Origin of the sequence: Streptomyces sp. NPDC057002 (assembly GCF_042673825.1) — a bacterium.
In the GTDB taxonomy this organism is placed as follows: Bacteria; Actinomycetota; Actinomycetes; order Streptomycetales; family Streptomycetaceae; genus Streptomyces.
On the sequence record NZ_JBHURZ010000002.1, the window covers coordinates 1,320,779 to 1,378,449 of the forward strand.

Sequence of the window (57,671 nt, forward strand, 5' to 3'; positions counted from 1 at the left end):
CGGAGCGGGCGTACGCCCGGGCCGCTTCCTGGGCTCCACAGGGACCGTCCTCTCGTTAATGCGTATTACCTAATGCGCATTACTGGAGACTGCACCTGCCCGCCCAGCGGGTCAAGGCCCGGGACGAAAGTGCTGCCGAACAGCGCGACACCGGTCAGGCCGGCGGATCGAGCCCACGCATCGAGGGAGCGGCAGGTTGATGCCGGCGGTTACGGGCAAGGCGAGCGGGGAGGGGAGGCGTGCATGAGGCATCGCTCTGGTTCCGGTGATCCGCCGCCATGGGTCAGGCCGGGTAACCGATGGGGACCGTGGGTCTACTGGCCGATGCTCTGTCTGAGTTTCGGTCTTCTGGTGTGGCGAGTGGTCGACGGCGACGGCGCGGGTCGCATCCTGGTGGCGGCCGGCCTGGTCCTTGTCTGGGTCTGTCTGCTGGCCGCCAACCGTGCGGCGCGACGCAGGCGGGAGTGACCCCGCGAGGCCTGCTGTCCTGCCCCGCGGGCGCCGCGCGGCGTGGTCGTCAGCTCCAGCCGAACCGCCGGTCCACCACCGCGGCGAACTCATCGAGGGTCAGTACCGCGTCCCCGTTCTGGTCGGCCCTGTCGAACAACGCGGAGGAGTCGTCGACGTCCTGCACTCCCCAGAACGGCAGTACGCCCGAGGCGGCCAGGGACGGTCCGTTCGTACGCAGGGCGATGATCACCTCTTGCCGGGTGAGAACCCCGTCGTGGTCGAGGTCGAGCGCCTCGAACAGCTTGCGGGCCTTGTCGCTCATCGTTGTCCCCATCGCATGGAGGTCAGGCGGGCAGATGCGTCCCGCTCACTGGCGAGGACGCCCTACGCGCCGACCGGGTTGCCCCCGGGCGGGAAAGCCGGCTCCAGGCGAACACAGCAGTAGCCGGGACTCGGGGCCAGGCATGCCTGGAGGGTCTTCGTGCCGAGGCCTTCAAGAGCGCCGCGGAGCAGGCGCAGGTTCATACCGCAGACGGTCTCCGTGTGGTCGCGGGCGAGCGCGTGGAAGGGACAGTTGCCCAGCACGATCGCGTCACCGTCATAACGAGGCTCGAACCCGTGCCGTTCCAGCAGGTCGAACACGCCCGTGTCGCCTTGGCCGGCGAGCTGGGCGCCGAGGTCGTGGGCATTGCGGTGCAGGACGGTACGGACCGGCTCGCCGGTGGCCTCGGATTCCTCCATGGCCCGGGCGAGGAGCCGCCCGGCCAGCTCGTAGTGCCGCTCGGGCAGGCTGACGGAGACCTGCCTGGTGGAGCGCTTGTAGAGCTTGGCCGGCCTGCCCGCTCCTGGACCGGTGCGGCCGCTGCGCCGTTCGTAGACGACGTCGAGGAGCGACTCCTCCGCCAGGCGGTCCAGATGGAACGCCGCGGTCTGACGTGCGAGACCGAGGGCGGCGGCGGCTTCGTCGCGGCTGACAGGCCCCGGCTGGCGCACGACGTGCTCATACAGCCGCATCCGGGTCGGCTCGTCCAGTGCGGCGACCGCGGAAACGTCGGCACGGGGCGCTTGCTGCGGGTGGTCCATGAACACCAGTGTAAAACCCATGGCCATTGACTAAAGAAGGTCGCCGCGCTTCTATCGTTAATGAGAGTCATCGATAGAAGGAGCAGTCATGTCGTCCCCCACCACAACCCCCACGTCCGCCGTCCCCCGGCGGTCCGGGTTCACCGACCCCGGCTACCAGGCGTTCTTCATCCTGCGAGCCGGGTTCACCGTGGCGCCGATCCTGTTCGGGCTGGACAAGTTCGCCAACCTGCTCGTGGACTGGCCCGCCTACCTCGCACCGTGGATCAACGACATCGTGCCCGGCAGTGCCCAAGCGGCGATGTACGCCGTCGGTGCCATCGAGATCGTCGCCGGACTCGTCGTCGCCGTCGCCCCGCGCTTCGGAGGCTGGCTGGTAGCCGGATGGCTGGCCGGCATCATCGTCAACCTGCTGACCATCCCCGACTACTACGACATCGCGCTGCGCGACTTCGGCCTTCTGCTCGGCGCGGTCGCCCTGGCCCGGCTCGCCCAGCACTACCACGACGAGCGGCCATCGCACTGAGGGGTGCACCGTCGACCGTGATCTCGTAGGTCGTCTTGATGACGATGCGGTGGCCGCTGAGGCCCGGTCCCCGCGTCGCGGTCGGCCGTACCCTGCCGAGGGCAGCAGTAGGCACGTACTCGGACGGTGGCAGATCGATGAACGACGAAGAGACGACCCCCGGCGCGGCCGGCGTCCCCCTGCCGCGGGTGCTGTGCGATACCGAGTCGCTCCTCTCCGACGACTCGACACCTGCCGGTGCGCTGTGGCGACTGGCCGAGCCGGGACGGCAGCTGGACGCCAACCTCATCCGCATCCCACCCCAGGGGCGTATCGACACGCACACCGAGCCCGACCTCGACGTCCTCCTGCTCGTCGTCGCCGGTGACGGCACCCTCGGCCCGGCAGCAGACCCGCAGCCCCTGGCCCCCGGCAGTCTGGTCTGGCTGCCGCACGGCAGCGAACGCGGCCTGGCCGCGGGGAGCGGCGGCTTGTCCTACGTGACCGTGCACCGCCGCCGCCCGGGCATGCGGATTCGTACCAGGCCCAGCATGTGACACCGCCTGCTCCGGCCCAGAGGACGACTCCGCCTCGTCGAGTACCCCGAGTCCACGCAACCTTCGCCCGGCTCGGAGGTCTTCCTCCTCGGAGGTGGGCATGAGGACTGACCATCAGATCGCTTTCCTCTTACGGGAGTTGGCGGCGACAGATCCCGAGCGCCGCGCGGCGGCGGTGAAGGGACTGGGGAAGGCGGGCGGGGCCGCATACGTCCGCGTCTTCACCGATGCGGCCGACGACCCCGCCCCCTCCGTGCGCGCGGCCGCCGCCCTGGCCCTGGGCCGGCTCGGGATACCGAATGCGGGCAGTGAGGTGCTGCCGCCGCTGATGGACGACGAGGATCCGGCCGTACGGCGCAGGGCTTCCGTCGCCGCCACCCGGCTGGGAATCCGGGGGCAGGCGGTCACCCGGGCCTTCGCCCGGCTCCTGTCCGACCCGGACCATCACCTGCGGATCAACGCCCTGGAAGGACTGGCCGCACTGGGCGAACCCGGGGATGCCACGGCCCTGGCCGGGCTGCTCGGTGACCCGGACTCCGCCGTGTGGGGCCGGGCCCGGGCCCTGGTGTACCGATGCAAGGACGACGCGGCTGTGCGGACGGAAGTGATCCGCACCGCCCGCCAGGGCAAGGGCGCCGCCCGCGCACGGGCCCTGGACTGGCTGCCGGAGCGCTGCACCGAGCAGCTCCTGGACTCGCTGCTCACCGGACTGGGCGACCCGTCCCCCGAGGTGCGGATCGCCGTGGCCCGGCGGCTGTTCGACCTGGCACGGCCGCAGACTCAGGACGAGCTGGCCGCGGCGCTGCGGACCGAGCGGGATCCCGAGGTCGCCGCACCTCTGCTGCGTGGCCTCGGGCGGCTCGGCGACGAGCGGGTGACCGGACCGGCGGTGCGGTGGCTGCGCGACCCCGAGGCCGGAGCATCCGCCGCGCGTGCCCTGGGCGGTGCGGACACGGGGACGGCCGCCGCGCACCTGCGCACGGCCCTGACCGACGAGACCTTTCCCGCCCGCACACGGGCCGCCGCCGCCAGGGCCGTAGGCGCCGGGGCCCGATGGGACGCGGTGTGGCTCCTGCTGTCGGTCCTGGACGATCCCGACGACGAGATACGCGCGGGCGTGATCCAGGGACTGGAAGCACTCGTCGAGAACGGACTCCGCCTCTGGGAGCGCCACCCCGTGGCCTGGGCCCTGGTCGAACAGTTGGAAGCCGGCGGGGAGCACACCTGGCGCACCCGCAACGCCCTCGACGGCCTCACCCAGGCCCTGCCCGCCGTACGGCGCCTCGCCGACGAAGCCCCGTCCGCCGAGGTCCGTGCCGCGGCACTCTCGCTCCTCGCCGGGGACGACGAGTCCGACGAGCACACCCGGCACGACGTACTCCGATTCCTGCGCGGCCTGGACGACCCGTACGAGGCGGTCCGTTACGAGGCCGTCCTCGGTCTCGAACGCAGGGTGACGGCGACCGGGTCGCTGCCGCCCGGAAGCGAGGAAGCGCACAGCCGGCTGACTGCCCTCACAGCGGACGCGTCCCCACGGCTGCGCCAGGCCGCCACGAGAGTCCTCGAGGCACTGGGCACCGGCCCACGCGCCTGAACCACCCCGGCACCATCCACTCCGCGCACCACCCACGCTGCGCACCTTCCACTCCGCGCCTCACTCGCACCGCGCCTCACCCGCACCGGCGATTCTCGGACCCCTGCCGCCGTACACCGTGTGTCGTCCGCCTCGCCGGGCCACACTGGGACCCATGCGGCTGGTGATCATGACGGCGGGATCGCGCGGCGACGTCGCGCCGTACACCGGGTTGGGCGCGGGGCTGGCGAGGAGCGGGCACGAGGTCACGCTCGTCACCCACGGACTGTTCGAGCCGCTGACCGCCGGCTCCGGGGTCCGGTTCCACCCGACCCCGGTCGACCCGCACGCGGAGTTGCACTCCGAGCGCGGCCGCGGCCTGCACGCCAGCACCACAGGACTCGGCAAACTGCTGCGCGTCGTCTCGATGGCCCGGTCGGCGGCCGAGGAGATGACCGACGACCTCGTCCGGGCGGCACGCGGCGCCGACGCCGTGCTGGCCGCCGGCGCCGTGGCACCGCTGGGCCGCGCCATCGCCGAGGGACTGACCCTGCCCAGCCTCGGACTGTTCCTCCAACCCCAGCACCCGACAAGGGAGTTCGGGGCACCCATGCTCGGCGGACGCTCCCTCGGCACCATCGGCAACCACCTGGGCGGACGGGTCGTCACCACCGCCGTCGACCAGGTCTTCACCCGGGCGATGCGCCGACTGCGCACCCGGCACGGCATGACCCTGCCAGGCCCCGCCGCGATCCGCCGGGCCCACGAGCGGGCGCGCCGGCCGGTGCTGCACGGCTTCAGCGAGGTGGTGGTGTCCCGGCCGCGGGACTGGCGGCCCGGGCTGGAGATCGCCGGGTACTGGTGGCCGTACGACACCCGGACCCTGCCCGTGGAAGTGGAGGAGTTCCTCGCCGCCGGGCCCGCCCCCGTCTTCATCGGGCTGGGCAGCGCCACCGTGCCGGATCCTGAGCGTCTCAGCGGCGAGATCGTGCGCGCCCTGCGCGCGGCCGGACTGCGCGGGATCATCCAGCAGGGGTGGGCGGGCCTCGCCGCCCGCACCGACGACGTGATCACCGTCGGCGATGTGCCGCACGCGTCGCTGTTTCCCCGGACGGCCGCCGTCGTCCACCACGCCGGAGCCGGCACCACCGCAGCGGTCCTGCGCGCGGGTGTCCCGACCGTTCCGGTGCCGGTGCAGTTCGACGCCGGTTTCTGGGCGGCCCGTCTTGTCGCCCTGGGCACCGCCCCCTGCGTCGTCCCCTTGCGCCGCCTCACCGCAGACGCGCTCGCCCCCGCCCTGCGCCGGGCCGTGGGCGACCCGGCCCATCGCGACCGGGCTCAGGACGTGGCGCGCCGCCTGGCGGAGGAGGACGGCGTGGCACCGGTCCTGGCGGCACTCGACCGACTCGAGACCTGAGCCGCGAGCGGGCGCCGCGCCTCACGACAGCGGCACGGTCGACCCCCTGATCACCACCCGGCAGGGCAGGGTCTCGATCCCGGAGCGGCGCGTGCCGCCGGAGATCGCCGTGAACAGGGCGTGCGCGGCGGCCCGTCCGACCTGTTCGAGGTTCATGTCGACACTGGTCAGCGGCGGCCGGGACGCGGATGTCAGGACCCGCCAGTTGTCGAAGCCCATGACCGCCACGTCCTCCGGCACCCGCCGGCCGCGCTCGCGCAGGACGTCGATGACGCCCCGGGCGATCTGGTCGCTGCCGCACAGCACGGCGTCCACCTCCGGGTACTGGTCGAGCAGCATCGCGGTGGCCGCCCGCCCCCAGCCCTCCGACCACGTCCCGAACCGCGGCTCGCCCACCAGGGTCAGGCCGGCGTCGGCCAGGGCGGCCCGGGCGCCCTCGGCCCGCTCCTGCGCGGCGGCGTACCCGGGGTCTCCGGTGATGTGCGCGATCCGGGTACGGCCGCAGGCCAGCAGATGCTCCACGGCGATCCGGCCCGCGCCGACGCTGTCCGGGACGATGGACAGATCCTCGGGATTCTCCGACGGCGCGTACGCGTAGACCACGGGTACCGGCAACTCCCGTCCCAGGGACGGCCGCGGGTCGGTCCGGCTGCCCACCACGATGAGCCCGTCGACCCGGCGGCCCAGCAGCGCGCGGACATGATGCTGCTCGCGGATCGCGTCCCCGCGGGCGTCGCACAGGAACACCGCGACCTCGCCCGCCCCGAACGCGTCCTCGGCGCCCATCAGTATCGGGATGCTGAACCGGCCCTCCAGGTCGCTGGTCAGCAGACCCACGGTGCCCGTCCGTCCGGCCAGCAGGCCCCGGGCCACCTGGTTGGGCCGGAACGCCAGGCGCTCGGCCGCCTCGATCACGCGCGTTCTGGTCTCCGCCCGCACCTGGCTGCGGCCGTTGAGGGCCTTGGAGGCCGTGGCGATCGACACGCCCGCCAGGCGGGCGACATCGCTGAGGGTGGCGGGCTGCGAACGCGAGGGGCCGGTGGCCTGTGCCATGGGTCTTCTCCTGTCTCGCGTCGTCTGCCGACGCCGTCGAGGGCACCCCGAACAGTACGCGGAAATTTTCGGTCCTGTCCTCGTCCGGGTTTTCGAGTTCATCTCAGAAAACGCTTCACGCAAGGGGATTGACGGGTCGTGGGATGCATCCTTAGCGTCTCAGAAAGCCTTTTCGGCCCGTTTCCGCCACTCAGTTCAGTGCCACCACATCATTGTCCCGACCGGCAGGCCCGCGCACCGGGCCCGCCGCGACACAAGGGGAATCGACCATGGGGAGCACGGGGAGCACGGGGAGCACGGCCGGACCGCGTGGACACATACGCCGCCTCGTCACAGGCGCCATCGCCCTGCTCGCCACCGCGAGCCTGGTCACCGCGTGCGGCTCGGACAACGACGGCTCCGGCGGGGGAGAGGGCAAGGCCGCCGCCGGTGGTGTCGACGACGGCACCAAGCTGACGATGTGGACGCGGGCCGCGACCCGGCCGCAGAGCGAGGCCCTGGTCAAGGCCTACAACGCCGGCCACAAGAACAAGATCGAGCTGACCGTCGTCCCCACCGACGACTACCAGGCCAAGGTCGGCGCGGCGGCCGGATCGCGCGACCTGCCCGACCTGTTCGCCTCCGACGTCGTGTTCGTGCCCAACTACACCTCCAGCGGCCTCTTCGCCGACCTCACCGACCGCGTCGACGCCCTGCCCTTCGCCGAGCACCTGGCCCAGTCGCACATCAAGGCCGGCACGTACGAGGACAAGAAGTACGTGGTCCCGCACACCCTGGACCTGTCGGTGCTCTTCTACAACAAGGAGCTCTACCGGAAGGCGAAGCTCGACCCCGAGAAGCCGCCGACCACCCTGCGCGAGTGGGACCGGCAGGCCAGGGCCGTGGACGCGCTCGGCGGCGGTGTCGACGGCACGTTCTTCGGCGGCAACTGCGGCGGCTGCGGCGTCTTCACCTGGTGGCCGTCCGTCTGGGCGGCCGGGGAGGACGTCCTCAACGAGGAGGGCACCGCGGCGAATCTCGCCTCCACCGCCTCGAAGAAGGTCTACGACACCTACCGCGGCTGGGTACGGGACTCCATCGTGGCGCCCGGCGCCCGCGAGGAGACGGGCACGACCTGGACCGGGATCTTCCCGAAGGGCAAGGTCGGCGTGATGCCCATGCCGTCGACCACGCTCGGGCTGATGCCCAAGGACCTCGACCTGGGTGTCGCGCCCATCCCCGGCCCCGACGGCGGCAAGTCCACCTTCGTCGGCGGCGACGCCATCGGCATCTCCGCCACCAGTGAGTCGGCCGACCAGGCCTGGAACTTCCTCGCCTGGTCCCTCGGCGACAAGGCCCAGGTCGACGTCGTCGCGGCGCACAAGGACGTGGTGGCGCGCACCGACCTGGCGTCCAACAAGCACTCCAAGGCCGACCCGCGTCTGGTCACCATCAACGAGCTCGTCGCCGAGGGCCGCACCCCGTACGCCATGAAGTTCGGCCAGACCTTCAACGACCCCAACGGGCCCTGGCTGGAGCTGATGCGCCACGCCGTCTTCGGCGACGGGAAGACGGTCGAGAAGGACAACGACGCCGTCACCGCCTCACTGTCCGACTGAACCGACCGACCCTCCCGACGTCCTACGGCTAAGGAGAGCCATGCCGGTGAAAACGGCCGACCGGGCGACGGCCGAGCACCTGACCCCGCCGCGGCGGCGGGCCGGTACACCCCCGCCGCGCTGGCGCTCCCGCAAGGCCAAGGGCCTGGTCTACGCGGCCCCCACGGCGGTGTTCGTCACGGTCTTCTTCCTGCTGCCCCTGCTGCTGGTCGGGCAGATGTCGCTCAGCGACTGGCCGCTGCTCGCGGGAGACCGGGGCGTCAACGCGCCCGAGAACTACACCGACATCACCGACAGCACCCTGTTCTGGCCCGCGATCCGCTTCACCCTCCTCTACACCGTGATCGTCACGGTCGTCCTGCTCGCCCTGGCGCTGCTGCTGGCCCTGCTGGTGCAGGAGTCCCGCCCGGGCGCGGGCTTCTTCCGCACGGTCTACTTCCTGCCCGGCGCCCTCGGCCTGGCCTCCGCCTCGCTCCTGTTCTGGGGCCTGTACAGCCCCACCACCGGCCCGCTCAGCAGCGTCCTCGAAGGCCTCGGTCTCGTCGACGACCCGGTGTCCTTCCTCGGCTCACCGGCCTCGGCCCTGTGGTCGACGGTGTTCCTGATCGTCTGGAAGTTCGCCGGCTTCTACATGCTGATCCTGCTCGTGGGCCTGCAGCGCATCCCGCACGAGGTGTACGAGGCGGCGCGGATGGACGGCGCGAGCCGCGCCCAGACCTTCCGCTCCATCACGCTGCCGCTGCTGCGGCCCTCCCTCGCCCTGTGCCTGCTGCTGTGCGTGACCGGATCCCTGCTCGCCTTCGACCAGTTCTTCATCCTCACCAAGGGCGGACCGGACAACAGCACGGTCACCGTCGTCCAGCTGATCTACCGGGAGGCGTTCCAGCGGCTGAACCTCGGTACCGCGGCGGCCCTTTCGATGCTCGTGCTGGCCGCGCTGCTCCTGCTGAACGCCCTGCAGTTCCGGGGCCTGCGCCGCGCCGACGAGTCATGACACCCGCCGCCTCATGAGAAGGGACACCACGGTGCTCACCCGCGCCCTGGGCCGGACGCCCCACTACGTCGTCGCCGGCGGTCTGGCCGTCATCTTCCTCTTCCCGCTGCTGTGGAACGCCTGGGCGTCGGTGAGCGGCCAGCCCGGCACCGCCCAGCAGTCCGGCTACGGCCTCGGCAACTACCGCACGCTGCTCGACTACGACGCGGGCCTGTGGCGATACCTGCTCAACAGCACGCTCGTCTCGGCACTGACCGTCGCCCTGACGCTGGGGGTGTCCCTGCTGGGCGGCTACGCCTTCGCCCGCTTCGACTTCCCCGGCAAGAACCTGCTGTTCCTGCTGACCCTGGCCATCCTCATGGTCCCCTACGCCACCCTCCTCATCCCGCTCTACGTCCTGCTGGGCCGCCTCCAGCTGCAGAACTCGCTGATCGGGCTGAGCCTCGTCCTGGCCATGTTCCAGCTGCCGTTCGCCACCTTCATGATGCGGATCTCCTTCGAGGCGGTGCCCCGCGAACTGGAGGAGTCGGCCCTCGTCGACGGCTGCGGCACGGCGGGCGCGCTGCGCCGCGTCCTGCTGCCGGCGGTGCGGCCGGGACTGATCACCGTGGGACTGTTCGCGTTCCTCGCCGCCTGGAACGACTTCATCGCACCGCTGATCCTCATCTCCGACAGCGAGAAGGCACCGCTGCCCCTGGCCGTCGCCAACCTGCGGCAGCAGAGCATGGGCGCCGTCGACTACGGAGCCACCGAGGCGGGCGTGGTGGTCCTCGCCGTGCCCTGCCTGCTGCTCTTCCTGCTGCTGCAACGGCACTACATCAGGGGCTTCATGTCCGGCGCCCTCAAGGGCTGAGCCACCGCACGACCGATTCCACGGACAACCGGAAGGACGTAGACGAAGGCATGGACTGGTGAGGGAGAACACGGCACGCTCGCTCGTGCTGCCGGTGGCGCCGACCCGGGGCCGGCTGCGCCCGCTCGGCCTGGACGAGGTCCGGATCACCGGCGGCTTCTGGGCCCGGCGCCGCCATACCAACGCGACCGCGACACTCGGCCACTGCCGCGACTGGATGGAACGCGAGGGCTGGACCGGCAACTTCCGGGCCGCCGCCGAGGGCCGGGTGCACAGCGACCGGCACGGCCGGGAGTTCGCCGACTCCGAGATCTACAAGCTCCTCGAGGCCATGTCCTGGGAGGGCGCTTCGTACGACGGGGACGTCGCCGCGCTCACCGACGTCATCGCCCCCGCCCAGCACCCGGACGGCTACCTGAACACCGCCTTCGGCCACCCCGGACAGCAGCCCCGCTACAGCGACCTCGAATGGGGCCACGAACTCTACTGTCATGGGCACCTCATCCAGGCGGGTGTGGCCCAGGCCCGCGCCCGGGGCGAGGGCGAGCTGACGAAGATCGCCCGCCGGGCCGCCGATCACCTCTGCGCCGTCTTCGGACCTGGCGGGAACCAGGGCGTCTGCGGGCACCCCGAGATCGAGACGGCGCTGGTGGAATTCGCCAGGCTGACGGGGGAGCAGCGCTACCTCGACCAGGCCGCGCTGTTCCTCGGCCGGCGCGGCCACGGCACCCTCGCCGACATCGAGTTCGGCCGTGCCTACTTCCAGGACGACCTGCCCGTCCGCCGGGCCACGGCTCTGCGCGGCCACGCCGTGCGCGCCCTGTATCTCGCGGCAGGCGCGGTCGATGTGGCGGTGGAGACCGGGGACGACGCGCTGCTCGCCGCCGTCGTACGGCAGTGGGAGGCGACGGTCGCCCGGCGGACCTATCTGACCGGCGGGATGGGCTCGCACCACCGCGACGAGTCCTTCGGTGACGACTTCGTGCTGCCCCCGGACCGTGCCTACTCGGAGACCTGCGCCGGGGTCGCCTCCGTGATGCTCGCCTGGCGGCTGCTGCTCGCCACCGGCGAGCCGCGTTTCGCGGACCTGGCCGAGCGGACCCTGTTCAACGTGATCGCGGCCTCCCCGTCCGAGGACGGCCGGTCCTTCTTCTACGCCAACACCCTGCACCGCCGTCACCGGGGCACCGCGCCCCCGGCGGACCGAGTCAGCCCGCGCGCCGACTCGGGCCTGCGCGCCCCCTGGTTCGCCGTCTCCTGCTGCCCGACCAACGTGGCGCGCACGCTCGCCCAGCTGCCCGCCTACCTGGCCACGGCGGACGACGACGGCCTGCAACTGCACCAGTACGCCGACGCGGAACTCGCCACCTCCCTGGCCGACGGACAGGGCGTGGCGCTGCGGGTGCGTACCGACTACCCGTCCGGCGGGACCGTGGCCCTGCGGATCAGCCGCTCCCCGGCCCGTCCCTGGACCCTGTCCCTGCGCGTCCCCGCGTGGACGGCGGGGGAGACCGCCTGGCTGGTCGACCCGGACGGGAACCGCCGTACTATAGCCCCCGGCACGGCACAGGTCACCAGGGTCTTCCGGCCCGGCGACGAGATACGCCTCGAACTGCCCGTCACCCCGCGCTGGATCCGCTCCGACCCCCGCATCGACGCGACACGCGGCACGGTGGCCGTCCAGCGCGGACCCCTCGTGTACTGCGCCGAATCCACCGACCTGCCGGACGGGCACGACGTCGACGCGCTCCGCGTGGATCCGTCCGCCGCACCGGAGGACGGGCCGGGCGACACGGTCCTGGCGCCCGGTGAACTCGCCGAACCGCACGACACCGCCTGGCCGTACCGGTCGGCCGACGAAGCCACCGCGCCCGCGACCGGCCCCGAGGCCATCACCCTCGTCCCGTACCACTCCTGGGCGAACCGCGGCCCCTCGACCATGCGTGTGTGGCTGCCGACGACCCGGCCCCCGACAACGCCCACCGAGAGGTAGCCGTGCCCGCACAGCGAAGACGACACCGCCGCGGCATCCTGGCCGGGGCGCTGGCCCTGGGCCTGCTGGCCCCGCTCGCCGCCACCGGCCCGGCAGCGGCGGACAACACGGCGATCGGCTACCCGGTCTACACCGGATCCGACCACCCCGTCCCCACGCTCCCGGCCGGCTTCACCGTCCACCGCACCCTGCGCGCCCAGTACGAGGCCGACCGCAGAGCCGGTGACGGCACCGACTTCTGGATGGACCGCATGCTGGCCCGCAAGGGCGAGGACCCGTCGGGGGACTGGCTGTTCACCCGGGGACGGGCCGTGTTCATGAAGGAACACGAACCGTCCCGGCTGGGCTTCGCCGGCAAGGTCGCCTACTGGGAGAGCATCGACAACCGGTCCGCGTACACCATCACCCTGAACGTCGACGGCGAGGACCTCACCCTGCGGGAGAACACCGGCGCCCGCACCCAGACCCCCAGCCACTGGCGCAGCGAGTTCACCCACGAGGCCACCGGCCTGAAGGTGACACAGACCAAGTTCATCACCGAAGCGAACGCCGCCGTGACCAACCTGGCCCTCACCAACACCGGCCCTGAGCGCCGTGAGGTGACGCTGAGCGCCACGTCCCCCTACACGACGACCGCCGAGGGCCGGGAGCTCACCGGCGCGGTGCCCGCGAAGAACAACCTCACGACCGTCTTCCCCCGCCTCAGCGGAGACGGCTTCACCGCCGAGGACGAGTCGCTGACCCGCACGCTGACCCTGCCGGCAGGCCGCACTCTCACCACCAAGGTCCAACTCGGCTTCGTCACCGAGGAGATCACCGACTCCCGCCCGGAGTACGACTCCGTGCGCACCGCGTCCCCGGCCACCGCCTTCCGCCGGCACGTCCAGACGTACAACCGCTGGTGGGCCGAGAACCTGCCCTACCTCGACGTCCCCGACGACAACATCGAGAAGACGCTGTACTACCGCTGGTGGCTGCTGCGCTACAACTACCTCGACGCCGACATCCCGGGCAGCGACTACCAGTTCCCCACCTCAATGGAGGGCGTGCTCGGCTACAACAACGCCATCGCCCTCACCGTCGGCATGTTCGTCGACGACCTCAAGTACCTGCGCGACCCGAGCTACTCGTACGGCCCGTGGGTGTCGGCCGGAGAGGTCTCGAAGAACGGCAAGTACACCGACAACCCGGGCGACCCGGAGAACTGGTCCAACAGCTACACCCAGTACATCTCCGAGGCGGCCTGGCGCTCCTACCAGGTGCACGGCGGCCCCGACGGCATCGTGCGCAACCTCGCCCGGTACGCGGAGAAGGACGTCCGCGGCCAGCTCGAGAACTACGACGAGGACGGCAACGGGCTGATCGAGTACGACTGGGGCGCGATGACCGGCAACGACGCCGACGCGGTCTCCTTCGACTGGAAGCCCGGAAACCTGGACCGCGCCGAATCCGCCTACGTCTACAGCAACGCGACGGCGGCTGCCCGCGCCTACGACCTGCTCGGCGAGAAGGCGAAGGCCGACGAGATGCGCGGGACGGCGAACCGGGTGAAGAAGGCGGTCCTCGACCACCTCTGGGACCCGAAGGACAAACTGCTCAAGCACCGCCACGTCGCCGGCGACACCCTGGTGCCGTGGAAGGAGATCAACAACTACTACCCGTACAGCGTGGGCCTGATGCCCACACCGGAGGAGGACCCGCAGTACCTCGAGGCACTGCGGCTGTGGGCCGACGCGAAGCAGTACCCCGTCTTCCCGTTCTTCACGGCCAACCAGGCCGACAAGGCGGAGGCGGCGGAGCAGGGCCACCCCGGGAGCAACAACTTCTCCGTCATCAACTCCACCGTCACCTTCCGCTTCCTCTCCTCGGTGCTGCGGAAGTACCCCAGCAAGTACATCGACCGCACCTGGTACAAGAAGCTGCTGTCCTGGAACGCCTGGGCCCACTACATCGACGGCGACAACCGGTACCCCGACCAGAACGAATTCTGGTCCGACGGCAGTGCCGACCCGCAGAAGATCGGCTACCGCTCCTGGATCCACCACACCATCCTCGGCACCACCAACTGGACCGTCATCGAGGACGCGATGGGGTTCAGGCCGCGCGACGACCGGAAGATCGAGCTGTGGCCGATCGACGTCGACTGGCCGCACTTCGCGGTCACCGACATCAACTACCGGGGCACGGACGCGGCCGTCCTGTGGGACGAACCGGGCGACGGAAAACGCCCGTACGGCAAGCGGGTCCCCGAGGGGTACTCCCTCTACCTCGACGGCAAGCTCGCCTTCACCGCCGACCGCCTCACCCACCTCGTCTACGACCCCACGACCCGCAAGGTCACCTTCCCCGACGGCGGCGGAGCCAAGGCGAGGACCACCGGCCTGCGCACGGATGTCGCCGAGCCGCAGGACGTCACCTACGGCCCGAAGGAGCGCGTCACCGACCTGTTCGCCAAGGCCGGCCGGGACCTCACGGGCACAGCCGGGAAGAACCTCGCCGCCGGCGCCACCGCCCGTGCCTCCCACGAGGCCGAGGGCCGGGGCGTCGACGGTGCCGTCGACGGCTTCACCGTCAACGAGCCCTCCTGGGGCGCCCGCGGCTCCGGGAACACCGAGGACTGGTACGAGATCGACTTCGGCCGCACCCGCACGGTCGACGACGTCCGGCTCCACTTCGCCGGCGACAAGCGGCAAGGCGGCTACGCCGAACCGGCCTTCTACACCGTGCAGTACCAGGATCGGGGCGGCCGGTGGAGGGACGTGGCCCGGCCGGCCAAGTCACCGGCCTACCCGCGCGCCAACCTCAACCGGGTGCGCTTCCAGGAGGTGACCACGGGCAAGCTGCGCGTGCTCATGCGCCACCGTGACGGCCACACCAGCGGCCTCAAGGAGATCCAGGCCTTCGACACCGACGCGCGCCCGCCGACGGCCCGCAACCGGCCTCCCTACGTCGAGGCCTGGCGGGACCCGACGTACACCCGGCCGGGCCAGGTCGGACTCACCGGCATCACCGAGGACGACGGGCTGCCGAAGCGGGAACTCTCCGCCTCCTGGAAGACGGCCGACGGCCCTGAAGGCGGCACGGTCATCTTCGACGACCCCCGAGCCCCCACCACGGTCGCCCGGTTCACCAAGGCAGGCACCTACACCCTCGAACTCACCGCCACCGACAGCGCGTTGACATCGTCGAAACAGGTCGTCGTGAAGGTCGAGGAACTCGGCGACGGCCGGGTGAACCTGGCACCGTCCGCGACCCCCACGGCGTCCTACACCTCCGGCTGGGAGTCGGTGGCCGCGATCAACGACGGCCGCGAACCGGCATCGTCGTCCGACGCCCCGCGCTGGGGCAGCTGGCCCCGGAAGGACACCCAGTGGATCCAGTACAACTGGGAGGACCCGGTCCGTGTGGACGGCTCCGACCTGTACCTATTCCGCGACGCGCAGCCGGGCGCGGCCGACGGCGTGGGAGTTCCGGCCTCCTGGGTCATCGAATACCGCGACGGCGACACCTGGCGCGAGGTCCCCGCGCCCAGCGGCTACGGCACCGCAGAGAACCGCTACAACCGGACGACGTTCAGCCCGGTCACCACCACAGCACTGCGCGCGAAGCTCACCGGGCACCCGAATCTCGCCCTCGGCGTACAGGAATGGAAGGTCTACGCCGAGGCACCGGAGTCGGTACGCGAGACCCACATCCCCACCCTCCGCGGCACCGTCCCCGACCTGCCCGAACAGGTCACGCTCGTATACGCCGACGGCTCCACGGCGCGCTCACCCGTGGCCTGGCCGGCCCTGACCGAGGACCAGGTCGCCGAGGGCGGCACCAGCGTCACGATCACCGGCCTCGCCGACCGAACCGCCCAGCCGGTCACCGCCACCGTATGGGTACGGCACACCGACGCCGTCGAGATCACCAGCATCGCGGAGGAACGCGCCACCACCCGCCCCGGCAGGGCCCCCACGCTCCCCGCCACGGTGGTCGCCACCTACAACGACGGCTCCAGGGACAGCCGGACACAGGTCACCTGGGTCCCGATGGACCCGGACCAGTACGCCGGGCCCGGCACCTTCGAGGTCAGGGGAACCGTGCCGGACACCTCCCACCGCGCCACGGCCACGATCACCGTGACACCCCCGCGCGACCCGGGTGGGACCTCTCCTGCCCGCCGATGACCGACGACGATCGGAGCGCGTCATGTTCCAGCCACCCTCCCGACGCCGCGTGCTGAGCCTGACCGCCGGCGCCGCGGCCACAGCGACCCCGCTCATCACCTCCGGCCCGACGGCCCAAGCCGCCACCGCAGGCTCCACTGCCGAGGCAGCCGGGGTCACCGCGCGAGCGCTGCCCGCCCAGCCGACCTGGGCGGTGCGGCCTTTCGGCCTGGACCAGGTCACCCTCGGCGGGGGCGTCTTCCGGGCCAAGCGCGACCTGATGCTCGACTACGCCCGCGCCTACCCGGCCGACCGCATCCTGGCCGTCTTCCGCGCGAACGCCGGACTGGACACGCGCGGCGCACGGCCGCCGGGCGGCTGGGAAACCGCCGACGGCAATCTGCGCGGCCACTACGGCGGCCACTTCCTCAGCCTCATCGCGCAGGCGTACGCCGACACCCGCGAGGCCGCCCTCAAGTCCAAGCTCGACTACCTGATCACGGCCCTCGGCGAGTGCCGGCAGGCCCTCGCCGAACACGGCAATCCGAAACCCAGCCACCCCGGCTACCTGGCGGCCTACCCGGAGACCCATTTCATCCTCCTGGAGAGCTACACCACGTACCCCACCATCTGGGCGCCGTACTACACCTGTCACAAGATCATGCGCGGCCTCCTGGACGCACACACCCTGGCCGGCAACCCGCAGGCGCTCACCATCGCCGCGAAGATGGGCGACTGGGTGCACAGCCGCCTGGGCCGGCTGCCGAAGGCGCAGCTGGAACGCATGTGGTCGATCTACATCGCCGGCGAGTACGGCGGCATGAACGAGGTCATGACCGACCTCTACGCCCTCACCGGCTGGCCGGAACACCTCGCCGCCGCCCGCTGCTTCGACAACACCACGCTGCTCAACGCCTGTGCGGAGAACCGTGACGTCCTGGAAGGCAAGCACGCCAACCAGCACATCCCGCAGTTCACCGGCTACCTCCGCCTGTTCGACCACACGGGCGAGGAGACCTACGCCGCCGCGGCCCGCAACTTCTGGGGCATGGTCGAGGGCTCCCGCACCTACGCCCTGGGCGGCACCGGCCAGGGCGAGATGTTCCGCACCCGCGGCGCCATCGCGGCGACCCTCGACGACAAGAACGCCGAGACCTGTGCCACGTACAACATGCTCAAACTGAGCCGGCAGCTCTTCTTCCACGAGCCGGACCCCGCCTACATGGACTACTACGAACGGGGCCTGACCAACCACATCCTCGCCTCCCGCAGAGACACCCCCAGCACCGACAGCCCCGAGGTCACCTACTTCGTCGGCATGGGCCCGGGCGTACGACGCGGATACGGCAACACCGGCACCTGCTGCGGCGGCACCGGCATGGAGAACCACACCAAGTACCAGGACTCCGTCTACTTCCGCTCCGCCGACGGCAACACCCTGTCCGTCAACCTGTACCTGGCCTCCACGCTGCGCTGGCCGGAGCGCGGTCTCGTCATCGAGCAGACGAGCGACTACCCGGCCGAGGGCGTACGCACCCTGACCTTCCGCGAGGGCGGCGGCAGACTCGCCGTCAGACTCCGCATCCCGTCCTGGGCCACGACAGGCGTCACGGTCACGGTCAACGGAACCCCGCAAGAGGGCCGGGCCGCACCCGGCACCTACCTCACCCTGAACAGAAACTGGCGCCCGGGCGACCGCATCCGCGTCTCGACGCCCTACCGCCTGCACATCGAACGAGCCCTGGACGACCCGGCCGTCCAGTCACTCTTCTACGGCCCGCTCCTCCTGACAGCCCAAAGCGCGGAGCAGCAATTCCGCACCTTCTCCTTCTACAAGGACTTCACGCTCCGCGGTGACCTGGCCGACGCGATCAAACCCGCCTCCCGCCCGCTGCACTTCACCACCCACAACCTCACCCTCGCCCCCTTCCATCTGGGCAACGACGCCCCCTACCACGCCTACTTCAAGCGCTCCGAACCCGTCATCGTGTTCGGCACAGCCGACTCGGGCGTCCCCAACCGAGCCCGCCCGGACGGCCAGACGTTCCTCGACGCCCTGTGGCAACAGGCCCCGTTCCTGACCTCCGCCCAGTTCGTGCGCGCCGTACGCACCCTCGCGGACCGCTGGCTGTCCGAAAACCTGCTCTCCCGCACCGAACGCGACCGCGTCATCGCGACCGCGAACGAGGCGGATCTGCGCCGCTGAACGCCGGGCAGGGCCGCAGCATCGGGCGTCGTCCTTCGGTATCTCGGTCAGACGGGGGAGCTGACGGAAGGAGCCTCACGTTGCCGCGGCCCCAGGTCAGGCGGACACTGGTCATATGACCGCGGGCTTGCCCGTGGACCGGGGCTGACGGACGGCACAACGGATGCCGCCGGCCCTCGCACGGGTATTCCCTCCGCATGGCCCCGGCGGTGCCGGAGCTGCGATCCGGTCGTGGGAGGGCCTATGTCCACGACATTGCGTTTGGCGACCTTCAACGTCGAAAACCTCTTCGCCCGATGGCGGTTCAAAGACGGTGTCAACCCCGCTGCCGCGAACACCCGCGGCTGGGTCGTCGACCAGACCCAGTTCGAGGAGCTGGGCGTCGACGACAAGGCCATCACATCAGCGGCGGTGCGTGAGATCCACGCGGACGTGCTCGCTCTCCAGGAGGTCGAGAACGTCGACACCCTGAAGCACTTCCGGTCACAGGCCCTCGGCGGGCGCGCCGAGTACCCCTATGTCGCGGGGGTGGACGGCAACGATCCACGCCTCATCGACGTCGCCGTGCTGTCCAAGCTGCCCATCACCCGCATCCGCTCTCACCAGCACCTGATGGACCCCGGGAGTCCGACCGCGTCCCTGTTCTCGCGGGACTGTCTCGAAGTCGATGTCGAGGTGCGGGAGAGCGAATCGAAGAGCACGACCGTGACGCTCTTCGTCAACCACTTCAAGTCCATGATGGGTGGGCGCCCCCAGACCCGGGACAAGAGGCAGCGCCAGGCCGAGAAGGTGAAGGAGCTCGTCACCGGGCGCTTCGGATCCGCCTCTCCCGGCGACCATCCGTTCGTCGTCCTCGGTGACCTCAACGACTACCTCGGGCCGGACGGCGGCTCCGGCATCGACGGCCTCGTCGCCTGGGACCAACTCGAGAACGTGGTGTCCCGCCGTCCCGAGGCCGACCAGTGGACCCACTTCTTCCGGGGCGGCAACGAGTACCGGCAACTCGACTACCTGCTCCCCTCGGCGTCCCTCGCCGCGGCGTCCGCGGAGTCGGTGCCCGAAATCCTCCGCAAGGGCCTGCCGCTGCGAGCGGACCGCTACCCCGGGCCGCGGTTCCCGGGCGTCGGCACCGACAAGCCCAAGGCGTCCGACCACTGTCCCCTCGTCATGGATTTCACCCTCGTCTGAAGCCTCCCGAAAGACGGAGCTCACGGAACACGGAGCGCAAGCATGGCCCGCATCACCATCAACGGGGTGACGGTCGACCCGCTGGCCCAGCGAAACGAGTTGGCTGACGCATCCCTGATCGCCGAGGACGCCTCCCGGTCCAACTACCTGCTCGTCCAGACCGACCACGTGCTCTCCGCCGAGGAGAAGGCCCAACTGGCGCAGCTGGGCGCGGTGATCCATGAGTACGTGCCGGAGAACACCTACCTGTGCGGGTACCAGCCGTCCGACCTGGACGCGGTCCGCGACCTGCCGTTCGTGACCTGGGCGGATGTGTATCTCGAAGGCTTCAAGATCGCTCCATCGCTGCGCGGGGAAGGCCTGCGGCCGGACATCTCGCTCCTTCGGGCACCCGCCGAGGCGCTGGCGCCGGGGACGCGCACCGTCGACATCGCCTTCCATGACGATGTCGACCCGAGCGCGCATGAGGTGCGGCAGCGGATCGCGGCAGCGGCCGGGCTCAGCCCCGACGACGTGCGTCCGGCCCGCGACAAACTGCGTGTGGAGGTGCCGGAGGACTCCCTGGCCGCGCTCACAGCGGTGGACGAGGTGCGGCAGGTCGAAGAGGTCCCCGAGCGGAGTCTGTACAACAGTGTCGCCCGGCCGATCCTGCACGCCGACGTGGTCGTGGACGGCACCCCGCAACAAGGCGCGGGGCAGGTCGTGGCCGTGGCCGATTCCGGCTTCGACCTGGGCTCCACCACCAATGTGCACAGCGCGTTCACGGGCCGGGTCGCCCGTCTGTACGCCCTCGGCCGACCCACCCGGGCGGACGACCCCGACGGGCACGGCACCCACGTCGCGGGCTCCGTGCTCGGCAACGGCACGTCCGCCGCGATGGGCGGAGCCGTCCAGGGCACCGCGCCCCGGGCCACCCTGGTGCTGCAGTCGCTCATGGACCGTCACGGGCAGCTCGGCGGAATCCCCGATGACCTGCGCGACCTCTTCACACCTCCCTACGACGACGACGGCGCGCGCGTGCACACCGACTCCTGGGGCTCCACCGTGCCGGGACGGCCGTACGACAGGAGCGCTCGCGAGATCGACGACATGGTCTGGAACAACGAGGACCTCGTGATCTGCTTCGCGGCAGGCAACGACGGCAACGACCGGGACCGTGACGGCCGCGTCAACCTGGGGGACGTCGGATCGGAGGGGGCGGCCAAGAACTGCATCACCATCGGGGCCAGCGAGAGCGGCCGCCCGGGAATCAGCTCCACCTACGGCCAACTCTGGAGCCAGGACTTTCCCGTCAATCCGCTCCGCGACGACCGGCAGGCGGACGACCCGGACGGAATGGCCGCCTTCAGCAACCGCGGGCCGACCCGGGAAGGCCGGATCAAGCCGGACGTCGTCGGCCCCGGCACCTCGATTCTCTCCGCGCTGTCACGTGCCGCGGCGAGCCTCCCCGGTGACCCCTTCGGCGCCTCCGCGGACCCGAGATTCCACTTCCTGAGCGGCACGAGCATGGCCGCGCCCCTGGTCGCCGGCTGTGTGGCGGTCCTGCGCGAGACCCTGGTGAGGAACGGCACCCCCCGGCCGAGCGCGGCACTCGTCAAAGCCATGCTGATCAACGGCGCTGTCGAACTCCCGGGCCAGTACATCCCGTCGGAGGCGGGCCCGTCGCCCAACAACGACTCCGGCTTCGGCCGTGTCGACCTCTCCCGTTCGGTGGTCCTCCCCGGAGACGGCCGGCGTTCGGGCTTCCACGAGGGCGGCCCGCTGGACCAGGGCGAACAGGAACTGCTGCGCATGGAGATCCCGGAACGGGACGGCGGCCCGGAGCCGACGTTCAAGGTCACCCTGGTCTGGACGGACCCTCCCGGCGCGGCCCTGCAGAACGACCTCGACCTCGTCGTCCGAACCGCCGACGGCCGTGAGCGCCACGGGAACATGGGCACGTCCGCCGGGTTCGACCGCACCAACAACGTCGAACAGGTCCAGTGGGACGACATTCCCGCCGGAGAGGTCACGGTCGTCGTCCGCGCCCACCGCATCACCCGCTTCCCGCAGCCCTACGCCTTCGCGTGGCACATCTTCTGACGGTCCGTCGGCGCTGACATGTGCGCCTGCCGCGAGCGCTTCGAAATCGCCAAATCCGGACCGGAAGTCGTCTGGACCACTTCCGAGTCTTGAACACGCCTGTCCGGGTCTGCTTGGGTGTCGACTCAATGGCCGCCATCCGGTGGCGTATTGGGGGGAATGGTTTCTGTGCTGGGCCGGCATCGGGGCATGAACACGCCATACGACGGGCGACCTCACCGGCCCCTTCCGTCCGCCTGGATCCCGCACCGCCACTGAGCGTGCGGGCCAGGCGATCCCGGTCTCACACCCTTCACACCCCTTGATGCAGACCTGAGGAAGGTGCATGAGGTACTTCCGTCTGCTCGTTCTGGGCAACGGCATCTCGGCGTACGGCAGCTATCTGAACATGGTGGCGCTGAATGTCTTCGTCTACGACGCCACCGGCAGCGCGCTGGCGGCCGGCCTCTTCATGGCCGTACGCCTGGCGACCAGTGTCGTGTCGGGCTGGGTGAGCGGCCGGCTCGTCTCGGCCTACGACCGCAAGCGCCTGATGGTCGGCGCCGACCTGTGCCAGGCCGTGGCCCTGCTGTCGCTGCTGCTCGCCCCCGACGGGATACGCCCCGGACTGCTGTACGTCCTGGCCGTGGTCACGGGCGGCTGCTCCACGCTCTCCCAGGTGGCCCTGCGCAGCAGCATCCCCGAGATCGTCGGTGCGGAGCACCGGGTCCGGGCCAACGGGCTGCTCGTGACCGGGCGTTCGCTCGCCATGATCGCCGGCTTCGCCTCATCGGGCGTGGTCGTGGCGCAATTCGGCTACTCCGCGGCGTTCGCGCTGGACGCCGCGACCTTCCTGGTCTCCGCGACCATGCTGTTCCTGCTGCCCGTCCGCACCAGGTCGGCCACCGGCCCCGCGGGCGCCGGCTCCGCGAAGGACTCCGCCGCCGCGCGCTGGACGGCCCGGATGCTGCTGGGCACCGCACCGGTACTCATGGCGATGGTCGCCATCCGGGCGGTCGACGGGCTGGGCTCCTCGTCCCACAACGTCGCCCTCCCCATCTACTCCAGCAGTCTGGACCCCGACCATCCGGCCACGTTCATCAGCCAGTTCTGGGCCACCTGGGCCATCGGCAACATCGTCGCCCAGCAGGTGATCGGCCGGGTCACCAAGAAGTCCGGACAGACACCGGGGGAGCGGGCCTTCGCGCTCGGCGCCGTTGTGATGTCGGCCGGTTTCATCGTGGTCTTCAGCGGGCTGCCGACCGTGCCCGCCGTCATCGCGGCGCTCGTCGCCGGAGCCGCCGACGGGTTCACCGAGATCGTCTATGTGTCGAGGCTGCAGACCGCCCCCGACGAGCAGCGCGGCCGCCTCTTCGGGCTCACCGCCTCGGTGGAGAACTTCGGGTTCGGGCTCGGCATGCTCGTCAGCGGCGCCCTCCTGGAGGCCTTCTCGCCGCTGCAGGTGGTGGGCGCCTTCCACGGCCTCGCGATCGTCCTGTGCCTGATCCTGCTCGGCTGGCTTCTGCGCCGGGGCAGGAGAGCACCCGACCCGCCCGCGGAGGAAACGGCAGGCCGTGACCAGCCGACGGTGACGGAGGGACGCGGCTGATGAGCACCAGCGAGCCCGACCCGCGGATGGCCGTCGTCGGCATGGCCTTCCGGCTCCCCGGCGCCGACACGCCCGAGGACTTCTGGCGGATCATCCGGGACGGCACGGACTGCGTCACCCGCTTCACCGACGAGGAACTCGCCGCCGCCGGTGTGCCCGCCGAGGAGTACGAGGCGGAGGACTTCGTCGGCGCGTCCGGGCTCCTCGACGACATCGCCGGCTTCGACGCCCAGCACTTCGCGATGAGCCCCCGCGAGGCCCAGCTCACCGACCCGCAGCACCGCATGTTCCTGGAATGCGCCCAGCACGCCCTGGAGAACGCCGGCTACCCGGACGAACGGGAGGGCACCCGCGCCGGCGTCTGGGCCAGCACCGGCTACCACCTCTACACAATGCAGAACTACCTGCTCAACAACGTCCTGCCCAACGGGCCGGTGCCCGACTGGACCTCGGGTATGCAGGTCACGGTCGGCAACTACGCCGACTTCACCGCCACCCGGGTCGCCTACCGGCTGGGCCTGACCGGCCCCGCCGTCAACGTCCAGACGGGCTGCTCCAGTTCCCTGGTCGGCCTGCAGTCGGCCGCGCAGTCGCTGCTCATGGGGGACTGCGACATCGCCCTCGTCGGCGCCACCGCCGTCCACGTGCCGCAGGTCCTGGGCTACCGCTACGTCAAGGGCTCGATCCTGTCCCGATCCGGCCGTCTGCGGGCCTTCGACGCCGGCGCCGACGGCACCGTCGGAGGCACGGGCGTCCTGGCCGTCGTCCTGAAGCGGCTGGCGCGGGCGGAGGCCGACGGCGACACCATTCACGGCGTCGTCCGCGGCTGGGGCATCGGCAACGACGGCGCCGACAAGAAGGCCTTCACCGCCCCCAGCGCCCAGGGCCAGCGCGCGGCCATCCGCCAGGCCCTGCGACGCGCAGGCGTCGGCGCCGACACCATCGGCTACCTGGAGACCCACGGCACCGGCACGCTCAAGGGCGACCCCATCGAGTTCGACGGCGCGGCCGGCGCCTACCGCGAGGACACCGACCGCGACGGCTACTGCGCCCTGGGCTCGACCAAGGCCAACATCGGCCACCTCGACGCCGCCTCCGGACTGGCCGGCCTCGTCAAGGCCCTGCTGGTCCTGCGCCACGGTGTCATCCCGCCGATGGCGAACTTCAGCGAGCCCAACCCCCTCATCGACCTCGACCACAGCCCCTTCTACATCCCCCGGACCGCCCGGCCCTGGCCGAAGAGCGACGTCCCCCGCCGCGCGGGCCTCACCTCACTCGGCGTGGGCGGCACCAACGTCCATCTGATCCTGGAACAGGCCCCCGAGCCGGCGCCCCGGACCGGCGACACCGCGCCGCCTGATGTGCTGCTGGTCTCGGGGAGCAGCCGGGAGGCGCTCGCGGACAACGCCCGCGCCTTCCGGGACCGGTTACGCCGGCCGCCCGCACCGCACCCGGCCGACCTCGTCACCACCGCCGCCCTGGGCCGGGTCCACGGCCGTCACCGACTCGCGGTCCGGGGCTCCACCCCGGCAGCCCTCGCAGAGGCACTCGACTCCTGGCTGACCGGAACCGCCCCGGCGACGGTCACCACGGGGACGGCATCCGGGGAAGGCACCCCACGCGTGGCGTTCCAGTTCACCGGGCAGGGCAGCCAATATCCGGGCATGGCCGACGCGCTCTACGCGCGTTTCCCCGCCGTACGCCAGGTGCTCGACACCTGCGAGCAGCACTACCGCGGCCTCACCGGCGACTCCCTGCTCGACACACTGCGCACGGCGGACCCGGCGGACGTACCGGGGGAGGGGCCGCTCGGGGAGACGGACACCGCGCAGCCCGCGCTCTTCGCCCTGCAGTGCGCCCTCGTCCGGCTGTGGCGCGACGCCGGCGTCGAACCGTACGCCGTGACCGGGCACAGCGTCGGGGAGTACGCCGCGCTGTACACGGCCGGAGCCCTGTCCCTGGAGGACGGGCTGCGCCTCACCACCGAACGAGGCCGGCTGATGCGGCAGCGCTGCGCGCCGGGCGCGATGGTCGCGGCACCGATCGACCGGGCCGCCGCCCTCGCCCTGGCCGCCGAGGTCCCCGGACTGGAGCCGGCCGTGGCCAACGGAGAACGCCTCCAGGTGCTCGCCGGGCCCGTCGCCGCCGTCGACCGGGCCTGCGCGCTGCTGGACGAATGCGGCACACCGGGCCGGCGGCTGCCGGTGACCCGCGCCTTCCACACCGCCTTGATGGAACCGATGCTGGCCGAGTTCGAGAAGGTCCTCGGCGACGTGGACTTCCGTCCGGTGCGCATCCCCTTCGTGAGCGCCCTGGACGGTACGACCCGCCCGCCCGGCTGGATCCCCGACACGGACCACCTCATCCGCCATACCCGCGAACCCGTCCGCTACGACAAGGCGTTGCGCGGCATCGGCACCGAGTCGCCCGGCGTCCTGCTCGAGATAGGGCCGCACACCACCCTCAGCGGTCTGGCCCGCCGGGCCCTGCCCGACGTACCGGCGCTGCCGTCCCTGCGGCGCGGCACCGGACTCGGCGCCCTCTGGGGTGCGGCGGCGGGACTGCACTGCGCCGGAGCGAACCTCGGCTGGGACGTGCTCCTGGCGGGCAGCGGTGGCAGACGCGTGCCGCTGCCCGGATACCGATTCCAGCACAGGAACCACTGGATGGGGCACCGGTCGACGCCCCTGAGTACGAGATCAGCAGCGAGAAAGGGAACCGACGTGGTGCAGCAAGAGGCAGCGGTCGCACGGGTACTCCAGAGCATCGTCGAGGCGACCGCCCGGCACCTCGGAGCGGATCCGTCGGCGATCGTCGGCGACGCGAACTTCTTCGACCTCGGCGCCGACTCGCTGCAGATGATCAGTGTGCTGCGGGAGCTGGAGCAGGCGCATCACGTCAAGGTGACGATGAGACAGCTGCTGGAGGAGACGGGCACGCCGCGTCGGCTGGCGGAGTTCATCGTCGCCCAGATACCGGACACGACCGGGACAGCGCCGACCGGATCCCCGGCGCCGAGGGCCGAGCCGGCGCAGCCCGTCGCACCGGTACCCGCTCCGGAGCCCGTCGCACAGGCACCGACTCCGGAGCCCGCCCCCGCCGCTATGGCCTCCGCTCCCGAGTACGCGACCCGCGAGGAGCTGGAGGACCTCGCCCACAAGATCCAGCAGATGTCCCGGATACAGCTCCAGATGATGTCCCAGCTCTCCCAGCTGCTCGCCCTCCAGACCGCCTCGGTGACGGACCGGCTCAACGGCAAGGTGGCCAAGTGACCGGGCTGAACGGCATCTCCGCGGCGCTGGACCAGGACCTGGCCGCGATGACCGAACTGTCGCGGCGCATCGCCGAGCAGATGGGCGAAACCCCCGCGCCGGAAGCCCCGCAGCCGCCACGGACCCACGGGCCCCGAGTGACGGTCGCGAAATCCTCCGGCATGGTCCAGGACGTCTCGCCGCACACCCAGCAGGAGCACCTGACCGACCTCGTACGCCGCTACACCGCCAGAACGCCGACCTCGAAGCGGATCGCCCAGCGCTACCGCCGTGTCCTGGCCGACAGCCGTGCGGTCGTCGGCTTCCGCAGCGGCACGAAGGAGATGCTGTACCCCATCGCCGGCCGCCGGGCGAGCGGGGCACGGCTCGAGGACGTCGACGGCAACGAGTACGTCGACATCACCATGGGCTTCGGCGTCCTGCTCTTCGGCCACGAGCCCGACTTCGTCACCGAGGCCGTCCGCGAGCACCTGTCCCGGGGCATCCAACTCGGCCCCCGCACCATCGAGACCGGCGAGGCGGCGGAACTCCTCGCCGACCTCACCGGGCTGGAGCGGGTCGCCTTCGCCAACTCCGGTACGGAGGCGAACTCGGCGGCCATCCGCCTCGCCCGCGCAGCCACCGGCCGCGACAAGATCGTCTCGTTCCTGGGCGCCTACCACGGCCACGCCGACAACGTCCTGGGCCGGTCCTCGCACAGCGGCACCGACCAGATCACCGTGCCCGTCTCCCGGGGCATCCCGCAGGCCGCCGTCTCCGATCTGCTGGTCCTCGACTACGGCAGCGACGCCGCCCTGGAGACGATCGCCCGGAACGCCGGCGACATCGCCGCGGTCGTCGTGGAGCCGGTGCAGAGCCGACACCCCGAGCTCCAGCCGGCCGAGTTCGTGCGCAGGCTGAGGGAGCTGACCCGCCGCCACGGCATCGTGCTGCTCTTCGACGAGATGCTGACCGGCTTCCGCCCCGCCCCTCGCGGCGCGCAGGAGCTGTACGGCGTGACCCCGGACCTCGCCACCTACGGCAAGCTCCTCGGCGGCGGCTTCCCCATCGGCGCCATCGCAGGCCGCGCCGACATCATGGACGGCGTCGACGGCGGCCACTGGTCCTACGGCGACGACAGCTACCCGCCCGCCGACACCACCTTCTTCGGCGGTACGTACATCCAGCACCCGGTGTCGATGGTCGCCGCCCGCGCCGTACTGACCCACCTCAAGGAGCACAGCCCGCACCTCCAGGAGCGCCTCAACGCGCGGACCGCCGAACTGGCCGCGACGCTGAACGGCTTCTTCGAGGCCGAGGAGTACCCGCTGCGGATGAGCCACTTCGGCTCCCAGTTCCGCTTCGAGCACCGCGCCGACATGGAGCTGCTCTACCACCACCTGATGCTGCGCGGCGTGCACGTGTGGGAGTGGCGCAACTTCTTCCTGTCCACCGCCCACTCGGACGGCGACATCGAGTTCATCGCCGACGCCGTACGGGACTCGTTGCGCGAACTGCGGTCGGCGGGCTTCTTCCCGGGGACGCGGCCCGTGGCGCCGAAGACGGCACCGCCGACGGCAGCACCGCCCAAGGCAGAACCGCCTAGACCGGCACCGGCCACTCCCGCACCCACAGCCGCCCCTGTGGCCTCCATGGCCTGGAACACCGCGGCGGTCACCGCGCCTCGCACGGAACCCGCGCGGGAAGCCGCACCCCGCACGGCTCCCACGCGGGAAGCCGTCCCGCGCACACCCGACTTCAGCGTCTACTTCTTCGGCGACTACCCACAGGACACGTCGGCGCCTCGCCAGGGCCAGTACGAACTCCTCATGGACGTCGCCCGGTTCGCCGACCGGCACGGCTTTCACTCGCTGTGGATGCCCGAACGGCACTTCCACTCCTTCGGCGGCCTCTTCCCCAACCCGGCCGTGCTCGCCGCCGCGCTGTCCCGCGAGACCGAACGCATCCGGCTCAACGCCGGCTCGGTCGTCCTACCCCTCCACGACCCCATCCGGGTCGCCGAGGAGTGGTCGATGGTCGACAACCTCTCCGGAGGGCGCGTCGGCATCGGTGTCGCCAGCGGCTGGAGCGCCAACGACTTCGTCTTCTTCCCCGACCGATTCGGCCGGCACAAGGAGCTGATGTACGAACAGCTGCAAGAGGTACGGAAGTTCTGGCGCGGCGACGCCCTGCAGCGGACCAGCGGGGACGGCCAGGCCGAGGTGCGGCTCTTCCCCCGGCCGGTGCAGGACGCCCCGCCCATGTACACCGCGGTGGTCGGCAACCCCGCCTCGTACGAACTCGCCGCCCGCCACGACCTGGGCATCGTCACCAACCTGATGACCCAGACCGTCGAACAGCTCCGGGACAACATCGCCCTCTACCGGCGCACCCGGGCCTCGCACGGCCTGGACCCGGACGCCGGGCGCGTGGCCGTCCTGCTGCACACCTACCTCGCCGACGACCACGACACCGCGCGGACCGAGGCGTACGAACCGCTGTCCCGCTATATGCGCGCGTCCCTGTCCGTGTTCAGCGGTGTCACCAACAGCCTCGGGCACAGCATCGACCTGGCCCAGCTGAGCGAGGACGACCTGGACGCCGTGTTCCGCCGTGCCTACGGCCGCTACTGCGACCAGCGCGCCCTGATCGGCACGGCGGACAGCGTGCGGCCGGTGGTGGACGCGGTGACCGCGGCCGGCGCCGATGAGATCGTCGCCCTCGTCGACTTCGGCGTCGCGGAGGACGCGCTGCGCGGGGGTCTGCCGCACCTGGACGACCTGCGTCGCCGCTACCGGGAACCGGTTCCCTCCGCCCCCTGCGGCGCCCCGTTGTCGCCCGGGCAGGAACGGATCTGGTTCCTGGAGCGGCTGCTTCCGGGGCGTACCGCCTACAACGAGGTCAAGGCGATCCGTCTCGACGGCCCACTCGACGTAACGGCCCTGCAGGCGGCACTGCGCGGACTCGTCGACCGTCACCAGGGGCTGCGTACCTTCTTCCTCGAAACCGATGGGGAGCCCCAGCAGTTCGTGCGGGCGTCCGCCGAGCCCGACTTCGAGATCGTGGACGGCGCGCTCCAGGACGTCCTCGCGGCCGAGAGCGCGCGCCGCTTCGACCTGGCGGACGGCCCGCTGTTCGTCACCCGGCTGGTCAGGCTCGCCGAGACGGAACACGTCCTCGTGCTCTCTCTGCACCACATCGTGGTCGACGCCGCTTCCGCCACCGTCCTCGCCCGCGACCTGTCCGCCCTCTACCGGGCCGCAGGCGAGGGCACCACACCCGACCTCCCGGGCCTCACCTGGAGCTACGCCGACCACGCCCGGGAACTGGCGGCGGCCGCGAACAGCCCCGAGGCCGAGGAGGACCTGGCCCACTGGCGCCGCACCCTCGGCGGCGAGCTTCCCGTCCTCGCCCTGCCGACCGACCGGCCGCGCCCCGCGACGATGACCTCCAACGGCCGGGCGGTCTTCCACACCCTCGACCCGGAACTCTCCCGCCGTCTGCGCGAGTTGAGCCGCACCCGCCGCAGCACCCTGTTCATGACCCTGCTCGCCGGATACGCGACGATGCTGCACCGGATCACCGGACAGACGGACATCGTGGTCGGCACCCCGATCTCGGACCGTCCCGAGCGGGCCGAGCACCTGCTCGGCTTCTTCGTGAACACCCTCGCGCTCCGCCTCGACCTGTCCGGAGACCCCGCGTTCTCCGCGCTGCTGGAGCGTGTGCGCACGGTCGCCCTCGACGCGTACGACCACGCGCGGGTGCCCTTCGAGACGGTGGTGCGCGAGCTCGCCCCGGCCAGGGCGGTCGACCGGACCCCGGTGTTCCAGGCCTTCGCGGAGTTCCAGCGCGCCGAACCGTTCCGCTTCGACCTGCCCGGCATCGAGGCCACCCCCCTGGACGCCGGCCCGGACAAGTCCCTCACGGACCTCACCGTCTACTTCACCGACCAGCCGCACGGCATCCGTTGCCATCTGGAGTACAACACCGACCTGTTCGACCAGCGCACCGTCGACCGGTTCTTCGCCACCTTCCAGGACCTGCTGACGGCCGCGGTCGACACCCCCGAGGCACCTCTGTCCCAGCTCGCCGCCACTGCCGTCGGCACGGCGGCCGAAGGCGACCCCGTACCACGGTCCTGGCAGCACGGCCCGTCCCGCCCGTCGGGGGACACCACCGTCCACGCCCTCTTCGCCCGGCAGGCGGCCGCCCAGCCGAACAACACGGCGGTGGTCAGCGGAACCTCCCGACTGACCTACCGCGAACTGGACGACCGCGCCGAGCAGCTGGCCTCCGCCCTGCGAGCGCGGCACACGACGGGCGCCGACGAGGCGGGGACGGTGGCCCTGTGGCTGCCGCGCTCCGCCGACCTCGTCGTCGCCATGCTCGCCGTGCTGAAGACGGGCCGCGCCTACGTCCCGCTCGACCCCTCCCTCGGCCGGGCGCGCGCCGAACAGGTCATCGCCGAGTGCGGGGCCCGGACGCTGGTCTCCACGAGCGAGGAGGCGGCGGCCCTGAAGCTGCCCGGGCACGTGACCGTCGTACCGCCGGACGCCACCGCGTCAGCCCCGCAAGACGGCCAGTCGACCCCCGGCGACCGGTCCCCGTGCTGCGTCCTCTACACCTCGGGCAGCACCGGCACGCCCAAGGGCGTCGTGGTGGCACACCGAGGCGTCGTCGACCTCTGCGAGTGGCAGCACCGCCGCTTCGCCTTCACCCAGGCCGACCGCGGTGCCGTCGTGTGCAGCCAGAGCTTCGACGCCTCGCTCCTGGAGATCTGGCCGGCGCTGACCGCGGGAGCGTCGATCGTCATCGCCGACGAGGAACTGCGCAGGGATCCGCGGTCCCTGGCCCGGTGGTACGCCGAGCAGGGCATCACCTTCTCGATCCTGCCCACCGCCCTCGGCGAACAAGTGCTCCGTCTGCCCCCGGCCGACCAGCCGCCTCTGCGTCACCTGCTGCTCGGCGGCGATGTGCTGCGCACCAGGCCGCGGCCCGAGGCGCCGTACGAGACCGTGAACGTGTACGGGCCCACCGAGGTCACCGTGCTGTGCACCACGCACACCGTGCCCGCACAGGGCGAGGACCCCGACGCCGCGATCGCGCTCGGGCGCCCGGTCGACAACGTGACGCTGAGCGTGCTCGACGCGTCCGGCGCCCCGGTGCCCGTCGGCACGGCGGGGGAGTTGTACGTCGGCGGCCCCGGTGTGGCCCTCGGCTATCTGCACCGCGCCGAACTCACGGGGGAGCGCTTCCTGCCGGACCCCCACGGCGGCCCGGACGCCCGCCGGTACCGCACCGGCGACCTGGTTCGCTGGAGGGGCGACGGGACGCTGGAGTTCTGCGGCCGGGCCGACGACCAGGTGAAGATCCGCGGCTTCCGGGTCGAGCCGGAAGAGGTCTCCCGTGTGCTCAACGCCCTGGACGGCGTGCGCGAGGCGGCTGTCCTGGCCCGCCGCAACGACCGCGGTGAGGCCTACCTGGCGGCCTACGCCGTCCCCGCCGACCCGGTCGGCACGGCGGCCGACGACCGGCAGGCGTTCGCCGACCTCGTGGCCGAGGAACTGGCGGCCCGGCTGCCGGAGTACCTGGTACCGCGTGCCTGGCGGGTCCTGCCGGCCCTTCCCCTGACGGGCAACGGCAAGCTGGACCGAACCGCGCTGCCGGCGCCCGACCTCGTCACCACGCCCCCGAGTTCCAGGCCGGGCACCACCGTCGGCGATGCCCCGGAGGCCGGTCACCGCACGGACGTCGAGCGGCGCGTACGGCGGCTGTGGGCGGACGAGTTCGGCATCGACGCGGACGCCATCGCGGCCGACACCTCCTTCTTCGACCTGGGCGGCCACTCGATCACCGCGATGCGACTGGTCAACCAGGTCCGTGAGGAGTTCGGCACCGACTACCCGATGCTGAGCTTCTACCAGGAGCCGACGCTGCGGGCCATGACAACCCAACTGGCCCTGACAGCGGGCGAGATGCCGCCGGTATCGGAATCCGAACCCGACGAAGGGCCTGGCTCGGTGATACGCCGGGCACCCGCCACCGCTCAGCAGTCCCGTTTCGCCAAGGTGCACGCCGAACACCTCCTGCCCCAGGTCTTCAACGTCGCCCTGCGGATCACCCTCTCCGGAGACCTGGACGTGGCGGCCCTGCGCACCGCCCTGACCGGCCTCGTCGAGCGCCATGAGGGACTGCGGACCCGTCTGGCCCCCAGCGGGGACGGCTGGGAGCAGCAGGTGCTCCGGCCCGGCGTCGTGGAACTGCCGGTCGAGGACCTCACCGCACGGCCCGCCGGGGAGCGGCAGACAGCCCTGGACACGGCCGCCACGGAGGCCACCGAGACACCGATCGACCCCGCCCACGACACGCCGATGGCCGTGCGCCTCCTGCGCACCGGCGAGAGCACCTGGGTCCTGCTCCTCGTCCTGCACCACTCCGCCTGCGACGGATGGTCCGTCAGCCTGCTGCTGAAGGAACTGGCCGCGCTCTACGGCGCCGCCGTGCGGGGCGAACCCCACACCCTGCCTCCCGTGGAATGCCAGCCGGCGGAGTACGCCCACTGGCAGCAGGGCCAGACGGACAAGGCCGCCGATGAACGCAAGCTGCGGTTCTGGCTGCGCGAACTCGACGGAGTGCCGTTCAACGTCGACCTGCCCCTGGACCGGCCCCGGCCCGAGAAGGCGAGCGGCCGGGGCGGCGCCGTGATGTTCACCGTGCCGGCCGAGGTGCGGACCGCCGTGGAGCGGTTGGCGCGGCAGCGGGGCACGACGCCCTTCGTGGTCACGGCGGCGGCCCTGGGCCGGCTGCTCGCGCGGAAGTCCGGGCAGAGCGACGTCGTGTTCAACATCTCCTACGCCAACCGGGAACGCCGCGCGTTCGAATCCCTGCTGGCCTGCACGATCACCGGCTTCGCGCTGCCTGTGCGCGACGGAGCCACCGGTTCCTTCGCCGGCCTGACGGACCGCATCGCCCGCACGGCGGTGGAGTGCATGGACCGGGCCATGCCGGTCCGCCTGATCGCCCCCGCGTTGCAGGAGCGTACGGGCGTGGCCGTGCCGGACCGGCTGGACGTCGGCTTCGCCTACCAGAGCTCCCTGGACGCCGAGATCGAACTGCCCGGGCTGACCACGGCGATCGAGGATCTCGCGCCCGCGGCGTCCCGCACGGAACTCACCTTCGGCCTCGTCCCGGCCGGGGACCGGCTCCAGGGATTCGTCGAGTACTCGGCAGACCTCTGGGACCGCACCACGATCGAGGGCTGGACCCGTGACTACGTCGCCCTCCTGCGCGACGAGACCGGCACAGCGCTCGGGGACTGACCCCGGTCCGTGTCGCCGCCTCCCCCGGGGCGGCGACACGGACCACCCCGTCGACCCCGACCACAGGGGAGCAGACCATTCGGCCCGACTCATTGACAGGTCCGTACCAACACGCCACGCTCTGAGAGCGCTCTCAAAGCTTCCCGCATCGGCCCCCTGTCGAACGGAGAAAGAGCATGTTACGGACCCTCAGGCGCCGGGCCACGGCCGTCGGACTGTCCCTCGCGACGGTCCTCTGCGGCTCACTGCTCGCAACCGGAGCCGCCGAGCCGGCCCACGCCGCCGTCCCGGCGACGATCCCGCTGAAGATCACCAACAACTCGGCCCGCGGCGAGCAGGTGTACATCTACAACCTCGGTACGGAACTGTCGACCGGACGGCAGGGCTGGGCCGACGCGGGCGGCACCTTCCACCCCTGGCCGGCGGGCGGAAACCCGCCGACCCCCGCCCCCGACGCATCGATCCCGGGCCCGGCCGCGGGCCAGTCGAAGACGATCCGCATGCCGAAGTTCTCCGGCCGCGTGTACTTCTCCTACGGCCAGAAACTCGTGTTCAAGCTGACCACCGGAGGCCTGGTCCAGCCCGCCGTGCAGAACCCGGCCGACCCCAACCGGAACATCCTGTTCAACTGGTCGGAGTACACACTCAACGACTCGGGCCTGTGGATCAACAGCACACAGGTCGACATGTTCTCTGCGCCCTACGCGGTAGGAGTGCAGCGAGCCGACGGATCCACCGCGAGCACCGGCCGGCTCAAGCCCGGCGGATACAACGGCTTCTTCAACGCCCTCAGGGGGCAGCCCGGAGGCTGGGCCAACCTGATCCAGACCCGGTCCGACGGCGCCGTGCTGCGCGCCCTGTCCCCGTTGTACGGACTGGAGACCGGCGCACTGCCCGCCACCGTCATGGACGACTACATCAACCGCGTCTGGCAGAAGTACTCCACCTCGACCCTGACGGTCACGCCGTTCGCCGACCAGCCCGGCACCAAGTACTACGGCCGGGTCTCCGGCGGCGTCATGAACTTCACCAACAGCGCCGGCGCCACTGTCACCCGCTTCGAGAAGCCGGACGCTTCCTCGATCTTCGGCTGTCACAGGAAACTGGACGCGCCGAACGACCTGGTCCGAGGCCCGATCTCACGCACCCTGTGCGCCGGCTTCAACCGCTCCACGCTGCTGGTCAACCCCAACCAGCCGGACTCCGGCGCCGACGCCTTCTACAAGGACAACGTCACCAACCACTACGCGCGCAAGATCCACGCGCAGACGGTCGACGGCAAGGCCTACGCCTTCGCCTTCGACGACGTGGGCCATCATGAATCACTCGTACACGACGGCAGCCCGCGCCAGGCCTATCTCACCCTCGACCCGTTCAACTGACAGGAAAGTTGACGGTTCAGCAGTTCTGAAAATCAAATACAACTTTACTGTTCCTTGGTGTAGATGAACTTCGGTTTACGTGAGCCTCATTGACACCACGCGGTGACTGCAGGCCCTCCCGTAACAGGAGGGTCTGGTCACTGTCCCCCATGCGATGGTGAGAGGCACCAACGAAATGACGATGAATCGCACCCTGCGGTACGGCGGCCGCACAATGGCGTTGACGGCGACGGCCCTCGGGGTGATCGCGACGGCGGCCGTGCCCGCCACAGCAGAGGAACAGCCCACCGCGGAACAGATCATGGCCGACTGCGCTTCCGGAGAGGGCAAGTGCTCCTTCAACTCCCCGGAGCTGGGCAAGGCGTACCTCGGTGAGCCGCGTCAGGTATCCGAACTGCTCTTCAACTGCACCGAATCGCCCGCCGCCCAGTCGATGTCCTGGGCCGACACCGTCGGTTCCTCCCACTCGGTGGGAGGCTCGGTCACCGTCGGCGGAGGCATCGAAGGCATCATCACGGCCAGTGTCACCGCGACGTACAACTACACATGGCAGAGCTCGCACACGGAGACGAGTTCCTTCACCGTGAACGTGAAGCCGGGAGAAGTGGGCTGGATCTCCCGCGCCCAGGTGATGCAGCGGATATCCGGCACATGGCAGACCCACTACGACGACCCCAAGTGGGGCCACTACTACTGGTTCGTCCCCGACGAGGTCACCGGCCCGGCCCCGAACGGCACGGACGGCAAGCACAGCGCGGTCGTGGTCAAGTCCCGCAAGATGACAGCCGACGAAAAGAAGCTGTGCTCCACGGGCAACACTCAGGACAAGGTCTTCACCAGGTCATGAGTGTGTTCGGTGGGGTCGACGACCTCGAGCTCTTTCTCTCGCGCTGCCGCGCCATGACCGTCGCTTTCGTGCCGGCCTGTTTCGCCGTCACGGCCTTCTTCATCGCGGAAGAGGGCTGGCACTTCGGCCTGCTCCTGAGCTGCGTTCTGCCGCCGATCGCCGCCTGTCTGGGGATCCGGGGCAAGCGGGAGATCCGTCCGGGCATGGCGGCCGCAGGGCTCGCTCTCGCGCTCGCCACGCTGCCGTTGACCTTCGTCGTGGCGTCACTCGAGAGCTCGTGACCCCACCGGACTGCCGTACGGTGCGCCGGTCCCGTGAAGTACCGGTGAAAACCCTGTGGAAGCGGTGTCGGTGGGGCCGTCTATGCTGCTCCGGACGATCACGCGGGACAGGGGAGGACGCGGCATGTTCGGCAAGCTGTTCGGGAGGGGTGCGGAGAGACCGGCGGCGGATCCGCACGCCCTTCCCGTCCCGCGCAGACAGAAGAACGGCACATACACACTGCGCGCGCTCGGGGACGCGCGGGTGCTCGCGCTGGTGGAGGCGGCCGACACCGGTGACTGGGAGGCGGTCAAGGCGGCGCTGGCCCCCTTCGACCTCGGCCGCGAGCAGGCGGTCCTGGGGGAGCTGACCGATGTGGACGGTGTGGAGGAGTGGATCGTCCGGGCCGCCGAGGAGGACAAGGACGACAAGGAGCTCCGGGCGACCGCACTGCTGATATCGGGTGCGCGCCATGTCGCCTGGGGCTGGGAGGCACGCACGTCCGCCCGTGCCGTGGACGTCAGCCGCGAGCAGTGGCAGACCTTCAACGAGCGGCTGCGCATCGCCGAGGAGCACCTGCTCGAGTCCGCCGAGCTCCGGCCCGACTGGGTCACGCCGTGGCGTCATCTGCTCACCTCGGGACGCGGCATGTCCGTCGACGACAGCGTCCAGGACGCCCGGCTCGCGGCGGGTCTGCGCCGTGATCCGCTGAACCTGGACATCCATCTGGAGTGGGTGTCGCACCTCCAGCCGCGCTGGGGCGGAGAGCCGGGCCAGGCCCTGGAGTTCGCCCGGAAGGCCGTCGCCGCCGCGCCCGACGGACACCGGCTCGGCTGCGTCGTCGCCATGGCGCATATCGAGGACTGGGTGGAGTCCGACGACCGCGACTGCCTCCAGCAGCCGCAGATCCGCACCGAGCTGAGAGAGGCCGCGGAGCGCAGCATCCTGCACCACGCGTACGAGCGCCGTCTGGGCTGGCAGGGCGACTACAACATCTTCGCCATGGCCCTCTCGCTGGCGGGCAGCAGCACGGCCTCCAACGTCTTCCGCGAGCTGGACGGTGTGATCACCGAGTGGCCGTGGACCTTCATGGCGGACCCGGAGAAAGCGTACGCGCGCTTCCGCAAGGCCTTCTGAGCCACCGGCCACACCGTCCCACCCGTCTTCGGCCGGCCCCGCGGACCACCACCCACTCCTGCCGTTCCCTTCACCCCGGACTGACCCATGCCCCTGCGCGACAACACCGCCGACCACGCCGCCACCGACCGCACCTTCCAGGTCGACCTCCGCGGCCTGGTGGACCTCCTCTCCCACCACCTCTACTCCAGCCCCCGCGTCTACCTGCGCGAACTCATGCAGAACGCGGTCGACGCCCTCACCGCACGGCATGCCGTCGAGCCTCACGGCACCTTCGGCATCCGCCTGTACGCCGACGGCTCCGTGGTCCGCGTAGAGGACGACGGCGTCGGTCTCACCGAGGCCGACGTGCACACCTTCCTCGCCACCATCGGCCGCAGCAGCAAGCGCGCGGAGCGCATCGCGGAACAACGCGCCGACTTCATCGGCCAGTTCGGCATCGGCCTGCTCTCCTGCTTCCTGGTCGCGGACGAGATCCACGTCCTGAGCCGCTCCGCACGCACCCCCGACGCCCCCGCCGTGGAGTGGCGCGGCCGAGGCGACGGCAGCTACACCGTCCGCACCCTGCCCGCCTCCGCCCGCCCCCGGCCCGGCACCACGGTCACCCTGACACCGCGCGCCGACGCGGGCGAGTGGACCCGCGCGGCGCAGGTGCACGAGCTGGCCCGCCACTTCGGTTCTCTGCTGCGCCACCCCGTCACCTTCGACGACAGCACAGGCGGCCCAGGCACGCCCGTGAACCCTGAGCCCGCACCCTGGGCCCGCACGTACCCCACCCCGGGAGCCCGCTCCCGCGCACTGGCCGCGTACGGCGAAGACGTCTTCGGATTCACCCCGCTGGACACCATCGAACTGGACCTGCCGGCCGTCGGCCTGAAGGGCATCGCCTGCGTCCTGCCCGAGACGGTGCCGGCCGGCCGCCGCCACGGCCACCGCGTGCACGTCAAGGGCATGCTGCTGTCCGAACAGGCCGAGGAGATCCTGCCCGAGTGGGCCTTCTTCGTCCGCTGCGTCGTCGACGCCGAGAGCCTGCGCCCGACCGCGTCCCGCGAGTCCCTGTACGAGGACGACACCCTCGCAGCCGTCCGCGACGCCCTCGCCGAGCGGCTGCGCGCCTGGATCGCCCGCGCCGCCGCCAGCGACCCGGACCTGCTCGCCCGCTTCCTCCAGGCCCACCACCTGGCCGTGAAGTCGCTCGCCGTGCACGACGACGAGATCCTGCGGATGCTGCTGCCCTGGCTGCCGTTCGAGACCACCGACGGGCACACCACCCTCGACGAGTTCGCCCGCACCCACCGCACCGTGCTGGTGACCTCGAGCGTGGAGGAGTTCCGGCAGGTCGCCGCGATCGCCTCGGCCGCCGGGCTCGGCGTCGTCAACGGCGGCTACACCTACGACCGCGAACTGGTGCACCGGCTGCCCGAGATCAGGCCCGAGACCGCCGTCGCCGATCTCGACCCGGCGACCCTCACCGCCCACCTCGACCCCGTCGACCGGGAGACGGAACTGGCCGCCGCGGCCTACCTCGCCCAGGCCCGCGACGCCCTCGCCGTCTTCGACTGCGATGTCGCGCTGCGCACCTTCCAGCCCGCCTCCGCCCCGGCCCTCCTCGTCGACAGCCGCGAGGCCCGGCACGAACGCACCCGCTCCCAGCTCGCCCGCGAGCAGGAAGGCGGCCTGTGGGGCGACATCCTCGGCGCCCTGCGCCAGGAGGCCCCGCGGGCCCAGCTGATCCTCAACCAGCTCAACCCGCTGGTGCGCACGGCCGTCACCATCGACGAACCCGAACTGGCCCGCACCAGCGCCGAAGCCCTCTACGGGCAGGCCGCGATGCTGTCCCGGCGTCCCCTCAGGCCCGCCGAATCGAGCCTCATCAACCGCTCCTTCCTCGACCTCCTCGCCCACGCCCTCCGCAAGGACAGCTGACGATGCCGACCGCACCCCATCCCCAGAACACGGACGAGCTGTACCAGGCGCTCCAGGAGAACGGCAGGCGCCCCTACGGCCGCACCCGCACCGTCACCGCCGAGGAACTCGTCGACGCCGCCGAGCAGTTCGCCGAACCCGTCCCGCTCGTCCACGCGCTCCTCGAACTGCAGGAGGCGTACACCTACGGCGCCGAGCCCCGGAAGTCGCCCGTCGTCTTCGCCCGCCTGCTCACCCTCTTCGACGAGCAGCCCGACGTCTTCGACGAGCGCCTGCGCCACATGCTGTTCTGGCGGTTCAAGTGGGTAGCCAACGCCCTGCGCGCGCTGCCCGAGATACCGCTGGCCGGCCTGCGCCAGTGGCAGCAGGAGATGCGCGACCGCTACGAGAAGGCCGGCCTCGGCCTCCAGCCCTGCTACGGACAGGCGTACCAGCTCGCCGTCCACGTCGGAGAGGACACCAACCTCGCCTACGAGCTGTGGGCGAGCCGCACCCGCACCAGGCTCAGCGACTGCGAGGCATGCGAAACCTGCGAGCGCGCCCTGTACCACCTCACGGCCGGCGACGACGAGCGAGCGCTGCGCGCCTGGGAACCCGTCCTGGCCGGGAAGGAATCCTGCCAGGAGGAACCGGCCCGCTCCGTCTCCTACGCACTGCTGCCCCTGCTGCGTACCGGCCGCACCGACCGGGCCCGCGAACTGCACCTGGCCGGATACCGCGGCTGCCGCCGCAACCCCTCGATGGCCCAGGAGGTCGGCAGACACCTGGAGTTCTGCGCGCTGACCGGCAACGAGGCACGCGGTCTGGAACTGCTCGCCGAGAACCGGAGCCTGTTCGACGAGGTGGACTCGCCGCTGGACCTGCTCGGCTTCCTCACCGGCGTGGAGGTCCTCCTCCAGCGGGTCGAGGGCCTCGGCCACGGCGAACTGCCCGCCCCCGGCTACTCGGGCCGCACCTGGACCGTGGCCGGCCTGCGCGCCGAGGTGCGGGGCAGCGCCGACGACCTCGCCGCCCGCTTCGACACCCGCAACGGAACCACGGCCCACACCGACCGCCGCAGGGCTCGCCTCGACCGCGCCCCGCTCCTGGAGTCGCTGGAACTGACCCTGCGCCCCCGGGGCCTCGACGACATCGCCCCGGCCGCCCCGGTAGCCGCGCCCGCCGCCCGCACAACCGCGGCCGTCCCCGAGTCGCTGCCCGAACTCATCCTCCGGGCAAGGACCCTGGAGGATCAGGGGCACCCGGACGCCCACGCCTGCTGGGCGCGGCTGCGCACACTCGCCGCGGCCCGCGACTACACCCACCCCGACGACCCGGCCGTCGGCCCGCTCGTACAACTGCGCGCGGACCTGCTGGCCGAAGAGGCCGACCGGGCGGGGGAGAAGGACGAGTTCGCCGACGCCGCCGCCCTCCTCGAGGAGGCGGCCGCCCTGTACGACGACGCCGAAGCGCCGGGCCACGCGGCGCTGGCCCGCGCCCGCGCCCTGCTCGCCACGGCCGAACTCCCCGCCGAGGACACCGACGGAGCGGAGACCAAGGCCGCGGCGCTGACCGCCGCCCACGCTTCGATGGTCCGTCTGCACGAGGAGACGCCCGGCCTCACCCCGTACCTGGAGGCCCGTCTGCTGCGGCTGCGGGCCACCGCGCTGGCCCTGCGCCTGCAGACCTCGGGAAGCGAGGAGCACGTCGCGCCGGTCTTCGCCGAGGTGGAGCTGCTGCACGCGTTCGCCACCCGGCACGACGTCGCCGGCCAGATCTCCGGCGCTCTGCTGCTGCGGGCCGGCACACACGCCATGTCCGGCGACCTGCACGCGGCGGTCACCGAGGCCGACGCGCTCCTCGACCGGCTGAAGGCGCAGGGCCCTGCCTGGCACCTGCCCCGCACGCTCGGACTGCGCGGCCGGCTCCAGCTCGGCCTCCAGGACGCGCAGGCCGCGCACGCGGACCTGACCGAGGGCCTGCGACGAGCCGCCGACTGGCCGGCCGACACGGTCGACACCACCCGCCTCCACGGCGATCTGGCCGAGGTGTGCATGCACCTCGGCCGCCCGGACGAGGCACTGCGGCACCTGACACGCTCAGCGGAGCTGGACCTCCGCCGCGGCAGCCGCACGGACGCGTTCTGCGCCTACGGCAACGCGGCCCAGCTCAGCCTCGACCTGGGCCGCGTCGAGGACTGCATCGCCCTCCTCGACTCCCTGCTCGCCGAACCCGACGCGGCCGCCGGAGAGCTGGACGACCGGCTCGTCGCCCAGCTGCGCCTGACCCGCGCCCGCGCGCTGCACGCGGGGGAGGACCTCAAGGCGGCCACGGCGGAGTTCGTCGCCCTCGCGGCCGAGTCGGCGGGCTGGGACGACGACCCCGGGAGCCATGCCATGATCGCCGCCGAGACCGCCGTACTCCTCGGCGAGTCCGGCGAGTTCGGCCGCGCCCGCGAAGTGGCGGATCAGGCACGCGCCGCCCACGCCCGGGCCCCGCGCTACGAGCAGCTCAGCAGCTGCCTGCGCGAACTTGCCCGCCTCCAGGCCCAGCAGCAGCGTGCCGACGGCCTGGCCGACGCCCTCGCCCTGCTCGCCGACGCGGGCCGGATCGCCGACGAGGCCCGCGCGGCCGGGTACGAGCCGCGCGGCCGCTCCCTGGACACCGCCCTGGCCTACGAATACGGACGGGTCAACGCCTACGCCGGCGCGTACCAGGACGCACTGGCCGCCCTGGACAAGGCCCTCGCCCTGCTCGGGGAGCCGGGACCGGAGGAGGACCGGGCCGGGGAATGGGCCGAGTGCGTCCGCCTCGCCGGTGCCGTGGAGGGCATCTACCTGGAACGCCCCGCCCCCGCCCTCACCCGCCTCGACGCGGCGGTCTCCCGCCTGACCGCCCTGGGCCACACCGAGGAGACCGAGCCGCTGACGTCGTTGGCGGCCCGGCTCCGCGACGAGGAGTGACCCCGGGGGAGGGGAACGCGCCGGGCCACACCGGCGCGGGCATGCCGTCGGCCGACGGCGGGCAGTGCTGAACCAAGTCTAAGGAAGGTGGCGTTGTGGCCGGAGTTCACGTCTGCTCGCTCAAGGTCGACACCCCCCAGCTGATCGCGCCGGGAACCACGTACAAGATCGTGCGGTTCCCCTTCGGCACGGCGGAGTCATCGGACGGATTCGAGATGCACCAGGCCGTCCAGCCGGACGGCTACGTCGTGAGCAACTGGGCGACAGACGACCGCAGCGGCCTGATCTGGCCGTCCAAAGCCGGCTGGGGCCATCTGCACGCGATGATCCAGTGGGAGTCCGCCAGTGGCACGGGCGGCTACACGGAACTGCGCGACCAGTACGTCCGTGACCCGCTGGGCCTGACGCCCACCCCCAACGACACCACGGCCACCGAGCACCGCACACCGACACCCGGAGGCCAGTACTACGTCAAGAACCACGGCATCTTCGTCGCCCCGGGCACCCCGATCGCACTCCGTGTCACGCACAACGACGCCGCCTCCCGCCTCCTGACCCTCGCCGAGTTCAAGCTCGTCATCCACGATGCCGCCTAGCGCTCCGGGCACGCCGATTCCACCGGATGCCTGACCGCCTCGTGTGAGCGGCCCGGCAACGTGGGACCGATGCTCCATGCGCATCGTGCTCACCGGGTCGACCGGACACGCCGGTTCCGTCGTACGCCGCCCACGGGCCGAGGCCGGGCACGCCCACGCCGGTTGCGCCCCGCGGCTGCCCGGCGGCCCCGGCGCGTGCGACGAGACGACCTGTCAGGCGCCGGACGCGACGCGGCGGGGCCGGTGACCGCCGAGGCGGCCGGCACGGCCGACCCGACCCCGGCGCGCCACAGACCGCCGCGTGTGCTCGCGCTGCTCGCCGCCGCCCACGGCGGGCCCGCCCTGGCGGTCACCGTCATCACCGGCCTGCTGGCGCTCCGCGGCGGTCTGCACCCGTTCCACGCCGTCGCCGTCACGGCGGCGGTGTTCACCGGCCAGCTCACGATCGGCTGGGGCAACGACCTGCTCGACCTCGCGCGCGACCGCGCGGTGGGCCGCACCGACAAGCCGCTGGCCGCCGGGTTTCTCCCGGCCGGCTGGGTGGTGCGCGCCCTCGTCCTGGCCGCCGTCGCCTCCCTCGTGCTGTCCGCGCTCGCCGGCTGGCGCAGCGCGCTGGTCAATGTCGTCCTCGCCACCGGCGCGGGCCACGCCTACAACCTCGGGCTCAAGGCGACCCGGTGGTCCTGGGCGCCGTACGCGTGCGGCTTCGGAACGCTGCCCTCGGTCGTCACCCTCGCCGGACCGGCACCCCACTGGGCGCCCTGGTGGATGACCGGCGCCGGCGCCGCACTCGGCGTCGGAGCGCATCTGCTCAACGTGCTGCCCGACCTCGCCGACGACGCACGCACTGGTGTCCGCGGCCTGCCGCACCGGATCGGCGAACACCGCTCACGCGTCCTGGCCGCCGTGCTGCTCACCGCCGCCTCGGCGCTCGCCGTGGCCGGTCCCGCCGGATCCCCTCCCGCGTGGACCTGGGCGGCCCTGGCCCTGGTGGTCGTCCTCGCGGTGTTCACGCTGTTCGCCCGCGGGCGCGCCCCCTTCCGTGCCGCGGTGACCATCGCCCTGCTCGACGTCGCGCTGCTGACGGCCGGCTGATGACGCGGCAGACGTCGCGACCGCCCCGGCGGCCCCACTCGACCGCGTCAGCCGGGTGCTCGTCGCCCCCCACCGCCCGATCCCAGGAGCCAGCATGACCATGCGCGTCCTCAGTGTCCGCGGCACCCTGCCCGAGCACTGCCACCGGCAGGAGGAGATCACCGAGTCCCTCACCACCACACTGGTCGGGAACACGATCGATCGCGGCGTCGTCGAACGGTTCCACCGCAACGTGGGCGTCGAGACCCGGCACACCGTGCTCCCGCTGGAGGAGTACGGCCGCATCGAGGACTTCGGCCAGTCCAACGACGTCTTCATCCGGGCCGGCGTCGAACTCGGCGGTCGCGCGGTCGTCGACGCGCTCAAGAGCGTCGACCTCACACCGGCCGACGTCGACTACATCGTCTCGTGCACGGTGACCGGCCTGGCCGTGCCCTCCCTCGAGGCCCGTGTCGCGGCGGAGATCGGCCTGCGCCCCGACGTGGTGCGCCTGCCCCTCGTCGGCCTCGGCTGCGTCGCCGGCGCCGCCGGCATCGCCCGCCTGCACGACCTGCTGCGCGGCCGCCCGGACGCGGTGGCCGTACTGATGTCGGTCGAGCTGTGCTCCCTCACACTCCAGCGCGACGACACCTCGGTCGCCAACTTCGTGGCCAGCGGCCTGTTCGGGGACGGCGCCGCGGCCGTGGTCGCCGTCGGGAGCGAGCACCCCCTCGCACAGTCCGACGACCCCGCCGCTCCCGAAGTGCTCGCCTCGCGCAGCCGCCTCTACCCCGACTCGGAACGCATGATGGGCTGGGAGATCGGCTCCGGCGGATTCAGAGTCGTGCTCGATTCCGCCGTCCCCGACCTGGTGCGCCGGTACGTCGGCGACGATGTCCGCGGCTTCCTCGCCGATCACGGCCTGACCTGCGCCGATCTCGACTGGTACGTCGCGCACCCCGGCGGCCCCAAGGTACTCGAGGCCTTGCAGGACGCCCTCGGTGTCGAGCGCGACGCGTTGAGCGTGACCTGGGAATCGCTGCGCCGGATCGGCAATCTGTCCTCCTCCTCGGTGCTGCACGTCATGGCGGACACACTCGCCGACCGACCGCCCCCGCCCGGCTCCTACGGACTCATGCTCGCCATGGGCCCGGGCTTCTGCTCCGAACTCGTGCTCCTCCGCGCCCCGGGCGGTGAGCGGTGAGCAGCGAGATCCTGTTCACGATCCTGGTGCTGGCCGTGGGCCTGGAGCGGGTCGCCGAGCTGGCCGTCTCCCGCCGCAACGCCGCGTGGAGCCTCGGGCGGGGCGGTGTGGAGTCCGGCCGGGGGCACTACCCGTTCATGGTGCTGCTGCACACGGGCCTGCTCGTCGGCGCGCTCGCCGAGGTGTGGATCCGCAGACCGGACGTCGTACCGGCCCTGGCCTGGGCCATGCTCGCCCTTGTCGCGCTCGCGCAGGGGCTGCGCTGGTGGTGCGTCGCCACCCTGGGCCGGCAGTGGAACACCCGGGTGATCGTCGTGCCGGGCGCCGCGCGCGTGACCGGCGGACCCTACCGCTGGATCCCGCACCCGAACTATGTCGCCGTCGCCGTCGAAGGGCTCGCGCTGCCCCTCGTCCATTCGGCCTGGGCCACGGCGATCGTCTTCACCGCGCTGAACGGATCCCTGCTCGCCACCCGCATCCGCGCCGAGGACGCCGCCCTGGCACGGCTGGCCTAGGAGGCACCCATGGACCTGCTCGTCGTCGGCGGCGGACCCGCGGGCCTGGCCACGGCCCTGCACGCGGCCCGGGCGGGGCTCGACGTCTGCGTGTGGGAGCAGCGTGCCGGCATCGTCGACAAGGCGTGCGGCGAGGGCCTGATGCCGGGCGCCGTCGCCGCCCTGGCGGCACTGGGCGTGCACCCGCCGGGGCGTGACCTGCGAGGAATCCGCTATGTCGCGGGCCCCCGCCGGGTCGACGCCGACTTCCGGGCGGGCCCGGGGCGCGGGGTCCGCCGTACGACATTGCACGCGCTGCTGCGCGAGTCGGTGCTGGCGGCGGGCGTACGCGTCGAGCAGCGCGCCGCGCGTCATGTCGGGCAGGACGAGGACGGGGTGGTGGTCGACGGCACTCGCGCCCGTCACCTCGTGGCGGCCGACGGCCTGCACTCGCCGATCCGCCGCGCCCTCGGGCTGAACCGGCCGCGCCGGGCCCGTCCGCGGCACGGGCTGCGGCGCCACTACACGCTCGCGCCCTGGAGCGACCATGTCGAGGTGTACTGGTCCCGGGAGGCGGAGGCTTATGTGACCCCGGTGGCCGACGACCTCGTGGGCGTCGCGGTCCTCACCACCGCCCGCCGCCCCTACGACGCCCACCTCGCCGCGTTCCCCGAGCTGCGGGAGCGGCTGGCCGGGGCCGGCCCCGCCGGACCGGTACGGGGCGCGGGCCCGTTCCGCCAGACCGCCAGCACGCGCACCGCCGGCCGGGTGCTGCTCGTGGGCGATGCCGCCGGCTACGTCGACGCGCTGACCGGCGAGGGCATCGCGCTGGCACTCGCGCAGGCGTCCGCCGCGGTCCGGGCCATCACCGACGGTGACCTGACGGCCTACGAGAAAGAGTGGCGCCGGCTCACCCGGCGCTACCGCTGGCTGACCCACGCGCTCCTCGGTGCGACCAGACCGCTCCCGGCCCGCGCGGCGCTGGTGCCCGTCGCACAAAGCCTGCCGTGGCTGTTCTCCGCGGCCGTCGGCATGCTGGCGCGGCCTGCGGGGGAGCGGACCGGGTCCGGCCGGGCGACCGGGTAGCGGTCGGCCCCCTGCCGGACGCTCGACGTCCGGCAGGGGGCCGACAGGACCGCTCGTCGGGAGATCCGCGTCAGGCGATGGACGCCGACAGGATGGCCGACACGGCGAGATTGCAGGACGCCGTCACCCAGACCGCGGGGTGCGGCTCGGGCTCGACCAGCGCCGCGCCCAGGCGCCCCGGCGTGATCAGGTCCACCACCAGGAACGCCACGGCCATCATCACCAGACCCAGCAGCCCGAACGCGGCGGTCGAGACCAGTCCCTTGCCGAAGTCCTCGTACGTCGTCCAGATGGACGTGAACACGATGCCACCGATACCGAGCAGCGCGGAGCTGAGCACCATCGCGGCGTTGCGGTTGCGCTGTTCCCAGATCTGCCGGCCCAGCTTGCCGGGCGTGAGCACGTCGACCAGGACGATGCCGAGGACCAGCAGAACCAGTCCCAGTCCGCCGTAAGCGGTGGCCCTGCCAAGTCCGTTGACGATGTCGCTCATGGGTGGGCGGCTCCGTAGCGTGAGAGATCGTGAATGATCGCGGTCAAGGAACAGCAAAATGTAACGCACCTGTTCGGCGCCCCGACCGGCCCCCCTGGCCCGATCCTCCGGCCCATGGCGCCGTCACGACGCGGGCAGGGCCTGCTCGCACCAGATGGTCTTGCCCTTGGTCGTCTGCCGGGTGCCCCAGCCCTGGGTGAGCTGGGCGACGAGGAGCAGTCCGCGCCCGCCCTCGTCGAAGGCCCGGGCACGCCGGAGGTGCGGCGCGGTACTGCTGGTGTCGGACACCTCGCAGATCAGCGTGTGATCGCGGATGAGCCGGAGCCGGATCGGGGGTTGCCCGTAACGGATGGCGTTGGTGACCAGCTCGCTCACCACCAGCTCGAAGACGAACGTCGCCTCCGTCAGCCCCCAGGCGTCGAGCTGCTCGACGACCAGCTTGCGAGCGCGCTCCACCTGGACCGGCTCCGCGGGGATCTGCCACGTCGCGACATGATCCGCCGGCAGAGCGCGGGTCCGGGCCAGCAACAGCGCCACGTCGTCCGCCGCCCGGTCGGTGAGCAGGGATCCGAGCACGATGTCACAGGCCTCCTCCAGCGACTCCGCGGGCCGCTCCAGGGCGCGGCACAACTCGGCCAGCCCGACGTCGATGTCCCGGTGGCGCGCCTCGACGAGGCCGTCGGTGTACAGGGCGAGCACACTCCCGGCGTCCAGTTCCAGATCGGTGGCCTCGAAGGGGAGACTGCCGATCCCCAGCGGGGGCCCGACATGACCGGAGACGACGTGCGCCGTGCCGTCCGGAGCCAGGACGGCGGGCATCGGATGCCCGGCCGTGGCCAGCGTGCAGCGGCGGGAGACCGGGTCGTACACCGCGTACAGGCAGGTGGCTCCGAGGTCCGCCGAGGAGAACCCGAGGCCGTGCGCCCCTTCGTCGTCTCCGGGCCCGCCGGGCACGGGTTCGCCTTCGGAGAGGTGCAGGATGAGGTCGTCGAGGTGGGTGAGCAGCTCGTCGGGCGGCAGGTCGACATCCGCCAGCGTGCGCACGGCGATGCGCAGCCGGCCCATGGCCGCGGAGGCCTGGAGACCGTGTCCGACGACGTCCCCCACGACCAGGGCGACCCGGCTGCCCGACAGCGGGATCACGTCGTACCAGTCACCGCCGACTCCCGTCCGCGTCCGGGCGGGCAGGTAGCGGGAGGCCACCTCCACGGCCGTCTGATAGGGCAGACGCCGCGGCAGCAGATGACGCTGCAGGGCCAACGCGGTGGACCGCTCCCGGGTGAAGCGGCGCGCGTTGTCGACGGCGACCGCCGCCTTGGCGGCCAGCTCCTCGGCGAAGGCGACATCGTCGGGCCCGAACGGATCGGGCCGGCTGCGCCAGAAGTCCACCGTACCCACCGTCACCCCTCTGGCCTGCAGAGGTGTCCTGATCCTTGAGTGGATGCCGTACGCGAGGACGCGGGCTGCCGCCTCCGGCTGCTCCGACGCCCACTCCGCGCTGTCACGCAGGTCCGCGTCGAGCCTGGCCCGTCCGGAGAGCGGCCCCGGGGCCTCAGGCGGGGGCGAGGTCAGGTCCGGCGGGTCCGGCAGACCCAGCAAGGGGGCATCGTCCCGGACACCGTCGGCCGCCACCCGGCGCAGCCGCGTGTCGACTCCGGCGGTCGGCTCGTCGCCGCGCAGGACCGGTTCCAGCAGGTCGACGGTGGTGAAGTCGGCGAACCCCGGAACCGCCACGCGCGCCAACTCGCGTGCCGTCTGTTCCACATCCAGCCCGGTGCCCACCGACACACTCGCCCCGTACAGCAGCTCCAGGCGCTTGTACAGGAACTCCAGACGCTCACGGGTCTCCTCGGTCCGCGCGCGGCTCTCCTGCAACGAGGTGGCCATGGTGTTGAACGACGCTGCCAGCGCGGCGACCTCCGCCACCCTGCTGGAGGGCACCCGTACCTCCAGATCGCCCTTCGCGAGCCGCCCGGCCGCCGAGGCCGCGCGCCGCAGCGGCCGCACGATGGCCCGGTGCTGGAACACCGTGAGCGTGACGATGAGCCCGGTCAGTCCGGCGAGTCCCGCACTCGCCACGATCACGGCCCGCTGGGCGCTGGCGTCCGTGGCGTCCTGGCGCTCCTGGAGCTTCGCCCGCTCATCGGTGATGTACGCGGTGAACCTGGCCCGCAGCGCGTCCACCCGCCGCTTGCCCTCAGCAGTCCCCGCCGGACTCGAGGCCGAGGAATCGTCACGCCGAACCGCCTCGACCAGCGGTATCGAGTAGTCCGTGAGGAAGGAGTCCATGTCCCTGTTGATCTGACCCGCGAGACGGCGCTGCTCCGGGGAGGTCGCCGACGCCAGGAGCCGCCTGGCCTCGGCCGGATAGGCCTCCCGTGCCGTTTGCCAGGGCTGGAGGAACGCCTCGTCCCGGGTGATGACGAAGCCGCGCTGCCCGGTTTCCAGGTCGAGCAGATGCTGTTCCAGAGTGCCGGCATCGGTGATGGCCTCGCGCGAGGCCCTCGCGTCGGCGGTGAAGCCGCGAGCGTCACCGATGACTTGCAGCAGGACGGCGAACGCGACACCGATCAGCACCGCCAGGAAGCCGCTCGCCAGGACCGAGGTACCCGTCAGCCCCAGCCGCCTGCTCCCAGCCCCGGGCCGTGTCCTCATGATCCGCCCACCTAGGTCGTCCGACCGCCGGCGCTGGACGCACAGGTTCCGTGCAGAACGTTCGTCGAGCAGTGTCAAGGCTAGTAGAGCCGGTCACGCGCCGCACCCGGCTGCCGTGCCCGGCAGAGGCCTCCGAAAGGGGAGCCTGGGCAGAAGAAGTCATAGGGGACTGAACCGTCAGTCGCCGTGGTCAGGAGGACGCGATGACCAGGAAACTCCTCCCGGAAGGCGGACCCTCGCTGCGTGACCGCCTCGGCAGGGAGATCTTCGCCCGCGTGGCGGGTCCGGAGGGCCCGGGCAACCGGGCGCGCATCCACGGCACACCCGGCCCCCGCTGGTTCGGCCCCGAGCAGCCCGTCAGGAGGGTGCACGGGGACGCCGCGATGTTCATCGGCGGCCTGTCGGCCCTGCTGCTCCAGTCGCTTCATCCCCTGGCCATGGCCGCCGTGGCCGGGCACTCGGGGTTCCGCGGAGACCCGTGGGGACGGCTGCAGCGGACCAGCACCTTCCTGGCCGTCACCACCTACGGGCCCGCCCGCAGCGCTCAGGAAGCCTGTGACCGCGTACGAGCCGTCCACGAGACGGTGCGCGGCACGACCGCCGACGGACAGTCCTACTCCGCCGCGGACCCGCATCTGCTGTGCTGGGTGCACATCGCCGAGGTCGACAGCTTCCTGCGCGCCCATCAGCGCTACGGTGCGCACCCCCTCGACGACGAGGGATGCGACGCCTACGTCGCCGACATGGCACGCATCGCCGCCGCGCTCGGCGTCCCGGACCCGCCGGTGAACGCCGCCGAACTCGCCGCGCGCCTGGCCGCCTACCGCGGCGAGCTGCGTGCCACCAAAGAGGCGCGCAGCTCGGCCCGGTTCCTGCTGCTGAACCCGCCCGTCCCGCTCCTCGCCCGCCTCCCGTACGGCGTCATCGCCGCCAACGCCGTCTCCCTCCTGCCGCTCTGGGCCTCGCGCGCACTGTGGCTGCCCCGGCTCCCCGTGGCCGAGGGTCCGTGCGTCCGCCCGCTCGGCACGGCCGTGACCGCGGGCATCCGCTGGGCCATGACACCGCCTCGCGACGCGGCATAGCACTCCCCGGCAAGGCACCTCGACTCGCCGCTCCGAAGCTGGCACTGTGCATGCGTATGAATCGGGTCGAAACCGGGCAAACAGCAAGCTCGGTGCGCTTGAGACTCATGCTGGCCAGCAGCACCATGCTCTTCGTCGAGCTGGCACTGATCAGATGGGCGGGCGCCAACGTCGTCCACCTCAGCTACTTCTCGAACTTCATCCTGCTGGGATCGTTCCTCGGTATCGGCATCGGGTTCCTGATCCCCGCCGCGCGCGGACACTGGCTCAAACGCTGGACACCGGTCCCGCTCGTGCTGCTCGTCGTCCTGGTCCGCGAATTCCCCGTGCAGGTGCGTCAGAGCAGCGGCCAGGTCATCTACTTCACCGCTGTGAAGGCCACCGGCCTGCCCGAGTGGGTGACGCTGCCGGTCATCTTCCTGCTGACCGCGCTGATCATGGCCGGAATCGGCAAGATCACCGCCGACCTGTTCCGCCTGCTCCCCTCACTCAACGCCTACCGTTACGACCTGCTCGGCAGCCTCACCGGCTCGGTGTCCTTCGCCGTACTGTCCTGGCTGCGCGCCCCGTCGGTCGTCTGGGGCGTACTCGCCGCCGTGGCCCTGCTGATCCTCGGCGGCCGGCGCAACACACTGCTGTACGGCATCCCCCTGACCGCGATGGTCGTCGTGCTGTTCCTGGAGTCGACGACGACCGGCATCTCCTGGTCGCCCTACTACAAGATCGAACTCAAGCCGTCACCGACCACGACCCGGACCTACTACATCTCCGCCAACGGCGTCCCGCACCAGAGCACCGCGCCGCTCCGGGTGCTGATGCGCGAGAACTCGCCCTACCGGGAGGCGTACGAGCAGACGCCCCGCAACCCCCACAAGCGCGTGCTGGTCATCGGAGCCGGCAACGGCAATGACGTCGCGGTCGCGCTCGCGTACGGGGCGGAGCACGTGGACGCGGTCGAGATCGACCCCCGACTGCAGCAGATCGGCGCCCAACTGCACCCCGCGAAGCCGTACGACGACCCCAGGGTGCACGTCCACATCGACGACGGCCGGGCCTTCCTCGAGCGGACGGACGCCGAGTACGACCTCATCGTCCTGGCGCTGCCGGACTCGCTGACGCTGGTGGCAGGCGCGAGCAATCTGCGTCTGGAGAGCTATCTGTTCACCCGGGAGGCGTTCGAGGCCGCGCGCGACCATCTGACGCCGGACGGCGCATTCGCCATGTACAACTACTACCGGAAGAGCTGGCTGGTCGACCGCTTCGCCGGCACCCTCGACGACGTCTACGGCCACGCCCCTTGCGTGACGACGTTCAAACGGAACGCGGCCGTGCTGGTGGCCGGAATGACCACCGCCGACCAGTCCTGCGAGCAGGTCTGGCGGCCCAGCGGCCCGGTCCCGCAGGCCGCGACCGACGACCACCCCTTCCCCTACCTGCTCCACCGCAGCATCCCCACGCTCTATCTGGGCGCCCTCGGCGCCATGCTGCTGGTGACGCTCCTGTCGGTTCGCCTGACCGGGGTGCGCGTCCGGAGCACGTTCCGCTACACCGACATGTTCCTGCTGGGCGCGGCCTTCATGCTGCTGGAAACGAAGAACGTCATCGGCTTCGCGCTCTACTTCGGCACGACCTGGCTGGTCAACGCCCTCGTCTTCATCGGCGTGCTCCTGGCGGTCCTGGCCGCTGTCGAAGTCCGGCGAAAGCTACGGCACGTCAACGGGATCCTGCTGCAGCTTCTCCTCTTCGGCTCCCTCGCGGCAGCCTGGCTGGTCCCGGCGGAGGCCGTGCTGTCGCTGCCGTTCCCCGCCCGCCTGGCCGCTGCCATCGCCCTGGCCTTCGCCCCCATCTTCTGCGCCAACCTCATCTTCTCGGACCGCCTCGCTCTGGCCCCGGACCCGACCTCGGCGTTCGGCGCGAACCTGCTGGGCGCGCTGACCGGGGGCGCGCTGGAGTACCTGGCCCTGGTGACGGGCTATCAGACGCTGCTGCTGGTCGTGGCCGTGCTGTACCTGGGCGCAGGCGTCGCCATGCGCCTCGCCGGCACCGGGACGGCCGCTTCAAAAGTCTGAAGCCGGGTGCGGAAGCACCTGGGTTCGGAGGACCGCCGGATGGGCGACGCCGGTCCGGAACGAGAACCTGGGATCATGACATCGCTTCGGACGGGACTCGTCCTCACCCTGCTCGCCGGCCTCACCGGCACGGCACTGACGCTTCGGCACACAGCCTCCGCCACGACGACGACCACACAGGACACCGCCACCTCGTCGAGGAGAAGGGCTTCAGAACCTCCGCGCTGGAGGTCAGCTGGAGCACCGGCCTGCGCCTCAACGAGGAGTTCCAGGGCACCTACCTCTGGTGGAACAACACCGACTACCTGGCGCTCGTCCAGTGGATGCGGGCCTAAAACCGGCAGCACCCGAACGACCCCGTCCGCTTCATGGGCGACGACCTCGGCTGGGCCGGACCGGAGCTGTACGACAAGGTCACCGACCACGTGGCACGCACCCACCCCGACCTCCTGGCCCGTTTCACCGAGCTGTACCGCGGCCCGCGGCCCACCATGTCGCTCCGCGCGTACATGGAGCAGTACATGAACCGCCCCCTCGCCGAGCGCCGTGAGGTGGCGGCCCGGACCGGCAAGGCCCTGGAACTGCTGCGGGAGCGGTCCCCGCAGGGGACGGCGGTCTACTGGGCGCTCCAGCACGCGACGGTGATCGACCAGGTAGCGCGCTTCTGCTCCTTCAGAACGCAAGGCGCGTTCCTGCGCGACCGGCTGGGGAGGGCGTATGTGAGCGTGGGCTTCACCTTTGACCAGGGCTCGTTCAACTCCACCGCGCCGGACGGCAAGGTGCGGCGTTTCACCTCTGTCCCTGGCCGAGAGCGACTGGGTGATGGGGTCGCGTATCGGGGTACCTGCGTCGCCATGGCACCGGAAACTGATCACGCCGAATCCGTACGAGCCCTGCGGCAACTGCGCAGGATCCGCACCTTTTACGCCGGGGGCGCCGCCTTGTGGGCTGTCTCGGCTGCATCGGCGGGCTGGGCAGCCCCCGGAAGCCGACAGATGTGGGTAGCGGTGGTATTCCTGGGGGTCTTCACCGCTCTGCTGTCCATGACATCACTGTGGCTGTGGCGTCAGCATGCTGCCCATCCGGCTGAGCCCGCGCACCATGCTGCCCCACGGAAGATGTCCTGGCGCCGCCAGGCCAACGCCTAGGTCTGCCCAAGGCCACGTGGCGGTTCTGCTCCACCGAGTGGGTGAGCGTGAATTCCTGCGGTCCGCTCCGCTGCTCAGTAGCCAGGCGGGATCCGGTCTTGCGGCCCGTCATCCTCCTCTGCCGCGTCGTCGTCCATCTGTGCCCGCTCGGCCACGGCCGGGTCGGTCGAGTCCGAGACCAGCTCCGCGATACGCAGGGTGCACTCCCACTGCGTGAGCTTGCCTTTGATCACCACCAGGTATGACTCCTGGTCGGCGAAGCGATATACGTGGCGCCGCTTCTCGACGATGTTCTTGCTCGGCAGATACGTGTGGAGTGCGGCACGGAGTGCCTTCAGTGCCTCGTCCTTCGTTTCCTGTCCACGACGAATGAACTCGGTCCTGTACGTGTCGCTGTAGTACTCCGCGATCACGACCCAGTTGCCCATGCTCGACTCCCCCTAGGCGCCGACGCCGTTGTCAGTCAGCCACAGCTCAACCTCCGGAGCAAGAGTGGGCGATCGAGCCGACCGTGGCCTTGGTCTCGCGCAGCAGATCGGCCGCCAAGTCGATGCGCCACGACGCGAGGCAGTCCATCGGCGGTTCGCCGACTTGTGCGGTGAACCGCCGGGGTGAGACCAGCGCGGGACACTCCCGACTCGGCCGCCAGGTTCGCCACGGTCCACGGACGGGCCGGATCGTCGTGGGCAGGTGCAGGGCCTGGCCTCCACTGGGTCCTCCATGGCGCGATACCACGGCGGCGCGTGGGCCTCGGACTGGTCGAACCAGGCCCGCAGCGTGGAAACCGTTGCCAGTTCTCATCGAGATTTTCGAGCTCTCATCATCAAGGCGTAGGAGTCGGCGGCCGCGGAGAACACGGTGGTGGTCTGTCGGGAATGCCAGCGTGGCCGGCTGCGTTGGGAGAAATGCGGTTGTGGAGGGGACAGTGTCCCCGGGCCTCACCTATTGCCTGCAGGGAAGATCGTTCGGCTGAAGCCCTGCAGAGCCTTTCGCCGCGTAGGCGACCGCCCTTCACGATCGCGCATGCTGATCAGCCCCGCCGGTGGGCGGGGCTGACGGCTGTGTACGAATCCGGCTGCCTGGCTCGGTGGGTGGGCGTGGTCAGCCACAATCATCGCGGAGCGAGCTGCCGCGGTCACGGATCGCGGAGGGGAGGTCCTTCACACTGCCGTCCACGGCGCGTTGCACCCACGGCTGGCCGCCGAAGTTGATCTCGGGGTAGATGTACACGTAGCCGGAGGGGCAGTCGATGGCGGCCCGCTGTGTGCTGGACTGGCGCCGGAAGCTCGAGTTGCTGAGCTCGCCCGCCGGGTCTCTGTCGGGCAAAGGGGAAGATCAAGCACGGTGGAAACCCCGCTCGCGCTCAACGTCGGTGACCTGCCTGCGGTGCCAGGCGAGTTCGGCCTGGGCCGCGCGGGCGTAGTGGTTCATGACCGTTTCCCCGAGTGCGTCATACACGACCTTGCTGCCGATGAAGCTGTTCATGGCTTCGGTGAGGTCGGCTGGCACGGGGCTGGCGTCGCTTGTCGTGTAGGCGTCGCCGCCACAGGGCGCCGGAAGCTCGGGGCGGTCCTGGATACCGTGGATGAGGGCGGCGCAGGCGGCAGTGAGGGCGAGGTAGAGGTTGGCGTCGGCGCCCGGCAGGCGGACTTCGAGGTGGGCGCTCTCGCCGACACCGGTGACGCGAACGGCGCAGGTGCGGTTGTCGAAGCCCCAGGTGTAGCTGGTCGGGGCGAAGGTGTGCGGAGCGTACCGCTTGTAGGCGTTGGGGGTGGGGGCATACAGCGGAGCCAGGTGTGGCATGCCGGACACCAGGCCGGCAATGGCCCGTTCCAGCACAGGAGGCAGGTCCGCGCTCCGGTGGTAGGCGAACGCGTTGCCGTTGGCGGACCACAGCGACAGGTGCAAGTGCAGGCCGCTGCCGATGCCGGTGGCGGGTGCGGCCATGAACGTCGGAGTCATACCCCGCCGCTGAGCGAGGTCCGGCACGATGAGCCGGAAGGCTGAGTAGGCGTCGCACGCCGACATCACCTCGCCATAGGCGAAGGTCACTTCGACCTGGCCTGCCGCACCCTCGGTCTTGATCGCCTCGACGGGAACGCCCGCTTCCCGCAGGGCATCGTGGAGGTGCTGGAGGAAGTCAGCGACTTCCGGGGGATGGCTGAGGGCGTAGTCGAGGTCGCCGGACCAAGCCGGGGGCAGACCACCGTATGCCGACCTGTGCGCCTCCTGGCCAGTGCCCTGGTACAGCACGAATTCAACCTCCGTGCCCAGCGCCACGCGATAGCCGAGATCGGCCAGGCGCTCCAGCTGAGTGCGCAGCATGTGGCGGGGAGCGACCTCGACGGGCCGGCCGTCGTGGTGGAAGACGTCACCCATGATGAGGGCTGTGCCGGGCTGGTGGGGCAGGAGGCGGATGCTGCTCGGATCCGCCTTCACACCGAGGTCGCCATAGCCCTGCTCCCAGCCGGTGAGGGCGAAGCCATCGAGCGGGGTCATGTCGACGTCTGTGGCCAGGACGTAGGCGCACATCTCCGCCGCGGAGTTCATCCGGTCCACGAAGACGGGAGCGGTGAGGATCTTGCCCTTGGGCCGACCCTGCATGTCCGGCACGGCGAGTCTCACCGCTGTGATCTCCCCATTCCGGACGGCTTCCTCGAACGCCCCCAGCGTGACGGCTCCAGTGGGCCAGGACCCGAGTGCCGTGGGTTGCTCGTCACGCTGTGCGTCGTGGCTGTGCATCAGACGTCCTCCATTGGTCCGCCCCGCTGGGCGGTGCTGGCGTGGGTGGTGAGCTGGTAGTCGCGGCGTACGCGGGTGATCTAAGTCAGCCAGGCCGGCACCCGATGGTCATTCCGACCAGCAGCGTCATGAAGCCGATGACGATCCAGCCGGCCAGCATGACCACGGGCCTGCCGTGCTCCAGGCCGTAGCCGAACAAGCTCATTCCGCCGGCGAGGTTGCAGATGACGGAGAAGCTGGTCGCGAAGTTGCCGAACACGCCCATGTTTCGGGCGAGTTCGGCCTTTACGCCGAGCTGGGCCAGGATGACGTCATCGTGGGCCAAAGGAGGGGCCCCTGTTCTGCGAGACACAGAGATCCTCTGAAGATACGGGGGACGAAATGAGGACGGAAGGAGGCACTCTCAGCCAAGGGGGTGACCGGCTGCTCATAGGTAGCGCGCCCCCTTTCGGCAGGCAGCGTCACGAAGTCGCCGGAACTCGACCTGCCAGTCGCGGCCCAGGCTCCCGCTGAACTGTGAACTCAGGACCGACGCGGGCGACACGGTCACTCTGCGGTCGAACCGGTTCTTCCACACTGGACAACAGTCAGCCAGCCACTTCAGGTTCGCCGCCAGCACCTCACGAGCAGCGAAAGCCACCGGTAGATCCAGTCGAAATGCGCGTACGC

The 57,671-nt window shown here is 71.2% G+C and carries 41 protein-coding genes (2 of these 41 running past the window's edge); 30 read left to right on the top strand and 11 right to left on the bottom strand.

What is annotated here, in order from left to right; translation table 11 throughout:
* The 3 genes from ACFT32_RS14075 to ACFT32_RS14085 form a co-directional block, all read right to left on the bottom strand.
* A protein-coding gene (locus tag ACFT32_RS14075) for a LacI family DNA-binding transcriptional regulator (RefSeq protein WP_382488722.1) crosses the window boundary here: on the bottom strand, positions 1–39 show its 5' portion. It extends 1,062 nt beyond the left edge of the window; the window shows 39 of its 1,101 coding nt (coding positions 1–39); it begins with the start codon at positions 37–39; its stop codon lies off the left edge, out of view.
* A gap of 478 nt (positions 40–517) precedes the next feature.
* On the bottom strand, positions 518–772 hold the full coding sequence (locus tag ACFT32_RS14080; protein WP_382488724.1) for an EF-hand domain-containing protein: 255 nt from the start codon (positions 770–772) through the stop codon (positions 518–520).
* 62 nt (positions 773–834) lie between these two features.
* Complete coding sequence (locus ACFT32_RS14085) at positions 835–1,533, bottom strand: helix-turn-helix transcriptional regulator (protein ID WP_382488726.1); 699 nt, start codon at positions 1,531–1,533, stop codon at positions 835–837.
* An 88-nt stretch (positions 1,534–1,621) separates the two neighbouring features.
* On the opposite strand from ACFT32_RS14085, the gene ACFT32_RS14090 reads away from it, so the two are divergent.
* The 4 genes from ACFT32_RS14090 to ACFT32_RS14105 all read left to right on the top strand — a co-directional run bounded on the left by ACFT32_RS14090 (position 1,622) and on the right by ACFT32_RS14105 (position 5,585).
* Entirely contained in the window at positions 1,622–2,059 is a 438-nt protein-coding gene (locus ACFT32_RS14090; RefSeq protein WP_382488728.1) for a hypothetical protein, read from the top strand.
* A gap of 137 nt (positions 2,060–2,196) precedes the next feature.
* Positions 2,197–2,595, top strand: a complete 399-nt coding sequence (locus ACFT32_RS14095) for a cupin domain-containing protein (protein ID WP_382488730.1) — start codon at positions 2,197–2,199, stop codon at positions 2,593–2,595.
* A gap of 100 nt (positions 2,596–2,695) precedes the next feature.
* On the top strand, positions 2,696–4,189 hold the full coding sequence (locus tag ACFT32_RS14100; RefSeq protein WP_382488732.1) for a HEAT repeat domain-containing protein: 1,494 nt from the start codon (positions 2,696–2,698) through the stop codon (positions 4,187–4,189).
* A gap of 154 nt (positions 4,190–4,343) precedes the next feature.
* Positions 4,344–5,585 (top strand): glycosyltransferase, encoded by a 1,242-nt coding sequence (locus ACFT32_RS14105; RefSeq protein WP_382488734.1) that lies wholly within the window; start codon positions 4,344–4,346, stop codon positions 5,583–5,585.
* Positions 5,586–5,606: 21 nt separating this feature from the next.
* Here ACFT32_RS14105 and ACFT32_RS14110 read toward each other — a convergent pair whose 3' ends face one another.
* The gene (locus ACFT32_RS14110) at positions 5,607–6,638 is read right to left on the bottom strand and encodes a LacI family DNA-binding transcriptional regulator (protein ID WP_382488736.1); all 1,032 of its coding nucleotides are present in this window, start codon (positions 6,636–6,638) and stop codon (positions 5,607–5,609) included.
* Positions 6,639–6,907: 269 nt separating this feature from the next.
* Here ACFT32_RS14110 and ACFT32_RS14115 point away from each other — a divergent pair, with 269 nt between their 5' ends.
* From ACFT32_RS14115 to ACFT32_RS14225, 23 genes are all read left to right on the top strand, one after another.
* Complete coding sequence (locus ACFT32_RS14115) at positions 6,908–8,236, top strand: ABC transporter substrate-binding protein (protein ID WP_382488738.1); 1,329 nt, start codon at positions 6,908–6,910, stop codon at positions 8,234–8,236.
* Between the two features lie 40 nt (positions 8,237–8,276).
* Positions 8,277–9,230 carry a carbohydrate ABC transporter permease gene (locus tag ACFT32_RS14120; protein WP_382488740.1) on the top strand — a complete coding sequence of 318 codons (954 nt, stop codon included), beginning with the start codon at positions 8,277–8,279 and terminating at the stop codon, positions 9,228–9,230.
* Positions 9,231–9,261: 31 nt separating this feature from the next.
* Entirely contained in the window at positions 9,262–10,083 is an 822-nt protein-coding gene (locus tag ACFT32_RS14125; protein WP_382488915.1) for a carbohydrate ABC transporter permease, read from the top strand.
* A gap of 58 nt (positions 10,084–10,141) precedes the next feature.
* Entirely contained in the window at positions 10,142–12,076 is a 1,935-nt protein-coding gene (locus ACFT32_RS14130; protein WP_382488742.1) for a glycoside hydrolase family 127 protein, read from the top strand.
* Positions 12,031–16,248 (top strand): Ig-like domain-containing protein, encoded by a 4,218-nt coding sequence (locus ACFT32_RS14135; protein WP_382488744.1) that lies wholly within the window; start codon positions 12,031–12,033, stop codon positions 16,246–16,248. Before ACFT32_RS14130 ends, ACFT32_RS14135 begins: the two co-directional genes overlap by 46 nt.
* A gap of 22 nt (positions 16,249–16,270) precedes the next feature.
* Positions 16,271–18,433: a glycoside hydrolase family 127 protein gene (locus ACFT32_RS14140; protein WP_382488746.1), complete on the top strand. Its 2,163-nt coding sequence runs from the start codon at positions 16,271–16,273 to the stop codon at positions 18,431–18,433.
* 243 nt (positions 18,434–18,676) lie between these two features.
* Entirely contained in the window at positions 18,677–19,621 is a 945-nt protein-coding gene (locus tag ACFT32_RS14145) for an endonuclease/exonuclease/phosphatase family protein (protein ID WP_382488748.1), read from the top strand.
* A 42-nt stretch (positions 19,622–19,663) separates the two neighbouring features.
* The gene (locus tag ACFT32_RS14150; protein WP_382488750.1) at positions 19,664–21,703 is read left to right on the top strand and encodes a S8 family serine peptidase; all 2,040 of its coding nucleotides are present in this window, start codon (positions 19,664–19,666) and stop codon (positions 21,701–21,703) included.
* A gap of 325 nt (positions 21,704–22,028) precedes the next feature.
* Positions 22,029–23,291, top strand: a complete 1,263-nt coding sequence (locus ACFT32_RS14155) for an MFS transporter (protein WP_382488752.1) — start codon at positions 22,029–22,031, stop codon at positions 23,289–23,291.
* Positions 23,291–26,563 (top strand): type I polyketide synthase, encoded by a 3,273-nt coding sequence (locus ACFT32_RS14160; RefSeq protein ID WP_382488754.1) that lies wholly within the window; start codon positions 23,291–23,293, stop codon positions 26,561–26,563. Before ACFT32_RS14155 ends, ACFT32_RS14160 begins: the two co-directional genes overlap by 1 nt.
* A 47-nt stretch (positions 26,564–26,610) precedes the next feature.
* Positions 26,611–33,864: a MupA/Atu3671 family FMN-dependent luciferase-like monooxygenase gene (locus tag ACFT32_RS14165; RefSeq protein WP_382488917.1), complete on the top strand. Its 7,254-nt coding sequence runs from the start codon at positions 26,611–26,613 to the stop codon at positions 33,862–33,864.
* 176 nt (positions 33,865–34,040) lie between these two features.
* A complete protein-coding gene (locus ACFT32_RS14170) occupies positions 34,041–35,246 on the top strand; it encodes a glycoside hydrolase family 64 protein (protein WP_382488756.1) in 1,206 nt (401 codons plus the stop codon).
* A 181-nt stretch (positions 35,247–35,427) separates the two neighbouring features.
* Positions 35,428–36,093, top strand: coding sequence for a hypothetical protein (locus ACFT32_RS14175; protein ID WP_382488758.1), 666 nt, complete (start codon positions 35,428–35,430; stop codon positions 36,091–36,093).
* Positions 36,090–36,374 carry a hypothetical protein gene (locus ACFT32_RS14180; protein ID WP_382488760.1) on the top strand — a complete coding sequence of 95 codons (285 nt, stop codon included), beginning with the start codon at positions 36,090–36,092 and terminating at the stop codon, positions 36,372–36,374. The genes ACFT32_RS14175 and ACFT32_RS14180 overlap by 4 nt, the downstream gene beginning before the upstream one ends.
* Positions 36,375–36,498: 124 nt before the next feature.
* Positions 36,499–37,491 (top strand): hypothetical protein, encoded by a 993-nt coding sequence (locus ACFT32_RS14185; protein ID WP_382488762.1) that lies wholly within the window; start codon positions 36,499–36,501, stop codon positions 37,489–37,491.
* Between the two features lie 87 nt (positions 37,492–37,578).
* The gene (locus ACFT32_RS14190) at positions 37,579–39,417 is read left to right on the top strand and encodes an HSP90 family protein (protein ID WP_382488763.1); all 1,839 of its coding nucleotides are present in this window, start codon (positions 37,579–37,581) and stop codon (positions 39,415–39,417) included.
* Between the two features lie 2 nt (positions 39,418–39,419).
* On the top strand, positions 39,420–42,359 hold the full coding sequence (locus ACFT32_RS14195; RefSeq protein ID WP_382488765.1) for a hypothetical protein: 2,940 nt from the start codon (positions 39,420–39,422) through the stop codon (positions 42,357–42,359).
* A gap of 95 nt (positions 42,360–42,454) precedes the next feature.
* A complete protein-coding gene (locus tag ACFT32_RS14200) occupies positions 42,455–42,955 on the top strand; it encodes a hypothetical protein (RefSeq protein WP_382488767.1) in 501 nt (166 codons plus the stop codon).
* 76 nt (positions 42,956–43,031) lie between these two features.
* A complete protein-coding gene (locus ACFT32_RS14205) occupies positions 43,032–43,202 on the top strand; it encodes a hypothetical protein (RefSeq protein ID WP_382488769.1) in 171 nt (56 codons plus the stop codon).
* Positions 43,199–44,050, top strand: coding sequence for a UbiA family prenyltransferase (locus tag ACFT32_RS14210; RefSeq protein ID WP_382488771.1), 852 nt, complete (start codon positions 43,199–43,201; stop codon positions 44,048–44,050). Before ACFT32_RS14205 ends, ACFT32_RS14210 begins: the two co-directional genes overlap by 4 nt.
* A 94-nt stretch (positions 44,051–44,144) precedes the next feature.
* Positions 44,145–45,233, top strand: coding sequence for a type III polyketide synthase (locus ACFT32_RS14215; protein WP_382488773.1), 1,089 nt, complete (start codon positions 44,145–44,147; stop codon positions 45,231–45,233).
* Complete coding sequence (locus ACFT32_RS14220; protein ID WP_382488774.1) at positions 45,230–45,748, top strand: isoprenylcysteine carboxyl methyltransferase family protein; 519 nt, start codon at positions 45,230–45,232, stop codon at positions 45,746–45,748. The genes ACFT32_RS14215 and ACFT32_RS14220 overlap by 4 nt, the downstream gene beginning before the upstream one ends.
* Positions 45,749–45,757: 9 nt before the next feature.
* Positions 45,758–46,813, top strand: coding sequence for an NAD(P)/FAD-dependent oxidoreductase (locus ACFT32_RS14225; RefSeq protein ID WP_382488776.1), 1,056 nt, complete (start codon positions 45,758–45,760; stop codon positions 46,811–46,813).
* A gap of 70 nt (positions 46,814–46,883) precedes the next feature.
* On the opposite strand, the gene ACFT32_RS14230 is transcribed toward ACFT32_RS14225, so the two are convergent.
* Together ACFT32_RS14230 and ACFT32_RS14235 are read right to left on the bottom strand one after the other, a co-directional pair.
* Complete coding sequence (locus ACFT32_RS14230; RefSeq protein WP_184598941.1) at positions 46,884–47,306, bottom strand: DUF350 domain-containing protein; 423 nt, start codon at positions 47,304–47,306, stop codon at positions 46,884–46,886.
* A 123-nt stretch (positions 47,307–47,429) separates the two neighbouring features.
* Positions 47,430–49,961 carry a SpoIIE family protein phosphatase gene (locus tag ACFT32_RS14235; RefSeq protein ID WP_382488778.1) on the bottom strand — a complete coding sequence of 844 codons (2,532 nt, stop codon included), beginning with the start codon at positions 49,959–49,961 and terminating at the stop codon, positions 47,430–47,432.
* A gap of 203 nt (positions 49,962–50,164) precedes the next feature.
* Between ACFT32_RS14235 and ACFT32_RS14240 the strand changes: the two genes are divergently transcribed.
* The 3 genes from ACFT32_RS14240 to ACFT32_RS14250 all read left to right on the top strand — a co-directional run bounded on the left by ACFT32_RS14240 (position 50,165) and on the right by ACFT32_RS14250 (position 54,260).
* Positions 50,165–51,043 carry an oxygenase MpaB family protein gene (locus ACFT32_RS14240; RefSeq protein ID WP_382488779.1) on the top strand — a complete coding sequence of 293 codons (879 nt, stop codon included), beginning with the start codon at positions 50,165–50,167 and terminating at the stop codon, positions 51,041–51,043.
* A 107-nt stretch (positions 51,044–51,150) separates the two neighbouring features.
* Complete coding sequence (locus ACFT32_RS14245) at positions 51,151–53,112, top strand: spermidine synthase (protein WP_382488781.1); 1,962 nt, start codon at positions 51,151–51,153, stop codon at positions 53,110–53,112.
* A 368-nt stretch (positions 53,113–53,480) separates the two neighbouring features.
* Positions 53,481–54,260 carry an erythromycin esterase family protein gene (locus ACFT32_RS14250; protein WP_382488782.1) on the top strand — a complete coding sequence of 260 codons (780 nt, stop codon included), beginning with the start codon at positions 53,481–53,483 and terminating at the stop codon, positions 54,258–54,260.
* Between the two features lie 74 nt (positions 54,261–54,334).
* Here the strand turns inward: ACFT32_RS14250 and ACFT32_RS14255 are convergent, their stop codons facing one another.
* The 5 genes from ACFT32_RS14255 to ACFT32_RS14275 all read right to left on the bottom strand — a co-directional run.
* Positions 54,335–54,688: a hypothetical protein gene (locus tag ACFT32_RS14255; protein WP_382488784.1), complete on the bottom strand. Its 354-nt coding sequence runs from the start codon at positions 54,686–54,688 to the stop codon at positions 54,335–54,337.
* Between the two features lie 673 nt (positions 54,689–55,361).
* The gene (locus ACFT32_RS14260; RefSeq protein ID WP_382488786.1) at positions 55,362–55,586 is read right to left on the bottom strand and encodes a peptidase inhibitor family I36 protein; all 225 of its coding nucleotides are present in this window, start codon (positions 55,584–55,586) and stop codon (positions 55,362–55,364) included.
* Positions 55,587–55,595: 9 nt separating this feature from the next.
* Positions 55,596–57,002 (bottom strand): glutamine synthetase family protein, encoded by a 1,407-nt coding sequence (locus ACFT32_RS14265; protein ID WP_382488787.1) that lies wholly within the window; start codon positions 57,000–57,002, stop codon positions 55,596–55,598.
* An 85-nt stretch (positions 57,003–57,087) separates the two neighbouring features.
* Positions 57,088–57,327, bottom strand: coding sequence for a hypothetical protein (locus tag ACFT32_RS14270; protein WP_382488789.1), 240 nt, complete (start codon positions 57,325–57,327; stop codon positions 57,088–57,090).
* A 275-nt stretch (positions 57,328–57,602) separates the two neighbouring features.
* Positions 57,603–57,671 carry the 3' end of a hypothetical protein gene (locus ACFT32_RS14275; RefSeq protein WP_382488791.1) on the bottom strand. It continues 156 nt past the right edge of the window, so only the last 69 of its 225 coding nucleotides appear in the window; the start codon falls outside the window, past its right edge; its stop codon occupies positions 57,603–57,605.

Excerpts from the sequence above, each read along its gene's own strand:
- ACFT32_RS14080 (WP_382488724.1), bottom strand. The coding sequence starts at position 772 with ATGAGCGACAAGGCCCGCAAGCTGTTCGAGGCGCTCGACCTCGACCAC.
- ACFT32_RS14085 (WP_382488726.1), bottom strand. The coding sequence starts at position 1,533 with ATGGACCACCCGCAGCAAGCGCCCCGTGCCGACGTTTCCGCGGTCGCC.
- ACFT32_RS14090 (WP_382488728.1), top strand. The coding sequence starts at position 1,622 with ATGTCGTCCCCCACCACAACCCCCACGTCCGCCGTCCCCCGGCGGTCC.
- ACFT32_RS14095 (WP_382488730.1), top strand. The coding sequence starts at position 2,197 with ATGAACGACGAAGAGACGACCCCCGGCGCGGCCGGCGTCCCCCTGCCG.
- ACFT32_RS14100 (WP_382488732.1), top strand. The coding sequence starts at position 2,696 with ATGAGGACTGACCATCAGATCGCTTTCCTCTTACGGGAGTTGGCGGCG.
- ACFT32_RS14105 (WP_382488734.1), top strand. The coding sequence starts at position 4,344 with ATGCGGCTGGTGATCATGACGGCGGGATCGCGCGGCGACGTCGCGCCG.
- ACFT32_RS14110 (WP_382488736.1), bottom strand. The coding sequence starts at position 6,638 with ATGGCACAGGCCACCGGCCCCTCGCGTTCGCAGCCCGCCACCCTCAGC.
- ACFT32_RS14115 (WP_382488738.1), top strand. The coding sequence starts at position 6,908 with ATGGGGAGCACGGGGAGCACGGGGAGCACGGCCGGACCGCGTGGACAC.
- ACFT32_RS14120 (WP_382488740.1), top strand. The coding sequence starts at position 8,277 with ATGCCGGTGAAAACGGCCGACCGGGCGACGGCCGAGCACCTGACCCCG.
- ACFT32_RS14140 (WP_382488746.1), top strand. The coding sequence starts at position 16,271 with ATGTTCCAGCCACCCTCCCGACGCCGCGTGCTGAGCCTGACCGCCGGC.
- ACFT32_RS14145 (WP_382488748.1), top strand. The coding sequence starts at position 18,677 with ATGTCCACGACATTGCGTTTGGCGACCTTCAACGTCGAAAACCTCTTC.
- ACFT32_RS14150 (WP_382488750.1), top strand. The coding sequence starts at position 19,664 with ATGGCCCGCATCACCATCAACGGGGTGACGGTCGACCCGCTGGCCCAG.
- ACFT32_RS14155 (WP_382488752.1), top strand. The coding sequence starts at position 22,029 with ATGAGGTACTTCCGTCTGCTCGTTCTGGGCAACGGCATCTCGGCGTAC.
- ACFT32_RS14160 (WP_382488754.1), top strand. The coding sequence starts at position 23,291 with ATGAGCACCAGCGAGCCCGACCCGCGGATGGCCGTCGTCGGCATGGCC.
- ACFT32_RS14165 (WP_382488917.1), top strand. The coding sequence starts at position 26,611 with ATGACCGAACTGTCGCGGCGCATCGCCGAGCAGATGGGCGAAACCCCC.
- ACFT32_RS14170 (WP_382488756.1), top strand. The coding sequence starts at position 34,041 with ATGTTACGGACCCTCAGGCGCCGGGCCACGGCCGTCGGACTGTCCCTC.
- ACFT32_RS14175 (WP_382488758.1), top strand. The coding sequence starts at position 35,428 with ATGAATCGCACCCTGCGGTACGGCGGCCGCACAATGGCGTTGACGGCG.
- ACFT32_RS14180 (WP_382488760.1), top strand. The coding sequence starts at position 36,090 with ATGAGTGTGTTCGGTGGGGTCGACGACCTCGAGCTCTTTCTCTCGCGC.
- ACFT32_RS14185 (WP_382488762.1), top strand. The coding sequence starts at position 36,499 with ATGTTCGGCAAGCTGTTCGGGAGGGGTGCGGAGAGACCGGCGGCGGAT.
- ACFT32_RS14190 (WP_382488763.1), top strand. The coding sequence starts at position 37,579 with ATGCCCCTGCGCGACAACACCGCCGACCACGCCGCCACCGACCGCACC.
- ACFT32_RS14195 (WP_382488765.1), top strand. The coding sequence starts at position 39,420 with ATGCCGACCGCACCCCATCCCCAGAACACGGACGAGCTGTACCAGGCG.
- ACFT32_RS14205 (WP_382488769.1), top strand. The coding sequence starts at position 43,032 with ATGCGCATCGTGCTCACCGGGTCGACCGGACACGCCGGTTCCGTCGTA.
- ACFT32_RS14215 (WP_382488773.1), top strand. The coding sequence starts at position 44,145 with ATGACCATGCGCGTCCTCAGTGTCCGCGGCACCCTGCCCGAGCACTGC.
- ACFT32_RS14225 (WP_382488776.1), top strand. The coding sequence starts at position 45,758 with ATGGACCTGCTCGTCGTCGGCGGCGGACCCGCGGGCCTGGCCACGGCC.
- ACFT32_RS14230 (WP_184598941.1), bottom strand. The coding sequence starts at position 47,306 with ATGAGCGACATCGTCAACGGACTTGGCAGGGCCACCGCTTACGGCGGA.
- ACFT32_RS14235 (WP_382488778.1), bottom strand. The coding sequence starts at position 49,961 with ATGAGGACACGGCCCGGGGCTGGGAGCAGGCGGCTGGGGCTGACGGGT.
- ACFT32_RS14240 (WP_382488779.1), top strand. The coding sequence starts at position 50,165 with ATGACCAGGAAACTCCTCCCGGAAGGCGGACCCTCGCTGCGTGACCGC.
- ACFT32_RS14245 (WP_382488781.1), top strand. The coding sequence starts at position 51,151 with ATGCTGGCCAGCAGCACCATGCTCTTCGTCGAGCTGGCACTGATCAGA.
- ACFT32_RS14250 (WP_382488782.1), top strand. The coding sequence starts at position 53,481 with ATGGGCGACGACCTCGGCTGGGCCGGACCGGAGCTGTACGACAAGGTC.
- ACFT32_RS14255 (WP_382488784.1), bottom strand. The coding sequence starts at position 54,688 with ATGGGCAACTGGGTCGTGATCGCGGAGTACTACAGCGACACGTACAGG.
- ACFT32_RS14265 (WP_382488787.1), bottom strand. The coding sequence starts at position 57,002 with ATGCACAGCCACGACGCACAGCGTGACGAGCAACCCACGGCACTCGGG.